We start from the raw sequence: 56862 nt of genomic DNA, 5'->3' as shown, positions 1-56862 counted from the left end.
GACCGAAGGCATGACCGCCGGCATCGGCTGGATCGCCCTGGCGCTGGTGGTGTTTGCCAGCTGGAAACCCTGGCGCGTGCTGCTGGGTGCCTATCTTTTTGGCGGCATCAACGTACTTCAGCTCAATCTGCAAGCGGCGGGTATTGCCATTCCGGTGGAATACTTGGCAATGTCTCCGTATCTCATCACCATCCTGGTGCTGGTCATCATGTCCGCCGACAAAAGCCGGGCCCCGGCCTCGCTGGGCCGCACCTTCCACGCCTCGCAATGAGGCACAAAAGCAAAAAACTGCCAACCAACAGGGGGAAAGACCCGTTATGAAACTGACCAAACTTCTGACAACCGCCGCCGTGGCCCTGGGCCTGGCGACCACCGCCATGGCTTCGGAAAAAACCAAGGTGGGCTTTGTCTATGTCGGCCCCGTCGGCGACGGTGGCTGGACCTATGAACACGATCAGGGGCGCAAGGCCGTCGTTGCCGAATTCGGCGACGAGGTGGAAACCACCTATGTCGAAAGCGTGCCCGAAGGCGCCGATGCCGAGCGTGTGATCACCCAGATGGCCCTGCAAGGCGCCGATCTGATCTTTACCACCTCGTTTGGCTACATGGACCCCACGATCAACGTGGCCAAGAAATTCCCGGATGTGAAATTCGAACACGCCACCGGCTACAAGACGGCCGACAACGTGTCCGTCTATTCGGCCCGCTTTTACGAAGGCCGCGCGGTTCAGGGACACATCGCCGGCAGGATGACCAAATCCAACGTCATCGGCTACATCGCCTCCTTCCCGATCCCCGAAGTGATCCGCGGCATCAACTCGGCCTATATCCATGCCAAGAAGGTGAACCCGGACATCCAGTTCAAGATCATCTGGGCCTACACCTGGTTTGACCCGGCAAAAGAGGCCGACGCCGCCAAGGCGCTGATCGAACAGGGCGCTGACGTGATCCTGCAACACACCGATTCGACCGCGCCGCAGGCCGCCGCCCAGGCCGCCGGCAACGTGATCACCTTCGGCCAGGCCTCCGACATGAGCGAATACGCTCCGCTGCCGCGCGTCTCCTCGATCATCGACAACTGGGCCCCCTACTATATCGCGCGCACCAAGGCCGTGATGGACGGCACCTGGGAATCGACATCGACATGGGATGGCATCGGCGCCGGCATGGTTGGCATCGGTGAAATCTCCGACGCGGTGCCCGCCGATGTGAAAGCCGAAGCACTGGCGCTCAAGGACTCGCTGGCCTCGGGTGAATACCACGCCTTCACCGGCCCGCTGAACAAACAGGACGGCTCGCCCTGGCTGGCCGAAGGCGAAACCGCCGATGACGGCACGCTGGCGGGGATGAACTTCTACGTCGAAGGCATCGAAGCGGAAATCCCGAACTGATCCGGTTCGAAACGAACTACGAAAGGCCCGCTGCTCTGGCGGGCCTTTTTCATGCACCCTGCCGGGCCAACGATCCGCCCATCGAACGTCAGTCGCGTGACGGTCTGCGGCCATTTGTCAGCGCCGCGTATCCACGGCCGACGACCAACGTGCAACGCGCGTCTTGTTAAACGTTCCGATCCGCCGGTCTCAACCCGACGTGATACCGACGTAATACCGACGTGCTGCCGACTGGCGGTTATTGCGCCTTTTCAACGCATTAACCGTGATTCGTGCCCCCCTGCACATGTCTCGTGCAACCGTGCCGGTTTGAACCTGACAAAAGAGCGCCTAAACTCTTGCAGACAGGAGGAACCGACATGCGCAAAATCCAGGCCCAGGGTGTCCATCACATCACCCTCACCGGCGCCGACAGGCAGACATCCATCGATTTCTGGGAGGGCGTGCTGGGGATGCCCTTCATCTTTGATCAACCCAATCTCGACAACCCGCGCGAGGGCCATCTGTACTTCGATCCCGGCGACGGGCGGCTGATCACCATCTTCACCAATGAAGACCGCAAACCCGATCCGCGCCGCACGCCCACCGAGCCGGGATGCGTGCATCACATCGCCTTCAATGTCAGCCGCGCAAGCCTGCTCATGTCCTTGAAAAGACTGGATGACAGGGGGATCGGCCACACCGGGATCAAGGATCGCGGCTTCATGGATTCGGTCTATTTCAAAGACCCGCTGGGCCTGCTGATCGAACTGGCCAGCTACAAGTTCGAACCGCCCGCCGGCTGCACCCATGCCGACGTGATGATCCGCGCCCACCGCAAGCGGGTTGCGGCGGGGGATTACAACATCGCCGAGCCGCATCTGGCCGACGCGATCGAGGAACTGGTGCTGGAACGTCAGGCGTCGCTCAGCGATGACCGCAGCGCGAAACACCCCTACTGAACCGGCGCCCGGCGGGTCAGACGTGCTGTGTCAGCCCGCCATCCACGCGCCAGTTCTGCCCGGTCACGTAACTACCTTCGCCCGCAAGATAGCTTACCAGCGACGACACTTCCGCCGCGTGTCCATAACGCCCCATCGGGATGCGCGCCCTGCGGTCCTCGGTCTCGGGCAGGCTGTCGATGAAACCGGGCAAGATATTGTTCATACGCACATTTTTGCCCGCCATCTTGTCGGCGAACAGCTTGGCAAAGCTGGCCAGACCGGCGCGGAAAACCCCCGATGTCGGGAACAACGGATCGGGTTCGAAGGCGGCGAATGTCGAGATGTTGATGATGGCCCCGCCACCCTGGGCGGCCATGACCGGCGCCAGCATGCGGGCCGGGCGGATCACGTTCATCAGATAGACTTCCATCCCCTGATGCCAGTCATCGTCGCTGATCTCCAGAATGTCGCCCTTGGGTCCGTGCCCGGCCGAATTGACCAGCACATCAACACGGCCCCATGCCGCCATCGCCTTGTCCACAAGGCTTTGCAGATCGGCTTGCGCCAGGTTCGATCCGGTCACGCCCACCCCGCCCAGATCGCGGGCCAGCGCCTCGCCCTTGCCGGAGCTGGACAGGATCGCCACCTTGAACCCGTCCGCGTGCAACCGCCGCGCCGCATCCGCTCCCATACCGCTTCCGCCAGCCGTGATCATCGCTACCTTGGTCATGCCCATCTCCTTGTTTTACGGGTTCACCCTAGCCCCGGCTTTGCCGCTTGACCAATCATGCTCTCTCCATCCAGAGTGCAGGAAATCTATTGGCTCACCGATGCGCAAACCCCTTCTCAACAGCCTTCGCATGTTCGATGCCGCCGCCCGGCATCTGAATTTCACCCATGCCGCCCGCGAACTGCACCTCACCCAGGGCGCCGTGGCCCAACATGTGCGCAAGCTCGAAGCGGATCTGGGCGTGGCGCTGTTCACCCGGCAGGCCCGCGGGCTGATGCTCACCGCGCAGGGCGCGCGCTATCACCGCGAGATCACTGCCGCCCTGGGCCGGATCGACCAGGCCACACTGGCGTTGCGCCCGGCGCCAGCCACCGTCACCCTGTCGGTGCCGCCCTCGCTCGCATCAAAATGGCTGGTGCCCCGGCTGGCGGATCTTGCGCGCGCGCACCCCGAAATTCTGTTGGAATTACAGGCCAGTGAGCACCTTTCGGATTTCCGCCGCGATTCCGTCGACCTGGTGATCCGTCAGGGCAAGCCGCCCCGCTCGGGCGATCTGCAAACGCGCGCGCTTGCGCCGCTGGATCTGTGCGCCGTCGCCATCCCTGGCCTGGGCGCTCCGGCCACGGACCTGGCCCAACTGGCGCGGTTCCCCCTGATCGAAGACGGCCACCGCCACTGGACCCGGCTGTTCACCGATCATGGCCTGCCCGCGCCCCGGTCCGCGCTGGGGTTCAACCAGACCGCGCTGGCCATCGACGCCGCCCTTGCCGGGCAGGGCGTCGCGCTGACCCCGCGCCTGCTGGTTCGGGACGCGCTGAAAGACGGCACCCTGATCGCGCTCTGGCGCGCACCAAAGCGCGGCCACGGCTATTACCTGCTCTTTCCCGACACCCCGCACATGGCCCGCGACACCGTGATTTCCTGGCTGCTGGCGCAGGTCTGAGCCCCCTTTTCCCCGCCTTGAATCCGTGCCAACGTCACGCCGAATCCAACCCGGTTCAAGACCTCGACACCCGGCCACAAGGAACAGACATGGCAGATTTCATCGTCATCGGTGGTGGTATCGCGGGCACCTCGGTCGCCGCGCGCCTGTCCGCACTTGGCACGGTCACATTGCTGGAACGCGAAACCGCGCTTGGCTATCACGCTTCTGGCCGATCCGCCGCACTGTTTGAATCGCATTACGGGTTGCAAAGCACCGTCGCGCTCAGCAAGGCCAGCGCCGATTTCCACGCCACCGCCCATGGCGGATTTCTCAGCCCGCGCGGGCTGATGTTTGTTGCCGCGCCAGGTGACGCGGCGGCCTTTGCCCGCGCCTGTGACGATTTCCATGTCACGCCCATCTCCATGGATGAAGCCCGCGCCAAGTTTCCCATCCTCAACCCGGACACCGTGGGTCTGGCCGCTTTTCACGAGGCCGCCTATGACATAGACACGGACCGCCAGATCCAGACATTTGCCCGCAGCGTGCGCGAAAACGGCGGCTCGGTCCTGACCGGTCAGGACGTGACCGCGATCACCCGCACCGCCCATGGCTGGGAGGTTGCGACCCGCGATCAGACCCACAGCGCGCCCATGCTGGTCAACGCGGCCGGCGCCTGGGTGGATCAGGTTGCCACCCTTGCCGGCATCGCGCCGCTGGGCTTTACCCCGCTGCGCCGCTCCATGGCCCGCATCCCGGCCCCCGGCGGACACGATGTCAGCGGCTGGCCGATGGTGCTCGACATCCATGAAACCTGGTATTGCAAGCCCGATGCAGGCAGCCTGCTGATCTCTCCCGCCGAAGAAGAACCGATGCCCCCCTTCGATGCCTGGCCCGATGATATGGTGCTGGCCGAAGGGCTGGCGCGCTATCAGGAAAACGTCACCGAAGACGTCACGCGGCTCAAAGCCAGCTGGGCCGGGCTGCGTACCTTCTCGCCTGACCGCAATCTGGTGATCGGCCCGGCCAGCGACGACAAGGCGTTCTTCTGGTTCGCCGGACAGGGCGGGTACGGGTTTCAGACAGCACCAGCCGCCTCACAGCTGGCCGCAGACCTGATCGCGGGCCACCCACCCGAACTTGACGCGGCCACATGCGCCGCCCTGACCCCGGAAAGATTTGCCTGATGCCCCGTCGTCTCAACCTGCCTGACAGCGCCTCGGTTGCCCAACCCGGTGACAATGGCAGGCTTTTCGCCCCTTCCGCCGCGCGCAACAGCCAGGCCATCTGCGATGCGCTCTGCCAGATCGCGCCGCCGTCGGGCCGCGCGCTGGAACTGGCCAGCGGGACCGGGCAGCACGTGGTCAGCCTGGCCCGCGCCATGCCCGCCCTGTCCTGGCAACCCACCGAAATAGACGCGGCCCGGCGCACCAGCATCGATGCCCATGCGGCCGACGCGGCGCTGTCCAACATCGCCCCCGCCGTCGCGCTGGATGCCACTGCCCCGGGCTGGGGCGGTCAGCATCCCGGTCAGGATCTGATCTTTCTGTCCAACCTCCTGCATCTGGTCAGCGAAACCGAGGCCCGCTGCGTTGTGCGCGAGGCCGCGCTGGCGCTGGCCCCGGGCGGGCTTCTGGCGATCTATGGCCCCTTCATGCGCGACGATGCCCTTACCAGCGACGGCGACGCCACCTTTCACGCCAGCCTTCAGGCGCAAGACCCCGAAATCGGGTACAAAAGCGATTTCGATGTGGTGGATTGGGGGGCCGCGGCGCGGCTGGAATTTGCCGGTATGATCGAAATGCCCGCCAACAACCTGCTGATTTGCTGGCACAAACCTAGCCAGGGGCATGGCCCGCAACCTGCCGCGTAATCGCAACTGACCTGATCAAAATCAAGGATCACCCCCGGGCTTCATGGTCTGCCGGGCGCAAGGAAATTGCCCCCGGAGACCCCCATGAGCTGGACTGACAAACTTGCCGAGACACGGACCCAGTTGCAGGCACTGAACACCACCATTCCCGAAACCAACCGCGCCTTTGGCGCCCTGTGCCAGACCGTCAAGGAAACCGGCCCGCTGGACTTCAAGACCAAGGAGTTCATCGCGCTGGGCATTGCGGTGGCCATGCGGTGCGACGCCTGTATCGCGCTGCATTGCGAGGCGCTTGTCAGGGTCGGCGCCACCCGCGCAGAGGTGGGCGACGTGCTGGCCATGACCATCCAGATGGGCGGCGGACCCTCCAAGATGTATGCCGCCAAGGCACTGGATTGCTTTGCCGAGCTTTCTGCGGGCTGACAGCGCGCGCCATTGCCCCTATGGTCCACGCAAGCGCCTTCATACGTCATGACCGGAGATCACATGCACCGTTTCACCACGCCTCTCGCGGCGATTGTCCTACTGGCGGCACAGTCCGCATCCGCCGCAAGCGATTTTCCCGGAAACTGGGATCTCGACGACAATGGCGGCGTCACATGGGCCGAACTGGAACAGCTGCGCATTCGTATTTTCGAAACCTTTGACAAGAACGGCGATGGCGCGCTGGACAGCGCCGAATATACCGAATTTGACAAGGCGCGCGCTGAAACGGCCACGCAAACCGGCGCACCCCTGGCGCGGCGCGCGGTCAACGGATTTGCCCGTGACCGGTTCGATACGAACCTGGACGGCAAGGTGACACGCGACGAATTCGAAACCGGGCTGCGCAAGTGGTTCACCGCGCTGGACAAAAATGGCGACGGCATTCTGGCACCGGGCGACTACTGACAACGGAATGGGCCAGACACCCGGTCCCGACAACGCCCGGTCCGCCGGGCGCTGAGCGGGCGCGCTCAGCCCGAAGGGCGCTGCGCCAGCCCCCGCGCCAGCACAAAAAACGCGCCCAGCACCAACAGCGGCAGGATCACGATCCGAAAAACAAAGACCGACAGGATCGCGATATAGCTGCCGATCAGATCATCCGCGCGCGCAAACACTTCGCCCATCAGCGTCTGATACCGCTCTGCGTCCCCCGCCAGCCCGGCCATGGCGGCAAACCACCCCTCCTGCCCGGTGCTCACCTCGGCCTGATCGGCAACGCTGGCGGTGATCTCGCGCACAATGGCATCATGTTTGGCCCAGACGCCCGCTGTCATCCGATCCGCCACCAGCGACGCCGCAACGAATGCCAGCGGCACCGCCAGCGCCAGAAACGCGCCATACCAGCCCAGCCGCCGGGTCAGCGCCGCCGCCACAGGCCCGCCACCCAGCCGCCGCCCGGCCACCCAGGCCAGCGCCGCCAGCGCAATCAGCGCGCTGCCCGTGGCGCTGACCGGCCCCATCGCCACCGCGAGAATCCCGGTGACAACCATCACCGAAAACACCAGGTCCGAAATGCGCTCGATCGTGTCGTCAATCGGCTCCAGCGCCTTGAGCGGCTGCACCGATCCCGAAACCACCAGCGATCCGCCCACCTCGACCTCTTGCGCCGTCGACAACACCGCGTTCACCCCGCGCAGCGAGACATACAGAACCGCGCTTGCCGCCGCGACCTCTTCGGCATAGGCCCGCGCGGCCCGTACCACCGGGTTGCGATCGAAAAAGGCCATGGCGACCAATGCCGCCACGGCCAAAACCAGAATCACAGTCAATGGTGCGCGGCGCATCAGCCGTCCTTGCGAATGGTCTCGTTCCCCGGATCATAGGGGCTGTCACAGGTGACAGTAGCATCCCACAGCTTGTCCTGCATCTTTACCTTCAGCCTTGTGCCTTCCACCGCCAGATCCGGCGAAACATAGCCCATGCCGATGGACTTGCCGAAATGCACCGAATACCCGCCCGAGGTCAGCCGCCCCACGCGGGTGCCGTCCTCGGCATAAAGCGCCTCGCGGCCCCAGGGATCGGCATCTTCGGGCCCGTCGATCAGAAGGGTACAGCATTTTGAGCGCACGCCCCTGGCCTGCATCTCGTCCTTGCCGTGAAACTCTTTTGACAGATCGATAAAGCGCGGCAGATCGGCCTCCGCCGGGGTAGCGTCCCGGCCCAGTTCATTGCCAAAGGCGCGATAGGATTTCTCTTGCCGCAGCCAGTTCTGCGCCCTTGCGCCGACAAGCTTCATCCCATGCGGTTCACCCGCCGCCAGAAGCAGATCCCAAAGGTAATTCTGCATCTCGATCGGATGATGCAATTCCCAGCCCAATTCGCCGGTATAGGCCACGCGGATCGCATTGACCGGGCACATGCCCAGCTCGATCCGGCGCGCGCTCAGCCAGGGGAACCGCTTGTTGGACAGCGCCGTGTCGGGATCGCCGTCCTTGATCACCGCCTTCAGCACATCGCGCGATTTCGGCCCGGCAATCGCGAACACACCCCATTGTGTGGTGACATCCTGAATCTCGATATAGCCGAACGCCTCCATCTTGTCCTCGGCGGCCTTGCGCAGATAATCGGCATCGTATTCCGTCCACGCCCCGGCCGAGACAAGATAATAGCTGTCCTCGCCATTGCGCACGATGGTGTATTCCGTGCGCGTCGTGCCATGCGCGGTCAGCGCGTAGGTCAGATTTATCCGCCCCACCCTGGGCAGCTTGTTACAGGTGAACCAGTCAAGGAACGCCGTCGCCCCCGGCCCCTTCACAACATGTTTGGTAAAGGCGGTGGCGTCGATCAGGCCCACACCGCTGCGGACGGCTTCGGCCTCGGCCCTGGCATATTGCCACCACGCGCCGCGCCGGAACGACCGCGCCTCACGGTCAAAGCTTTCCGGCGCATCCAGCGGCCCATAATAGTTCGGGCGCTCCCAGCCATTCACCCAGCCAAACTGCGCACCCAGCGCCTTTTGCCGATCATAGGCCGGTGCGGTGCGCAACGGTCGGCAGGCTTCGCGCTCTTCATCCGGGTGATGCAGCACATAGACGTGGTTATAGCATTCCTCGTTCTTGCGCGCGGCGAACTCGGTGGTCATCCAGTTCTGGCTGTAGCGCTTGGGGTCAAGCGAGGCCATGTCGATCTCGGCTTCGCCATCCACCATCATCTGCGCAAGGTAATAGCCGGTGCCGCCCGCGGCCGTGATGCCGAACGAGAATCCCTCGGCCAGCCACATGTTGCGCAGCCCCGGCGCCGGGCCAACCAGCGGATTGCCATCCGGCGTATAGCAGATCGGGCCGTTGAAATCGTCCTTCAGCCCCGAATCCGCGCAGGACGGCACGCGCTCCGTCATGGCCATGTATTGTTCGGCGATCCGGTCCAGATCAAGCGGGAACAGATCGGCGCGGAAACTGTCGGGCACGCCATGCTCGAACCGCGCAGGCGCGCCATTCTCGTAGATGCCCAGAATCCAGCCGCCCCGCTCTTCGCGGGCATAGGATTGCGCGTCGGCATCGCGCACCACCGGATGCTCGGCATTGCCGGCGTCACGCCATTTGACCAGTTCGGGATCCTTGTCCATCACGATGAACGTATGTTCCACCGGGATCGCGGGCATCTTGATGCCCAGCATCTTGGCGGTGCGCTGTGCATGGTTGCCCGAAGCGGTGACAACATGCTCGGCGGTGATCACGACCTGCTCGTCGCTTTCAACAAGGTTGCCGCCCTTCTCGACCATCCTGGTGCAGGTCACTTCCCAATGCGTCCCGGTCCAGTGAAAGCCATCCGCCTGCCATTTGCGCTCGATCGTCACACCCCGCTGACGCGCACCCTTGGCCATCGCCTGGGTCACATCCGCCGGATTGATATAGCCGTCCTCGGTGTGATAGATCGCGCCCTTCAGATCGTCGGTGCGGATCAGCGGCCAGCGTTCCCTGATCTGATCCGGGGTCAGCCATTCGTATTTCACGCCACAGGTCTCGGCGGTCGCGGCATACAGCATGTATTCGTCCATGCGGTCCTGCGTCTGCGCCATGCGAAGGTTGCCGACCACGGCGAACCCGGCATTCAACCCGGTTTCCTCTTCCAGAGTCTTGTAAAAATCCACCGAATACTGGTGAATATGAGTGGTCGCATAGGACATGTTGAACAGCGGCAACAGCCCGGCCGCGTGCCAGGTGGATCCGGACGTCAACTCGTCCCGCTCGATCAGCATCACATCGTCCCAGCCCGCCTTGGCCAGGTGATAGGCGATCGACGTGCCAACGGCGCCACCGCCGACAACCAGTGCTTTGACATTCGTTTTCATGGTGCGCACGACTCCCTCGAGCAACAAACTTCCTTGCGCGCAACCTTACCCGATTACATGCATTTCTCACGGTCCAGCCGACGCAAAATCGCGCGAAACCGACGCGCGTCACACCACGTCGCGGCAAAAGCCCTTGCTGCATCGCAGCAACGTCGTTAAACCCCGTCCCCACTCTGGGAGGAGACCCGCGCGCATGAACACAAGCCGCACCATTGCCGACTGCCGTGGCGCAGTTGCGACATTCCGCAAGGCGGGCGAAACCGTGGCCATGGTGCCCACCATGGGCTTTCTGCATGACGGGCACATGTCTTTGGTCGCGCTGGCAAAATCCCACGCTGACCGGGTGGTGGTGTCGATCTTTGTCAATCCCGCCCAGTTTGGCGAGGCCGCCGATCTTGATGCCTACCCCCGTGACGAGGCGCGCGACCTCGGGATGCTCTCTGCCGCCGGGGTGGATCATGTGTTCCTGCCCGAAACGGCCACGATGTACCCGCCGGGCGATGAAACCATCGTCGAAACCACCCGTCTGGCCAATATCCTGCACGGTCAGGTGCGTCCGGGCCATTTCCGGGGCGTCACCACCGTGGTCGCCCGCCTGTTCAATATCGTGCAGCCCGATATCGCCTGTTTCGGGGAAAAGGATTACCAGCAATTGCAGGTGATCAAACGCATGGTGGCCGACCTGCACATGCCTGTTCGGATCTTCGGCGGCCCCACCGTGCGCGAGCCTGACGGGCTGGCCATGTCGTCGCGCAACGTGCGCCTTGCGCCCGCGGATCGCCGCGCCGCGCCGGTCCTGTCGCGTGCGCTCGACGCCGCCGCTGACGCCACCCGCGCCGGTATTTCGGTTCCGGCGCTGCGCGATCTGATCACCGCCATGATCGCTGCCGAGCCGCGCGCCACGCTTCAGGGTCTGGATATTGTCGCCGCCGAAACACTGCACCCGATCACCGGGCCGCTTGACGGCCCCACCGCCATCATGCTCTCCGTCGCATTCGGAGACATTCTGTTGATAGACCAAAGGGTTGTCACACCATGAGCACGCAAACCCCCATCCGCCGCACCACCGTCCCCCAGATCGCCGCACGCAAGGGCGGCGACCCGATCGTGTCACTGACCTCCTATCACGCGCACACCGCCGCCATCGTCGACAAATACGCCGATTTCATCCTTGTCGGGGACAGCCTCGGCATGGTGATGCACGGTATGGACAGCACGCTGGGCGTGTCGCTGGATCTGATGATCATGCATGGCAAGGCGGTGATGCGCGGCACACAGCGCGCCTTGGTGGTGGTCGACATGCCCTTCGGCAGCTACGAGGAAAGCCCCGCCATCGCCTTCCGCAATGCCGCGCGTATCATGAAGGAAACCGGCTGTGGCGCGGTCAAGCTCGAAGGCGGCGCGCGCATGGCGGACACCATCCGCTTCCTGACCGAACGCGGCATCCCGGTCATGGCCCATATCGGCCTCACGCCGCAATCCAGCAACGTGATGGGCGGCTTCAAGACCCAGGGGCGCGACGAAGACGACTGGCCCCTGCACGAGGCCGATGCCAAGGCCGTCACCCAGGCAGGTGCCTTTGCCATCGTGCTGGAAGGCATGGTTGAACCGCTTGCCGCGCTTATCACCAAACAGGTCGCCATCCCCACCATCGGGATCGGGGCCTCTGCCGAATGCGACGGTCAGATCCTGGTACTCGAAGACATGCTGGGCCTGAACGCATGGACCCCGAAATTCGTCAAGGTCTATGGCGATCTGGGCCCCGCCATCGATCGCGCCGTCAGCCAATATGCGCAAGAGGTCAAAGACCGCAGCTTTCCCGGCGAGGACGAAGTGTATCGCTGAAAGGAACCGGGCAGTCCGCGCCCCTCACAGATGATAGGTCAGCCCGCTTCGGATCAGCATCCGCAATGGCGCCACCGGCAGGGCGCCTTCTTCGGGTAACAGCACCGCCCGGTTTCCGTCCAGCCTGAAAGCACCGGGAAACAAGGCATCGAAATCCGATATGATGCTGGTCTGGCAATGGGCAAAAATCGCGGCCCCGCCGCCTTTGGGCACCCCAAGGCGCAATGTCGAACCGCTTTTCGTGTCCGGCGTCAGATAGGCGGGCTGCCCCCATTTCAGCGTTTCCGCGATCCGCCCCACTCGGTCGGTTTGCGCCGCCACCTCAAAGATCAGCCGCCGCACCTGCATCAACCGGTCCCGCGCGCCCGGCGGGAAAGCGTCAAAGGCCGCGGCCACGCCCGGGTGTTCGAATGCGGGCGCGCCTTGGGTCACTTTGCAAACCACCCGTCGCCGATCATCTTGGCAAACATCTCTTCCAGACTGTCCTGCAAAGGACGATAGCTCATCCCCAGCGCCGTGCGGCTTTTGGAATTGTCCGCCCGCCACGGCACATTCACATTCCGGCTCACATATTTGCGGTCTATCCCCTGCGACGGCCCCACCAGCCAGACCAGCCATTTTGGCAATGCCCGTTTGGGCAGGGGATAGTCCTCCCCGAATTTGGGCCGCAGCAACAGCCCCATCTCCAGAAAGTCGGTTTCGCTGCCCGACACGATATGCCGCCCCTCGGCATCCGGCAGATAGGCGGCGGCCAGATGTGCCTGCGCCAGATCGCGCACGTCCACCGCGCCAAAACTCATACGGGGCGCCCCCATCTTCATCGATCCGTCGCCCAGCATCCGCAACAGCGAAAAGCTCTCCGAGGTCGGCTTGTCCTGCAAGGACGGCCCCACCACCAGCGACGGATTCACCACCACCAGCTTCCAGCGATCCTGTGCGCCCGCCATCTCCCAGGCGGCCTTTTCGGCCAGCGTCTTGGACAGCGAATAGGGCTGATACGCCATGGTCGCGGTCGTGTTCCACACATCTTCGGTGATCTTCTGGCCCGGCGCGTCCACCGTGTCCCGGGCATCCGTGTAGATCGCGGCACAGGAGCTGGTCAGCACCACGCGGGTCACGCTGTCCTGCCGGTTGGCCTCGTCCAGGATATTGCGCGTGCCGTTCACCGCCGGGTCGATCAGTTCCTTTTGCGGATCGTCGACATTCACCGTAAAGGGCGAGGCGGTGTGGAACACCACGCCACAGCCCGCCATGGCCTCGCCATACGATCCCGGCTCCAGCAGATCCGCCCGGAAGAACCGGATCGTGCCCGGGCATTGCTCGGCGATGTCAACAAGATGCGCGATCTTTGCGGTATTGTCCGGGTCCCGCACCGGCGCGTGCACCGTTGCACCGGCCTCAAGCAGCCGTTTGACAACCCACCCGGCGACATAGCCGGTCGCCCCCGTCACCAGAACCGGCTGCGCCGTATCCACCTTGATTTCCTTACCGTCCATCGGGCACCCTTTTTTCCTGTGTCATGCGCATAGCTTTCCAGATGGGGGCGCGCACGCGCATTCGCAATGCAACGGACACCGAATCCCTTACAAACCGCCGCCATCCATTGCCCGTCAGATGATCTTGCCCGGGTTCATGATATTGTCCGGGTCGATCGCGCGCTTGATGGCCGCCATCACATCCACCGCCGCGCCCAGTTCACGCACCAGATAGGGCTTCTTGCCCTGCCCGATCCCGTGTTCGCCGGTGCAGGTGCCCTCCATGGAAATCGCCAGATCGTTCAGCCACGAAACAAAGGATTCCGCCCGTGCCACCTCGTCTTCATCCGCCATGTCGATCAGCGGCAGCATGTGGAAATTCCCGTCCCCCACATGGCCCACCAGAGGCGACAACAGGCCCAGCTCGGCCGCCTTGTCCTGCGCGGCCGTCACGCATTCGGCCAGCCGTGATATCGGCACACAGACATCGGTGGAAATCCCCTTGGCGCCGGGCCGCAGCGCCATCGACGCCCAATACATATCGTGTCGCGCCTGCCACAGCCTGGTGCGCTCCTCGGCCCGCGTCGTCCATTCGAACCCGCTGCCACCAAACTCCTCGGCAATGTCGCCGAACATCTCGGCCTGCTCGGCCACGGCGCTTTGCGATCCGTGAAACTCCAGCAACAACAGCGGCGTTTCCGGCAGGTCCAGCCCGGAATAAGCATTGGCCGCGCCCACGCTTTTGGCATCCAGCAATTCGATCCGCGCCACCGGAATGCCGTACTGGATCGTGGCCATCACCGCCTGACAGGCCGCATCCACCGTTTCGAACGAACACCGCGCCGAAGACATCGCCTCGGGAATACCCTGAAGCCGCAGCGTGATCTGGGTAATGATGCCCAGCGTGCCTTCGGACCCGATCATCAGCCGCGTCAGATCATACCCGGCGCTGGATTTCCTGGCCCGGCTGGCGGTGGTGATCACCTCGCCCGAGGGCAGAACCACCTCCAGCGCCAGCACATTGTCCTTCATCGTGCCATAGCGCACCGCATTCGTGCCGCTGGCCCGGGTCGAGGCCATCCCGCCCAGCGACGCATTCGCCCCGGGATCGATCGGAAAAAACAGCCCCCTGTCGCGCAGATAGGTGTTCAGCTGCTCGCGCGTGACCCCCGGCTGCACCACACAATCCAGGTCTTCGCCATTCACGGCCAGGATCTCGTTCATCTCGCTCAGATCGATGCACACCCCGCCCGCCGGCGCATTCACATGCCCCTCCAGCGACGTGCCCGTGCCATAGGCGATCACCGGCACCTTGTGGTCGGCGCAAACCTTGACGATCTCGGCCACTTGCGCGGTGGAACGGGCAAACACCACTGCATCCGGCGCCTGTGTCCTGATCCATGTGGTCGTATGCCCGTGCTGTTCGCGTACCGACTGCCCGGTCTGGAACTTTTCCCCGAAACGCTGCTTCAGAATGCCCAGCGCGGCGGCAATTCCCGCCTCGTTGCGCGGCAGATCGGTCGCCTGGCCCATGCTCGTTCTCCCCTTGAATGGCGTCCTCCGTTGAACACCGCTTATTCGCCAAAGGCAATGCCCTCGCGGCGCGGATCGGCCCCGCCGCGCAACATCCGGCCCACCGAAATCGCGTGCAACCCGGAATTCAGCTCGCGTTGATTGACAACAAACCCCATCGCCTCCAGCGCCCCGGTCAGACGATCCTCCTCGGCGTCGAACGGCCCGAACCGGTTGACCAGATGCGGCAGCGCCACCGCCTGCTGCACATCCATGCCCCAATCCAGATAGGCAATGATGGTCTTGGCCACATAGCCGATGATCCGGCTGCCGCCCGGCGAGCCCACCACCAGCACGGGCCGCCCGTCCTTCATCACGATGGTGGGCGCCATCGAAGAGCGCGGCCGCTTGCCCGGTTCCACCCGGTTGGCCACCGGCACCCCGTCCCGATGCGACCGGAACGAAAAATCCGTCAACTCGTTATTCAACAAAAAGCCGCGCACCATCACCCGGCTGCCGAAACCGTTTTCAATGGTGGTTGTCATGCTCAGCGCGTTGCCATACCGATCCACGATCGAAATATGCGAGGTTGACGGGCGCTCGATCGCGTCGTCATCGGCCCAGTTCAGCGCATGATCGAACTCGGGCGCGCCCGGCGTCACATCTTCCAGCGCGCGCTCGCCGCGCATCAGGTCTGACCGCTTTGCCAGATATTCCGTGGCCAGCAAACCCTTGGTCGGGACCGGCACAAAATCGCTGTCGGCCATGTAGCGGCCCCGATCCGCAAAGGCGAGCCGCGACGCCTCGCCGATCAGCCGCCAGCTTTCGGCATTGTCCGGCCCCAGGGCCGCCAGATCGAACGGCGCCACCAGCCCCAGGATCTGCCCCACCGTCAGCCCGCCGGAAGACGGCGGTCCCATGCCGCACACATCGTATTCGCGATAATCGGCACAGACCGCCGGGCGCTCCCTGACCCGGTAAAGCGCCAGATCGATGCCCCGCAACAGCCCCGGATTGCGCGCATTGCGCACCGCCCCGACAATATCCACCGCAATGTCTCCGGTATAAAAGGGCGCCGCCCCCTGCGCCGCCAGGATGCGCAGGGACCGCGCATAAGGTCGATTGACCAGCATTTGCCCGGCCTGCAACGGCACGCCCCCCGGCAGGAAATACGCCGCCGTGCGTGGGTTCAACGCCAGCCGCTCGGCATCGCCCGCAACAGATGCCGCCATCCGGGGCGATACGGCAAATCCGCCCTGGGCCAGCGCAATGGCCTTGTCAAACAGGCCTGACCAAACGCTGCGCCCCCAGCGCCGATGCGCCTCCTGCATCAGCATCGGCGTCCCCGGCACGCCCACGCTGCGCCCGCCGATCACGGCGTCAAAGAATTTCAGCGGCTGGCCGTCCGCGTCCTGAAACAGGCGCGGGCCAGCGGCCAGCGGCGCGGTTTCCCGCCCGTCCAGCGTGGTCAGCCGCCCGGTACCGGCGTCGAAATAAACAAGGAACGCGCCGCCACCCAGGCCCGAGCTTTGCGGCTCGACCAACCCCAGCACCGCCTGCACCGACACCATGGCATCCGCCGCCGTCCCGCCCCGGCGCAGCACCTCGGCCCCGGCCTCCACCGCCAGCGGATGCGCCGCCGCGATCATCCACTCGGGCGCTTCCACCGGCCTGCCGTCCGCCTTGGCCCGCAGGGCCGGCCGCAGCGTGTCGGGCACGATGGTTCCCAGCCGTGTCGCCGCCTCCGGCGCCACCCCATCCGCGGCCTCTTGCGCCACCGCCCCGTGGACCAGCCCAAGCGCCAGTGCCCCGGCCACTATCCAGCGTGTCATGCGAATCCCTCCCGGCCCGTGAACTACGCGCCAAGCTTAGGTCAGCCCGCCGGATTTCCAAAATCCGGCAACGGGTAATCGGCCAGAAGATGATGCACGGCACGATCCGGCATCAGCACCGATTCATACAGCCCGAAGCTGTGGGCCTTGTACGGCCCCATCGCCACATCCGCCCCCAATCCCAACAGCTTTCGCAGCCGCGCCCCGTCACCCGCCCCCTGACCGGCGCGAAACCGCGCGATGGTGACATGCGGGCGAAACCGCCGCCGCTCCAATGATATCCCGGCCACCCGCGCCGCATTGCGCACCCTGTCGTGCAGGGCCATCAGCGCCGGATCGGGATCGGCACGCAGGCACAACACCTTGGGCACGGCGCCGCCCATCACGTCCAACCCCTTCAAATGCAACGGAAACGACGCGGCGGTCATGCTCGCCAGGGCTTCGTGAAAATCCTCCAGGACGGATTGCGGCTGATCCCCCAGGAAGGCCAACGTCAGGTGCAGGTTGTTTTCCGGCACCGGCCGCCCCGCGGGCATCCGCGCCTGCAACGCCGCGATCGCCTCCACCAGCGGCGCGGGCAGCGATACGGCCACGAAAGCACGCATTCCCCCGCCCCGCGCGGTACCTACAACATCGCCGGAACCACCAGATCGGGCGGGCGGTGGCCGTCGTCAAATGTCTTGATGTTGATGATCACCTTCTCGCCCATCTCGGTACGGCCCTCCAGAGTGGCCGAGCTGATATGCGGCAACAGCACCACGTTCGCCAAACCGCGCAGATCGGGATGTATCTCCGCCCCGTGCTCATACACGTCCAGCCCCGCCCCGGCGATATCCCCGGCTTTCAGCATCCGCACCATGGCGTTTTCGTCGATCACTTCGCCGCGCGACGTGTTCACGATCACCGCACCGGGTTTGAGCAGCTTCAACCGCCGCGCGTTCAACAGATGAAAGGTGGAAGGCGTGTGCGGGCAATTGACCGAAATCACGTCCATCCGTGCCAGCATCTGGTCCAGGCTTTCCCAATAGGTTGCCTCGTATTGCTCTTCGATCTCGGGGCGCAGGCGGCGGCGGTTGTGGTAATGGATCTGCATTCCAAAGGCACGCGCGCGCCGGGCCACGGCCGTTCCGATCCGGCCCATGCCCAGAATGCCCAGCCGCTTGCCACTTACCCGGTGGCCCAGAAATGCCGTCGGCGCCCAGCCGTCCCATTTGCCACTCTGCATCCGTTGCAGCCCCTCCGGGATTCGCCGCGTCACCCCCAGGATCAGCGCCAAAGCCATGTCTGCCGTGTCATCGGCCGACACACCCGGCGTATTCGAAACCAGAACACCGCGTTCGCGTGCCGTGGCGACATCGATATGATCCACCCCCGCGCCGTAATTGGCGATCAGCTTCAGCCGCTCCCCGGCCTGCGCGATCAGCGACCGGTCGATCTTGTCCGAAAGGGTTGGCACCAGAACATCGGCCTCCTTGACCGCCGCCACCAGCTCTTCGCGCGACATCGGTGTGTCGTCGTCCCGCAACGTCACGTCAAAGAGTTCCGACAGCCGGGTTTCCACGGCTTCGGGCAAGCGTCGCGAAACGACAACACTCAGACGTTGCTTTGGCATTCAGGGCCTCCCAGTGCTTTGCAATTCGGCGCGTTGATGCCACAGTGCCCGAGACACTGACGGGGCACAAGAACCCCGCGGGACGATTGGGCAGAAAATCAGGCAAGATGTTCGCTATGAGGAGAAAATCGCTTCTGGGCAAGGCCATTGCGCTGATGCTGGTGATTGCGACACCCGCTTTCGCGGATCCAGAGCAGGAGTCGTCATCAAAAGAACGCGGGTCGGTGACAAACCTGCCTGTACCGCGCTACGTTTCACTCAAGGCCAGCAAGGCCAACGTGCGCCGCGGCCCATCGCTGACCCACCGCATCGACTGGGTGTTCACCCGCAAGGGGATGCCCTTGGAAATCACCGCCGAATTCAGCAACTGGCGGCGGGTTAGGGATATCGACGGCTTTGGCGGCTGGGTGCATTATTCACTGCTGTCAGGCGCGCGCACGGTCATCGTCGGCAAGGACATGATGCCGCTCAACATGCGCCCCGACACCAATACCCCAACCGTGGCACAGCTTGAACTGGGGGTCATTGCGCGCCTGGGCGAATGCGGCCCGGATTGGTGCCGCCTCAACGCCGCCGGTTACAAGGGATGGGCGCAAAAGGCCGATATCTGGGGCGTCGACCCGGAAGAAATCCGCGACTGACCCAGCCCGGAGCAGGCTTGGGTCAACCCGCCTCCCCGGTCACTGCGCGCTCTGCGCTGCCGCACGGATGGCGCGAATGTTCTGCCCGTACACCTCGGGCTTGCCCACGCTGCCGCCCTTGAACACCGCCGATCCCGCAACCAGCACATCCGCCCCGGCCTCGGCCACCAGCGGCGCGGTCTCGGTCGTCACACCGCCGTCAATCTGAATGTGAATCTCACGGTCTCCGATCATCCGGCGCAGGCGGCGGGTCTTGTCCACGCCGGAATGAATGAATTTCTGCCCGCCAAAACCGGGGTTCACCGTCATGATCAGCACCATGTCCACCAGGTCCAGTACATGTTCAATGCTCTCCAGCGGCGTGCCCGGGTTCAGCGACACACCCGCCTTGACGCCCTGCGCCCTGATCGCCTGCAAGGTGCGGTGGATATGCGGCCCCGCCTCGACATGGGCGGTGATCATGTCGGCGCCGGCCTCGGCATAGGCCTCGATATACGGGTCCACCGGAGCAATCATCAGATGCACATCCATGAAGGTTTTCACATGCGGGCGAAATGCCTTCACCGCAGGCGGACCGAATGTCAGATTCGGTACAAAATGGCCGTCCATGACATCCACATGCACCCAGTCCGCGCCCTGATCCTCGATGGCGCGAATCTCGGCGCCGAAATTTGCAAAATCGGCGGACAGGATCGACGGGGCGATCTTGACGGAGCGATCAAAGGACATGGCAGTCTCCTTTCGGCGGGGCGTCGGAATTCCTTTGAATTCCGGTCCGTTTTCCGCCTCGGAAAACGGGGTCGCGTGATCATGGAACCGCCCGCGCCACGGCGCGATTCGGCTTGGCCGGAAAATGCGCGCGCCCCGGGCAAAGTGCAATCGGAATTGCCGAACGGTCCGCGCTTCTCGGTTTGCCCATTTTTTCACCACTCCCGGCAATGATGCCCAAATTATGAACCCGCCCTCCAGAATCAGCCCAAAAATGCGGCACCCACCCTTCGGCGCTGTCCACGGGACTGCCAGTCTCTGCGCAACCCAAGGAGACTTCGCATTCCCGCTCTTGCTGAAATACCAGTGGTGCCCCAGGACGCCCCGGCACAACCCCGCGCCATCGGCACCGCGCTGATCCGCACCAAGCGGCGCGGCGCGCGTACCGTGCTCGACGATTTTCGCCTCTCCGGCTCCTGCCGCGTACTGTTTCCCCGCCGGGATGCGCCGGGCTGCGAGGCCGTTCTTCTCAATACGTCCGGTGGTGTCACCGGGGGCGACCGTTTTGACGTTGCCGCCATTGCCGGGCCCGACACCGCGCTCACGCTCACCACACAGGCCGCCGAGCGCGCCTATCGCAGCAACGACGCGCTTCCCGGCCGCATCCGTACCCGGCTGAGCCTCCAGGACGGCGCGCGGCTTGACTGGCTGCCGCAGGAAACCATCCTCTATCAGGGGGCCGCGCTGGATCGCGCCTTGCGGATCGACATGCAGGGCACATCCCGGCTTCTGCTGGTCGAACCGATGATCTTTGGCCGCACCGCCATGGGCGAAACCGTCACCAGCGCCCGATTGACGGACCGGATTTCGATCCGCCGCGACGGCCGCCTCCTGTTGGAGGATCGCATCCGCCTGACCGGCAACATCCAGGCCCAGCTGAACCGCCCCGGACTGGCGGGCGGCGCGCGCGCCATGGCGGCGCTGGTATATGCAGGCCCCGACGCCGACACAAAACTTGCCCCCCTGCGCGCGCTTCTGCCCGATACCTGCGGCGCCAGCCTGATCCGCGACGGCCTGCTCTTTGCCCGGCTGCTGGGCGAGGACGGCCACGCGCTGCGCCAGATACTTCTCCCCGCCCTGCGTGCCCTGCGCGGCGCCGATCTTCCCCGTACATGGATGCTCTGACATGCAACTGACCCCCCGAGAAAAGGACAAGCTCCTGATCGCCATGGCCGCCCAGGTGGCCCGCAAGCGCCTCGCGCGCGGTGTGCGGCTGAACCACCCCGAGGCGATTGCGCTCATAACCGATGCCGTTGTCGAAGGCGCGCGCGATGGTCGCTCTGTCGCGGACCTGATGCAGGCAGGCGCACAGGTGATCACCCGCGATCAATGCATGGATGGCATCGCCGAGATGATCCACGAAGTACAGGTCGAAGCCACCTTTCCCGACGGGACCAAACTTGTCACCGTCCACGACCCGATCCGCTAAACCCCGACCCGGGCTTCTGCCCGAGCATCTTGAAGGAGACCCACATGACCCGTTTGCTTGCCCCCGCCCTTGCCATTCTCGCGTCCCCGGCATTTGCCGATGTCGGTCCGCATCTGCACCCCCACGGGTCCGAGACCCTCTGGTTGTTCCTGATCGTGGGGACGGCCGCGGTGGCCGGTCTTGTCGGCTATTTCTGGGGTCGGCGATGATCCCTGGAGAGCTGTTCCCGGCCCAAGGCACGCTGGAACTCAACGCCGGGGCCAGCGTAACGATGCTGATGGTCGCCAATACCGGCGACCGCCCGGTACAGGTGGGCAGCCATTACCACTTTGCCGAAACCAACCCGGCGCTGGATTTCGACCGCACCGCCGCCCGCGGAATGCGCCTCGACATCGCCGCCGGCACCGCCGTGCGCTTCGAACCGGGCCAGCGCCGCGAAGTGGCGCTGATCCCGTTTTCGGGCGCGCGCCGGGTATACGGTTTCAATCAACAGGTCATGGGCGAACTTTGACCGCCACGCCCACATACAATAACGCGCTCCCGGCCCGAGGCTGGCGGTGTTTTCACCCCCGCCCGGCCGGGCGGGTCAGGGGCGAACCGGGTCGCCGCGTGGCGCCGTGGTCGCACCAATCCGGCGTGGTTCGCCATGAATGCAACAGCGCAATCGGCGCCAACGGAATCCCTCAAGCTCAGACTGATGCGGGTCATGTGTTCCCGCTTGTGCTCAACACAGCCGCCTTCTCCAAACATCTCAAACGATTCTCGGTGGTTTATGTTTCCGGTCCCTCGGAACCGGCCCGGGCCGCCGCAATCGCTTCCACAGGATAAACCCAGACATGCCCGCCACCATCTCCCGCTCCGACTATGCCGCCATGTTCGGCCCCACCACCGGCGACAGGCTGCGGCTGGCCGATACCGATCTGATCATCGAGGTTGAACGCGACCTGACCGGGCCAAACGGCGAAGAGGTAAAGTTCGGCGGTGGCAAGGTGATCCGCGACGGCATGGGGCAGGCCCAGACCACCCGCGCCGACGGCGCCGTGGACACGGTCATCACCAATGCGCTGATCCTGGACCATTCCGGCATCTACAAGGCCGATGTGGGGCTTCGGGACGGGCGCATCGCCCGGATCGGCAAGGCCGGCAACCCCGACACCCAACCCAATGTCGACATCATCGTCGGCCCCGGCACCGAGGTCATCGCGGGCGAAGGCAAGATCCTCACCGCGGGCGGTTTTGACAGCCATATCCATTTCATCTGCCCGCAACAGATCGAAGACGCGCTGCATTCCGGCCTTACCACAATGCTGGGCGGCGGCACCGGCCCGGCGCATGGCACGCTGGCCACCACCTGCACGCCCGGCCCCTGGCACATGGGCCGCATGTTGCAGACCGCCGATGCCTTTGCGATGAACCTCGCCTTCGCGGGCAAGGGCAACGCCTCGCTGCCCGCCGCGCTGGAGGAACAGGTCCGGGGCGGCGCCTGTTCGCTGAAGCTGCATGAAGACTGGGGCACCACCCCCGCCGCCATCGATTGCTGCCTTTCGGTGGCCGACGCGATGGACGTGCAGGTGATGATCCACACCGACACGCTCAACGAATCCGGCTTTGTCGAACACACCGTTGCCGCCATGAAAGGCCGCACCATCCATGCCTTTCATACCGAAGGCGCGGGCGGCGGCCACGCGCCCGACATCATCAGGATATGTGGCGCGGAACACGTGCTGCCGTCCTCCACCAACCCCACGCGCCCCTTCACCGTGAACACCGTCGACGAACACCTGGACATGCTCATGGTCTGTCACCACCTTGACAAGTCGATCCCCGAGGATGTCGCCTTTGCCGAAAGCCGCATCCGCCGCGAAACCATCGCCGCCGAAGACATCCTGCACGACATGGGCGCGTTCAGCATCATCGCGTCGGACAGCCAGGCCATGGGCCGCGTCGGCGAGGTGCTGATCCGCACCTGGCAAACCGCCGACAAGATGAAGAAACAACGCGGACGCCTGCCCGAGGAAACCGGCGCCAACGACAATTTCCGCGTGCGCCGCTATATCGCGAAATACACGATCAACCCCGCCATTGCCCACGGTCTGAGCCACGAGATCGGCAGCATCGAGGAAGGCAAACGCGCCGATCTGGTACTGTGGAGCCCGGCATTCTTCGGGGTCAAACCCGAAATGGTTCTTCTGGGCGGCACTATCGCCTGTGCCCAGATGGGCGATCCCAACGCCTCCATTCCCACGCCCCAGCCGGTCTATTCCCGCCCCATGTTCGGGGCCTATGGCCGGTCGGTGGAAAACTCTGCCGTCACCTTCGTATCCCAGGCCGCACAGGACGACGGCATCGCCGCCGCGCTTGGCCTGGCCAAGAAAACCGTCCCGGTCAGGAACACCCGCACCATCGGCAAATCCGCCCTCAAACTCAACGATGCCACGCCAGAGATCGAGGTAAACCCCGAAACCTACGAGGTGCGCGCCAATGGCGAACTGCTGACCTGTCAACCCGCCAAGGTGCTGCCCATGGCGCAGCGCTATTTCATGTTCTGAGCCAAAGCCTTGCACGCAACACAAACCGGACATACCAAAATGGCCCTACATATGTTAATCAAAATGGCCCATATTCATCCCCAAGGGAGGACCAACGTTTTACTCCAATACGAGGGTCCAAATGGCACATATCGCAACCAACTCCGCTTCCAGCCTGTCGCTGGGCAAACTTCTCGCCGCGCCTTTCGTGGCGTTTGGCAACGCCGTGGTGAAACTGAGCGAAGCCAGCAGCCGCGCGCAACTGGTCGAGAAACTGCAAAACATGTCGGATGCCGAACTGGCGGAACGGGGCATCACCCGCGACCAGATCGTGCACCACGTGTTCCGCGACTACATGTATCTCTGACACGGGTATCTCTGGCACAGGTATTTCCGGCACTGGCCGGGGGGGCACGCGCATGACCGCCCCCCTGCCCACCGCACATGCCTATCACGGCCATGCCCATGGCCCGGTCTCGGGTCAGGTTTCCCTGACCTATGAAAACCGCTTCCTGCGTCGCAAGACACTGGCGATGACCGATGGCACCCGGTTTCTGGTCGATCTGCCCAAGACAACGTCACTGGATCATGGCGGCGTGCTCCATCTCAGCGACGGCCGCCAGATCGAGGTTCAGGCGGCGCCGGAACCGCTCTTGCAGATTACCGCGCCCGATCTCACCCGCATCGCGTGGCATGTGGGCAACCGCCACACCCCCTGCCAGATCGAACCGGGCCGCCTGCTGATCCAGCCCGATCACGTGATCCGCGAGATGCTGATCCTTCTGGGCGCCGGCGTGACCGACGTGACCGAGCCGTTCACCCCCGAAGGCGGCGCCTATGGCCACGGGCGCACCCACGGCCACGATCATTCCCATTCCCATGCCCACTGATCCCGTCCTGACGCTGGCACAATGGCTGTCGCCCGCCTATCCGGTGGGCGCGTTCAGCTACAGCCACGGGCTGGAATGGGCGGTTCACACAGGTACCGTGCACGACACCGGCAGCTTCCGGGCATGGCTCTGCGACATTCTCGAACATGGCGCGGGGCGCAATGACGTGATTCTGCTCGCCGCGGCCTATCACGCGCCGGACGAAGACAGCCTGCAAGGGCTGGATGAGTTGGCCCGCGCCCTGGCCCCCAGCGCCGAACGTCTGCTGGAAACCGAACAGCAGGGCATGGCCTTTGCCCAAACCACTTCGCACGTGTTCGGCACCGAAACCGGGGCGCTTACCTATCCTGTCGCGGTGGGCCGGGCGGCCGGCCTGATGGATCTGCCGCTGCCCGAAACCGCCCGCTTCTTCCTGCACGCCTTTGCCGCCAGCCTCACATCGGCGGCGATCCGGCTGGTGCCGCTGGGCCAGACCGCCGGGCAATCCATCCTGCACATCGTGACCCCGCTCTGCCAGACCATCGCCGACCAGGCGATCACGCAACCGCCCGAGTCCATCGGCAGCGCCACCTTCGCCGCCGACATCGCCTCGATGACCCACGAAACCCAGTATTCAAGGCTGTTCCGCTCATGACATCTCCCAACGGACCACTTCGCATCGGCATCGGCGGCCCCGTCGGCGCCGGGAAAACCACCCTCACCGCCGCGCTGTGTCTGGCACTGCGCGACCGGCTGTCCATCGCCGTCGTCACCAACGACATCTACACCCGCGAAGATGCCGAGGAACTGATGCGCCGCCAGGTTCTGCCGCTGGACCGCATCAAGGGTGTGGAAACCGGCGGCTGCCCGCATACCGCCATCCGCGAGGATGCCAGCATCAATCTCGCCGCCATTGCCGAACTGACGCAAACCTTCCCCGATCTCGACGTGGTGCTGATCGAAAGCGGCGGCGACAACCTGTCGGCGACGTTCAGCCCCGAACTCGCCGATCTGACAATCTACGTCATCGACGTGGCCGCGGGCGAAGAAATCCCCCGCAAGGGCGGCCCCGCCATCACCCGCTCCGACATTCTGGTGATCAACAAGACCGATCTGGCCCCGCATGTCGGCGCCTCGCTTGATGTGATGCAGCGCGACGCCACCCGAATGCGCGCCGGGCGCCCCTTTGTGTTCACATCCCTGCGCCACGGCGACGGGGTCGGGGCGCTATTGCCCCTGATCGGCGAGATCGGCGGCCTGCCCCAACTGACAGCAAAAACGGCCTGAACCATGGGCAATCGCGTCAACCGGTTCGCATACCAACAAATACGGACTACACAGGTGCCCGTTGGTGGGCTAGGCTGATCCCCGGACGCGGCACAAAAGCCGCGCAACGGGAGGAAAACATGAAGACTATTCTGGGACGCGCCGCCGTGGCGGCGCTTGCGCTTGGGTTTGCGACCGAGGCCATGGCGGTTGAATGGAACGTGTCCGTCTGGGGCAAACGCCGCGCCTTTACCGAACATATCGAAAAACTGGCCGAACTGGTCAGCGAAAAGACCGGCGGCGAATTTACCCTGAACATCAGCTATGGCGGCCTGTCCAAGAACCGCGAAAACCTTGACGGCATCTCGATCGGCGCCTTTGAAATGGCCCAGTTCTGCGCCGGCTACCACCGCGACAAGAACCGGGTGATCACCGTTCTGGAACTGCCCTTCCTGGGTGTTTCCAACCTTCAGGAAGAGGTCGCCGTCTCATCCGCGGTCTATGCCCACCCGGCTGCGACCGAGGAAATGGAACAGTGGAACGCCAAGCTGCTGATGACCTCGCCCATGCCGCAATACAACCTCGTCGGCACCGGTGAACCCCGCACGACACTGGCGGATTTCGAAGGTATGCGCGTACGCGCCACCGGCGGGATCGGCCAGGCGTTCGAGGCCGTGGGCGCCGTGCCCACCTCCGTGACCGCAACCGAAGCCTACCAGGCGATGGAAAGCGGCGTGGTCGACACCGTGGCCTTTGCCCAGCACGCGCATCTGTCCTTTGGCACGATCAACCAGGCCGACTGGTGGACAGCCAACCTGAACCCCGGCACCGTGAACTGCCCTGTGGTGGTGAATATCGATGCGTATGACGCGCTGCCCGATGAATATCGCGCCGCACTTGACAGTTCCGTTCCCGAGGCGCTGGATTACTATCTTGCCAACTACGGCGAACTGCTCAAGAAATGGGATGACGTGCTGGTCGAGAAAGGCGTTGAAAAGGTCGAGCTTGACCCCGCCGTGATCGCCGAGTTCCGCGCCAAGGCGGCGGATCCGATCCGGGAGGCCTGGATTGCCGACATGGAGGCCCAGGGCCTGCCCGGACAAGAGCTGTATGACCTCGTCGTCAAAACGCTCGCCGACGTTCGCGCCAGCAACTGACCTGACGGAAACACGCAGCGGCCCCGGCATGACCCGGGGCCGTTTTGCATGAACAAGGGAGACCGACATGGCCGGGGCCTCTGCCGTACTCGAAGATTCCAGCCTGCTCAGCCGTCTGGACCGACATCTGCTCAAACTGGAACGGGTTTTTGCCTTGTTCAGCGGCCTTGCCGTGTTCAGCCTGATGTTTCTGGCCGCCTACTCGGTCGGCGGGCGCAAATTCTTTGCCTCTCCGCTTTCCGGCTATGTCGACTGGATCGAGTCGCTGATGCCGCTGATCGCCTTTATGGGCATCGCCTATGTCCAGCGCGACGGCAGCCATATCCGCATGGACATGATCATCGGCCGGCTCAAGGGCCGTGCGCTCTGGGGCGCGGAACTGTTGTCGGTGGTTCTCGTCCTGCTGCTGATGATCGCGCTTGTGATGGGCAGCTGGGCCCATTTCGATCGCTCCTTTGATTGCGCGCGCCCGCTTTGCTCACGTGACAGCTCGATCGACATAGGCCTGCCGATCTGGCCTTCCAAGCTGCTTGTCCCCGTCGCCTTTTCCGTGCTCTGCCTGCGCCTGGTCATCCAGATTATCGGCTATGGGCGTGCGCTTGTGCTGAACCTGCCGTCACCGGTGGCCGTGCCGCTGGTGCAAAGCATCGAACAACAGGCTCTGGCCGAGGCCGAGCAGATGGGAGGCAGCGACAATGGATAACATCACAATCGGGCTCTGGGTCACGGGCGGTATGCTGGTGCTGGTCGTGCTGGGGATGCGGGTGGCCTTTGCCGCCGCGCTGGCCGGGTTCATCGGGCTGGTCTGGATATTCTGGGCCAAGTTCGGCTACGCCCCAGACAAGTTCCTCTACTGGAACGAACGCCGCGAAATCTGGGACGGCGCGCTGGGCAAATCCATCGCCATTGCCGGATCGGTGCCTCATTCCAAGGTCTCTTCCCAGGCGCTCAGCCTGATCCCGACATTCATCCTGATCGGCTATCTGGCCTATTACGCCAAACTCACCACCGCCCTGTTCGAGGCCGCCAAACGCTGGATCGCCTGGGTGCCCGGCGGGCTGGCGGTCTCCACCGTGTTTGCCACCGCGGGCTTTGCCGCCGTATCCGGTGCCTCGGTTGCCACCGCCGCCGTGTTCGCGCGGATCGCGATCCCGGAAATGCTGAAGGTTGGCTACAACAAGCAATTCGCCGCCGGGGTGGTTGCCGCGGGCGGCACGCTCGCCTCGCTGATCCCGCCCTCGGCCATTCTCGTGATCTATGCCATCATCGTCGAACAGGACGTGGGCAAGCTGTTGCTGGCAGGGTTCATTCCGGGCGCGTTTTCCGCCATCATCTATGGCGGCATGATCGTGGGCATCGCCATGGTGTTCAAAACCGTGGGCCCGCCCGTCACCGGGTTCACGTGGCGCGAACGGCTTGTTTCGCTGCCGCCCGCCCTGCCCATCGTTGCCGTCGTGGTGATCATCATCTTCTTTGTCTACAACCCCTTTGGCGACGCCTGGGGCACCCCGACCGAAGGCGGCGCCGTGGGCGCGTTCATCGTCTTCCTCATGGCGCTCTATCGCGGGATGCGCTGGACCGAGCTGAAATCGGCCCTGCTGGAAACCGCCAAGTTGACGGTGATGATCTTTACCATCATCTGGGGTGTGCTGATCTATGTGCGCTTTCTGGGCTTTGCCGATCTGCCGGGCGCGTTCTCCGACTGGATCACCTCGCTCACCATGTCGCCATGGCTGATCCTGATCTTCATCCTGCTCGCCTATGCCGTGCTGGGCATGTTCATGGATGCCATCGGGATGCTTCTGCTGACGCTGCCCGTGGTCTACCCCGCCGTCATGGCGCTCAACGGCGGTGAAGCCGTGACCGCCGCCGAAAGCACTTTCGGCATGAGCGGGCCGATGGCCGCGATCTGGTTCGGCATCCTCGTGGTGAAAATGGCCGAGTTCTGTCTGATCACTCCGCCCATCGGCCTCAACTGTTTCGTTGTCGCCGGCGTGCGCGATGATCTCACGGTGCAGGACGTGTTCAAGGGCGTCACCCCGTTTTTTATCGCCGACGCCGTGACCATCGCCTTGCTGGTGGCCTTCCCGGGCATCGTGCTCTGGCTGCCCAGCCTGGCCTGATCGGCACTGTCGCAATGCCGACGTGATACCGACGTGATACCGACGCCCTTTTTCAGGGCGTCGGGACACCCGTGCCGTGCCGCCTTCACCCCTTGCGTGATTTGCGCTATGAGCGGCCAAACAAGCCACGGGACCGGCACATGATCCAGATCCAGAATGTCAGCCTTGCCTATGGCGACCGTCCGGTGCTGCGCGACATTTCCCTGTCCCTGACAGAGCGGCGCATTGCCGTGATCGGCGCCAACGGATCGGGCAAATCCAGCTTTGCGCGCCTGCTGAACGGTCTGGTCCTGCCCACTTCCGGCAACGTGATCGTCGATGGGCTGAACACCCGTGACAACGGCAAGGACATACGCCGCAAGGTCGGCTTCGTCTTTCAGAACCCGGACAACCAGATCGTCTTTCCCGTGGTCGAGGAAGACCTGGCGTTCGGTATGAAAAACCTTGGTTTTTCAAAGGACAAGATTGCCGAGCGGGTCAACGAAATCCTGACGCGCTATGATATGCTGGAGCTGCGCGAACACCCCGCGCACCTGCTGTCGGGCGGGCAGAAGCAGCTTCTGGCGATCTCGGGCGTTCTGGTGATGGAACCGGCGATCGTGGTGCTGGACGAACCCACCACCCTGCTTGATCTGCGCAACCGGCGCCGCATCGCCCGTGCGCTGGACGCGCTGGAACAGACCGTCATTCACGTCACCCACGATCTTGACGTGATTGCGGGCTATGACCGCGCCATCGTCATCGACGACGGCCGCGTCGCAATCGATGACACACCCGCACAGGCGATCCCCGCCTATCAAAGGCTGATGTCCTGATGCTGGATCTTTATTCCCCCGGCACCTCCGTCCTGCACCGCCTGCCCCCCGCGCCCAAGCTTCTGGCCCTGATGATTGGTGCCACTGTCATGTTTTTGAACGAAAACCTCCTTCTCACGGCGGCGGCGGCCATGGCTGTTCTGGCGCTCTATCTGCTGGCGCAGCTGAGCCTGAAACAGGCCCTTGCCCAACTGCGCCCGCTGGTGTGGATCTTCGCGATATTCTTTGTTCTGCAATGGGTGTTCTCGGGGTTGGAACTGGCCGCCTATGTCGTCCTGCGCCTTGCCGCGCTGATCCTTCTGGCCAGCCTTGTCACCCTCACCACCCGTTCCAGCGACATGATAGACACGCTGACCCGCGCCCTGCGCATCCTCAAACCCATTGGCGCCAACCCGGCAAAGATTGGCCTTGCGATCTCGCTGGCGCTGCGTTTCATCCCGGTGCTGGCCCAGATCACCGCCGACGTGCGCGAAGCGCAAAAGGCCCGTGGCCTGGAACGATCCGTCATCGCCGTGGCCATGCCGGTGGCCATCCGCACGCTCAAGATGGCGGACGATATTTCGGATGCTATCGAATCCCGGGGATATCGTCCCTGAATCTCACCGTTTTTCAGCGATTTCACTTGCCCGGTTGCGCTCATGTTTCTACGAGACCCGCCAACTGACTTCCAACCGGGGAACATCATGGACACCAAAAGCATCGTCTACATCGCGCTCTTTGCCGCCCTTACCGCCGCCCTGGGGCTGATGCCCCCGATTGCCTTTGCCGGGCTGGGCCTGCCGCCGATCACCGCGCAATCTCTGGGCGTGATGCTGGCCGGTGCCGTTGCCGGGGCGCGGCGGGGCGGGTTTGCGCTTTTGCTGTTCATCGCGCTTGCGGCTGTCGGTCTGCCGCTTCTGGCCGGGGGGCGCGGCGGCATCGGCGTGTTCTTCGGCGCTTCGGGCGGTTTCCTTCTGGCCTGGCCGCTCAGCGCCGCGTTCATCGGCTGGCTGTTGGGCCGCGACCGTGGCGCCAGCTTTGTCACCATGGCGCTGTACATCGCTTTGGGTGGGATTGTCGTGATGTATGCGATCGGCATCCCCTGGATGGCCCTTGTCGGCAAGCTGGGCCTGACCAAGGCCATGGCCATCATGGTTGCCTATATTCCGGGTGATCTTGTCAAAGTGGTATTGGCAACTATGATTGCCCGGGGCCTGCGCCGGGCCTTTCCCAATCTCTGAGGACACCGCTTGCCCCTACGCAACGCGATAGACATGCATGCCCGCCAGCGCCCCGATGCGCTGGCGTTCGACATTTCCGGCACGCGCCTGACCTACGGCGCCCTTCGGGATCGCATCACCCGGCTGCACGGCGCGCTTGCGGCCCTGCCGACACGTGACCGCCCACAGGTCTCGCTGCCCGCTGACGCGCGGCTTTTTGCCGTTTGCGTCGGCAATCACCCGGCCGCGGCACCCCTGCTCACAACAGCCCTTGCCACCCCACATTCCGTCGCGCTGCTTGATCCGCACTGGCCCGACGCCCTGCAACAAGCAATGCTTGCGCGCCTGTCGGCAGATATCCTGTTCTGCCTGTCTTCACAGTCCGCTCTGATTGACGCGGCCACCCGCCTGAATATTCCCGCCATTCCCGTGGATACCGGCGCGTTCGACGCGTTTTTAGCGGCCCCCACGCCCATCCCGTGGACCCAGCCCGCCGATACGTTCCTTGTTGGCTTCACCTCCGGCACCACCTCCCGGCCCAAGGCCTTTGCCCGCGCGCGCCAGTCATGGCGCGCTTCGCTCGATGCCTCGCGCGCGGCCTTTGCCCTGACCGAACACAGCCACACCTTCGCCCCCGGCCCTCTGGCCCACGGTATCTCGCTTTATGCCATGGCCGAAACGCTTGACCTTGGCGCCGCGTTCCATGCCGTCACCCGCTTCGATCTCGCCAGTGCACAGCGCGCCTTGCGCGAAACACGCCGCATCGTGGCGGTGCCCACCCTGCTGGGCGCGCTGGCCCATGGCGATCCGCTGGATCACATCGCGGAAATCACCACCGCCGGGGCCAAGCTGGATACCGCCCTGCTGGACAAGGCCCGCCATTACTTTCCCCGTGCCCGTGTTCACGAATATTACGGTGCCTCCGAACTGGGGTTCGTGTCGGTCAACACCCATGGCCCGCACAGCTCCTCGGCCCCCGCCCATAGCGTTGGCCACCCGTTTCCGCATGTTTCCCTGTCGATCCGGCAGAATGGCCGCGAAGTCCCCCAGGGCCACCCCGGCACGATCTTCGTGCGCGGGGATCTGGCGATCGACGGCTATCTCTGGGGCGGTCACAACAGCGGATTCCGCCGCGAAGGTCCATGGGCCACGGTGGGCGACGTGGGGCGCCTGAACACCGATGGAAGCCTCTCGCTTCTGGGGCGCGAGGGCGGCATGGTCATCACCTCGGGCCACAATGTCTATCCGCAGGAAATCGAAACCGCGCTGGCGCAGGTGCCGGGCCTGTCGGGTGCCGTGGTGCTGGGCCATGCCCATCCCACCCGCGGGCAGGAGGTTGTCGCGCTTGTCCAGGGCACCACGCCACTTGATGAAATCCGCGCCCGGCTGGCTCTGCACCTGCCGCGCTACAAACTGCCCCGCCGGTTCTACCGCGTCGCTCACTGGCCCCTGACCAGCTCGGGCAAACCCGACCGCGCCGCGCTTCAGAGCTGGCTTGATCTGGGGGACGACCGCCTTGTTTCACTTGCCGCCTGAACGCCAACCCGTCATCATCGCCGCCCGCCGCAGCGCCATCGGACGCGCCGGCGGCATGTTTGCCGGTCTTGATATCGAAGACATCGCCGCCCCAGTTCTGAGCGCCGTTCTCCGGGACGCCGGGATCGCGCCCGATCGGATCGACGACGTGATCCTGGGCAATGCCGCCGGGCCGGGCGGCAATGTCGCCCGGCTGTCGCTTTTGCAGGCGGGCTGGCCGGACACTGTCCCCGGCCTGACCGTAGACCGCCAGTGCGGCTCCGGCCTTCAGGCGGTCATTCAGGCCTGCCACATGATCGCCGCCGGGGCGGGGCAGACCTACTTAGCCGGCGGCGTCGAAAGCCAAAGCCGCGCGCCCCTGCGGCGCCTGCCCGCCACGAAACACCTGCCAGACCACAGCTATGCCCGCGCCCGCTTTGCTCCGAACGCCATCGGCGATCCCGACATGGGCCTGGCCGCCGAAAACGTCGCCGCGCACTACGCCATATCGCGCGCACGCCAGGACAGCTTCGCCCTGCAATCCCAATCCCGCGCCGCCGCCGCTCAGGCGGCAGCGGCCTTTGCCGGCGAAATCGTTCCCATCAACGCACAGACAATCGACGAATGCATCCGCGCGGACATGACCGCCGCCCGCCTCGCACGCCTGCGCCCGGCCTTCCGCCCCGGCGGCACCGTGACGGTTGGCAATGCCTGCCCGCTGAACGACGGCGCCGCGGCGCTGGTCGTCACCTCCGCGTCACGCGCGCGCGCTCTGGGCCACACCCGCGCTCTGGCCTTTATCGATGCCGCCACAGCCGGTGTCGATCCCAACCTGCTGGGCATCGGACCAGTTGCCGCGACCCGCAAACTGCTGGGCAACCGCCCGGATCTGTCGCTTGACAGCCTCACCCACCTGGAATTCAACGAGGCCTTCGCCGCTCAGGTTCTGGCCTGTCTCGATCAACTTGGCCTGCCCGACACGCTGCCCAACCCACAAGGCGGCGCCATCGCACTGGGCCACCCGTTCGGTGCGTCCGGCGCGATCCTCGTCACCCGCCTGTTCTCGCAACTGATCCGCCAGCCAGCCCCCGGCAACGCCCTGGCCATGGCGATGATCGGGATCGGCGGCGGTCAGGGTCTCACCGCCGCCTTCGCGCCGATCGCCCTGTCTTCTTTTGGCTGAAAATATCCCGGGGTGAATTGAGCCGTCAGGCTCAAGAGGGGCTGGCCCCTGCAATGAGAAACGGGGCCGCGAACGCGGCCCCGCTACTTCCCCGATCCGGCAAAGTCACTCGTCTTCGTCAACGATCCGCACCGCCCCCAAAGAGGCATTGGCCACATGCGCCGCATAGGCTTTCAACGCGGTCGATACCGCGCGCGGACGCCCCTCGGCCTTCCATGTCCTGCGATCCGCCTGCGGATGCGCGACACGGCGGCGCTCCAGTTCCTCGTCCGACACATCCAGATGGATCAGGCGTTCGGGCACCGACACGCGGATCGTGTCACCATCCTGAACCAGACCGATGATCCCTTTCTCCGCCGCCTCCGGCGACACATGCCCGATCGACAGCCCCGCCGTCCCGCCCGAAAAACGCCCATCGGTGATCAGCGCACAGGATTTGTCCAGCTTCATGGATTTCAGATAGGCAGTGGGGTACAGCATCTCCTGCATCCCCGGCCCGCCCCTTGGCCCCTCATAGCGGATCACCACAAACGATCCGGGCTGCACCTTGCCACCCAGAATACCCTCCACCGCGTCATCCTGGCTTTCAAACACAACGGCCTTGCCGGTAAACTCGTACATATCCTTGATGACACCGGCGGTCTTCAGGATACAACCCTGCTGCGCCAGGTTGCCAAACAGCACACACAATCCGCCCTCTTCGGAATAGGCATGTTCGAAATCGCGCACACAGCCGTCTTCGACATCCAGATCCAGTTCGGTATACATGCGCGACTGGCTAAAGGCCTGGGTGGTGCGCACACCGCCCGGCGCCGCGATGAACATATCGTGCGCCTCGTTGCCCGCGGTCTCGCGGCGTACGTCCCACTTGTCGATGAAATCACCCACCGTGCGTTCATGCACCGTTGCGCAATCGCGGTGGATTTTGCCTTCGCGGTCCAGCTCGCCCAGAATTCGCGCGATCCCCCCGGCGCGGTGCACGTCTTCCATATGATATTCGGGCGTCGACGGCGCCACCTTGCACAGATGCGGGATCTGGCGGCTCAGCCGGTCCATGTCGGCCATGGTGAAATCCACCTTGCCCTCATGCGCAATCGCCAGCAGATGCAGCACCGTGTTGGTCGACCCACCCATGGCAATGTCCAGCGCCATGGCATTCTCGAACGCCTTGAAGGTCGCGATGCCGCGCGGCAGCGCGGTTTCGTCGTCCTGTTTGTACCAGCGGTCACACAGTTCCACCACCTTGCGCCCGGCTTCCTTGAACAGCGCCTCGCGCTTGGAATGGGTCGCCAGCAACGAACCGTTCCCCGGCAATGCCAGCCCCAGCGCCTCGGCCAGACAGTTCATCGAGTTTGCCGTGAACATGCCCGAACACGACCCGCAGGTCGGACAGGCCGACCGCTCCAGCTTGTCCACCTCTTCCTGGCTGCGGTCTTCATCCGTGGCGCCCACGATGGCCGTCACCAGATCGGCCTTGTGCTCGCCATCCTTCAGAATGACCTTGCCCGCCTCCATCGGCCCGCCCGAGACAAACACGGCAGGGATGTTCAGCCGCATGGCGGCCATCAACATGCCTGGCGTGATCTTGTCACAGTTGGAAATGCACACCAGCGCATCGGCGCAATGGGCATTGGCCATATACTCCACACTATCCGCGATCACCTCGCGGGAAGGCAGCGAATAAAGCATCCCGTCATGGCCCATGGCAATGCCGTCATCCACGGCAATGGTGTTCATCTCCTTGGCCACACCGCCGGCATTCTCGATCTCGCGCGCCACCAACTGCCCCATGTCCTTGAGATGGACATGCCCCGGCACGAACTCGGTGAACGAGTTCACCACCGCCACGATCGGCTTGCCGAAATCACCGGTTTTCATACCGGTCGCACGCCACAACGCGCGGGCGGCGGCCATGCGGCGGCCAAAGGTGGATGTCTTGGAACGAAGATCGGGCATCGGGAACTCCTCCGGTCAGCATTTCCCCAGTGCAGGGCCTGGGCAGGGTCTGGCCCAGACGGGTGCCATCCCTACACCCGATTTGCAAGGAAATAGCGCCATTTTGTTACCCGTGCGCGCGGCTTTTTGAAACGGACACCGTGCCGTGGCCGTCAAACCGCGCAACGCAGATCCGCCAGGCGCGCCCGCACGGCCCAAGCCAGGCGACGGTTGCCACTCCAGCGGGGAATCGGCGCCATATTCGGGCAGCGCAAGACACCGAAACACCCCCAACCAGATCGAAAACGGCCACGTCTTGCATAACCGGCGCCCCCGGGACGCCCAAATTGCAGGCAACCGCGCCGACATACGCCCAATATATGCGCAGATACGCCCAATCGCCTAAATTTCCAGCGCCCCGATTTGCGCCTTCGGGCCCATCGCAGAATGGTAAGGGCACCCGACGCGCGGACAGTCTGCTCAACACATTCGGGTGTGTGACGACCCTACGAATTGGACCTCGATCAGGGCCGCCACACGGATCGCAACATCAAGTTGCAGGGTTCGAGGTAGGATCAATTGCGCCCCCGCGCAAGAGGATGCCGCCCAAACCCTGCTGGAGGACGCACATGAACTTCCTGAAATCCACCCTCGCCGGCGCCACCATGCTGGCCGGCCTGACGGGTACGGCCTTTGCCGCCGAAGACACCATCAAGATCGGTGTTCTGCACTCGCTCTCGGGCACCATGGCCATCTCGGAGACCACGCTCAAGGACACCATGCTGATGCTCATTGACGAGCAGAACAAGAAGGGCGGCGTGCTGGGCAAACAGCTCGAAGCGGTCGTGGTTGACCCGGCCTCCGACTGGCCGCTGTTCGCCGAAAAGGCCCGCGAACTGCTGACTGTCGAAAACGTCGACGTGATCTTTGGCAGCTGGACCTCGGTCAGCCGCAAATCGGCCCTGCCGGTTCTCGAAGAACTGAACGGCCTGATGTTCTACCCGGTTCAGTATGAAGGCGAAGAAAGCTCGAAAAACGTCTTTTACACCGGCGCCGCACCGAACCAGCAGGCGATCCCGGCAACGGATTACTTCCTCGAAGAACTGGGAGTCGAGAAATTCGCCCTTCTGGGGACCGATTATGTCTATCCCCGCACCACCAACAACATCCTTGAAAGCTATCTCAAGGACAAGGGCATCGCCGCAGAGGACATCTTCGTCAACTACACCCCGTTCGGCCATTCCGACTGGTCGAAAATCGTGGCCGACGTTGTGGCCCTGGGTGCCGACGGCAAGAAGGTTGGCGTGATCTCCACCATCAACGGTGACGCTAATATCGGCTTTTACAAGGAACTCGCCGCCGCAGGCGTGTCCGCCGACGACATTCCCGTCGTGGCCTTCTCGGTGGGTGAAGAGGAGCTGTCGGGCCTCGACACCACCAACCTCGTCGGCCATCTCGCCGCATGGAACTACTTCCAGTCCGCCGAAAGCGACCTGAACGACGAGTTCATCGCCAAGTGGAAGGCCTTTGCCGGCGAAGATCGCGTCACCAATGACCCGATGGAGGCCCATGTGATCGGCTTCAACATGTACATCAAGGCGGTTGAAAAAGCCGGCACCACCGATGTCGATGCGGTGCGCGAAGCGATGTACGGCATCGAAGTGCCCAACCTGACCGGCGGTACCGCCGTGATGCTGCCCAACCATCACCTGGCCAAGCCGGTGCTGATCGGTGAGATCCAGGCCGACGGCCAGTTCGACATCATCAGCCAGACCGAAGAAGTGCCCGGCGATGCCTGGACAGACTTCCTGCCGGAATCGGCGATCCTCAAGTCGGACTGGCAAGAACTGGGCTGCGGTATGTACAACACCGAAACCAACAGCTGCGTGCAGATCAAGTCGAACTACTGATCGCACCCACCCGCCATCGGGGCAGGCGCCAACGCGCCTGCCCGCTTCGGCCGATCCTCTTCCCAAATCCCAGGTACTTCCGGAATGCGGCACTTCCTTTCCCTCTTGTGCGCGGCGACGCTGCTCGCCCTGACCCTGCCTGCCCAGGCCGGGCCCACGCAGGATCTTCTGCAAGAGCATGCGGCGCTGATCAACAAGGCCTCGCGCAAGACGATCCAGCCAGCCATCGACGCGCTTGCCGCCAGCGGCCTGCCCAGCGCCCAGACCGTGCTGCAAAAATGGCAGAACAAGGACATGTGGCTGCGCAAGGAGGACGGCCTGTTCTTCTGGGCCGAAGAGATCACCGGGAAAACCTTCCGCCTGTATGATTTCGACACCGCCGCGCCGGTTGGAGATTTTGACAAGGCGGCCCTGAAACAGCTCAAACCCAACAGCGGCGTTCGCGCCATGATCGGCGCCGCCCTGGTGCAATTCCAGCTCTCCGATCCCGATCCGGCGCGCCGCCTGGCGGCCCTCACCGCGATCCAGCGCGATGCCGAGCCCAGCCACCTTGCCCCGCTGCGCGCGTCTATCGCCGGCGAATCCGATCCGGCGATCAAAGCCCGCAAGCAACAGCTTCTCACCCTGCTGACCATCCGTTTTGCCACCGATACGCCCACCCGCGTCGCCGCCATCCAAAGCATCGCCACGGACATTTCCCTCGATACCCGCGCCGCGCTCAATTCGCTGCTGACCAGCAAGATCGTGTTCAATCCGCCCGACAGCGCCAATACCGGCGCCCGTATCACCCCCGGCGATCCGGGACTGTCCGTAGAGGCCGCGTTTGACCTGATGGTCGCCGCCGGCGTCGCCGCGCCCCTGCCCACGCCCGACCAACGCCGCGCCGTGCTGTCCGAAAACATCGCAGGCGGCAAGGTGGGCGGCATTCCACTGGCCCGGCTCAACTCGCAACCCGCGCGTGACCGCGCCTATGCCGCGCTCAATCCCGACTGGTCGCCGAACATGACCAAAGCTACGGTCGTTGCCGACCAGCCCTTTTTTCAGGTCTTTGCCGAGCCTTCCAAGGAAGTGACCGACGCCGCCCGGGATGCGCTCAAATCCATTGAAACCCGCGTCGCCCTGAACCAGGCGCTCGATCTGGCGCTTGACGGTATCTCGCTGGCCTCGATCTTCTTCCTCGCCGCCATCGGCCTGGCCATCACTTTCGGCGTGATGGGCGTGATCAACATGGCCCATGGCGAATTCATCATGATGGGCGCCTATACCGGCTATGTGGTGCAGCAGTTTGTTCCCAACTACACCGTGTCCATCCTGATCGCCCTGCCGCTGGCCTTCCTGGTGACATTTGCCGCCGGTGTCGCCATGGAACGCCTGGTGATCCGCCACCTCTACAACCGCCCTCTGGAAACCCTTCTGGCCACGTTCGGCATCTCCATCGCCCTGCAACAGATCGCCAAGAACATCTTCGGCACCCAGGCCCGCCCCCTCACCGCCCCGGCCTGGCTCGACGGCGCCTGGATACTCAACGACGTGGTCTCGATCTCTTATATCCGCATCGCCATTTTCGCCCTGGCGCTGATCTTTCTATGCGTCTTCCTCTTCATCATGAAACGCACCCGCCTTGGCCTGGAAACCCGCGCCGTCACGCAAAACCCGCGCATGGCGGCCTCGATGGGTATCAACCCGGATCGCGTCAACATGCTCACCTTCGGCCTCGGCTCGGGCATCGCCGGCATCGCCGGCGTCGCCATCGGCCTCTTCGCCAAGGTCACCTCCGAACTCGGCTCCGACTACATCGTGCAAAGCTTCATGACCGTGGTCGTCGGCGGCGTCGGCAATATCTGGGGCACGCTGGCCGGCGCCGCCATGATCGGTTTCCTGCAGAAAGGCATCGAATGGATGAACCCGTCCAACACGCTGGCCGCCCAGACCTACATGATCATCTTCATCATCATCTTCATCCAGTTCCGACCGCGCGGCATCATCGCGCTCAAGGGTCGGGCCGCAGGAGACTGATCGCATGCCCCGTTCTTCATTTTGCCGGAAATACTCCGGGGGAGTCGCCAGCGGCGACGGGGGCAGCGCCCCCTGCCCCCCTTCATCAGGAGGCGCCACCGCATGACCCGCTCCCTCTTCGCCCGCAACCCTTCGGTGCTTGTCTTTCTGGCCTGCCTTGGCCTGTTCACCCTCGGTGTCACCGCGCTTTCCGAGGCACTGGGCACCGGCATGATCTCCACCAGCTTTGTCAAGACGCTCGGGAAAACCCTCAGCCTCAGCCTGATCGCCCTGGCGATGGATCTTGTCTGGGGCTACACAGGCATCCTGTCGCTCGGCCACTTCGCCTTTTTCGGGCTGGGTGGTTACATGATCGGCATGTGGCTGATGTATGAACGCACCCGCGACATCGTCGTCACCTCGATGGCCAATGCCGATATTCCCCCGACACCACAGGAAATCACCGACGCCATCGGCAACCAGATATTCGGCGTGGTCGGCGGATCGGACTTTCCGCTGATCTGGGCCTTCTCGCACAGCCTCGCCCTGCAACTGATCCTCGTGGTCGCCGTGCCCGGGCTGCTGGCGCTGGTCTTCGGCTGGCTCGCCTTCCGCAGCCGCGTGACCGGCGTCTACCTGTCAATCCTCACCCAGGCAATGACACTCGCCCTTGCGCTCTACCTGTTCCAGAACGACAGCGGCCTGCGCGGCAACAATGGCCTCTCGGGCCTGCAAAACCTGCCCGGTCTGGACGACGTGCCGCAATCGGTCGTGTCGCTGTGGTTCTTCTGGGCCTCCGCCCTCGCCCTTGGCCTGGGTTATCTCTTCGCGGCCTGGGTGGTGTCGGGCAAGTTCGGCTCGGTGCTGCGCGGCATCCGCGACGACGAGGCGCGCGTGCGCTTCCTTGGATACTCTGTCGAAGGCTACAAGCTCTTCATCTTCACCGTCACCGCAGTGATCTCGGGCATCGCCGGCGCGCTCTACTACCCCCAGGCCGGTATCATCAACCCGGCCGAGATCGCCCCGATCGCGTCAATCTACCTCGCGGTCTGGGTCGCCATCGGCGGGCGCGGCCGGCTGTACGGCGCGGTGATCGGTGCCGCCTTCGTGTCGCTCGTGTCGACATGGTTCACCGGCGGCCAGGTGCCTTCGATCCCGCTCGGGTTCTACACCATCGACTGGGTCGACTGGTGGCAGGTGGTACTGGGCCTGTCTTTCGTACTCGTCACCCTGTTCGCGCCCAAGGGCATCGGCGGCCTGTTCGACTATTTCACCGGGCGCAAACCGCCCAACCGTCACGGCAAGGATCTCGGTCCCGGCAGCGGCTCGCTCAAGGAACAGGAGGCCGAAGCATGAGCACCCTTCTCGAAGTTTCCGGTGTCTCGGTCTCCTTTGACGGGTTCAAGGCAATCAACAACCTGTCTTTCCAGATCGGATCGGCCGAGATGCGCGCCATCATCGGCCCCAATGGCGCGGGCAAGACCACCTTCATGGACATCATCACCGGCAAGACCAAACCGGACGAAGGCCGCGTCATCTGGGGCGAAAAATCGGTCAGCCTGCTGAAAATGTCCGAGGCCCGGATCGCCCGCGCGGGCGTGGGGCGAAAATTTCAGCGCCCCACCGTGTTCGAGGATCAATCCGTCTTCGACAATCTCCTTCTGGCCCTCAGGAAAGACCGCAACCCGTTCGCTGTCCTGCTCTACAAACGCAATGCCCCCGACACCGAAAAGGTCCATGACCTCGCCGCACAGATCGGCCTTTCCGACCAGCTTGAACGCAAATCGGGAGAGCTTAGCCACGGCCAGAAACAATGGCTCGAAATCGGCATGTTGCTGGCCCAGGAGCCCCGGCTTCTGCTGGTCGACGAACCGGCTGCGGGCATGACGCCCGAGGAACGCGAACACACCACCGCAATCCTCGTCGAAGCGGCCCGCACCCGCGCGGTTGTCGTCGTGGAACATGACATGGAATTTGTCCGCCGGCTCAACTGCCGCGTCACGGTCCTGCATGAAGGCGCGGTTCTGGCCGAAGGCTCGCTGGACCACGTAACCAGCAACAAGCACGTCATCGACGTGTATCTGGGACGCTAGGAATATGCTGAAGATAGAAAACCTCTCGCTGCACTATGGCAGTTCGCAAATCCTGCATGGCATCTCGATGCAGGCCGAACTGGGCAAGACCACCTGCATCATGGGCACCAACGGGGTGGGCAAGACATCGCTGCTCAAGGCCATCTCGGGCACCCACATGCGCAGCTCGGGCGACATAACCTTCAACGCCGAAAAGCTCGGCAAGCTGCCCGCACAGGCCATGGCGCAACTGGGCGTTGGTTATGTCCCACAGGGCCGTGACGTGTTTCCCCTGTTGACGGTGCGCGAAAATCTGGAAACCGGTTACGCCTGCCTGCCCCGTTCCGAACATTTCATCCCCGGCGAAATTTTCGAACTGTTCCCGATTCTCAAGGAATTTCTGCACCGGCGCGGCGGCGATCTTTCGGGCGGCCAGCAACAACAACTTGCCATTGCCCGCGCCCTGATCACCAAACCCAAACTGCTCCTGCTGGATGAACCCACCGAAGGCATCCAGCCCAATATCATCAAGCAGATCGGCAAGGTCATCGATTATTTGCGCGACCGCGGAGACATGGCGATCATCCTTGTCGAACAGTTCTTCGATTTTGCCTACGAGCACGCCGACAGCTTCGTCATCCTGCGGCGCGGCGAGGTGGTCAAATCCGGCGCCGCCGGCGCGCTCGGACGCGAAGAATTGCTTCAGGCGGTATCGGTCTGATCCATCTGCGGGGTCAGTTCCTGCTTGCACCGGCGCGCATGCGCGCCCACACTTGCCCCATCCGGCAAGTGCAAGGCTTTGAATTGAACCGATCCATTCCCGTCCTTCTCGCGGTGGCCTTCCTGCTGATCGGGTTCTGGGCCTATCCGGACATTCAGGAAATCGCCGCCGGGCTGGCCATGTTCCTGCTGGGAATGTCCCTTCTGGAACAGGGCTTTCAGAACTTTTCCGGCGGCGCGCTGGAGCGCATCCTGGAACGTGCCACCGCCTCGATGCCCAAGGCGTTGGGGTTGGGCATTGTGGCAACCGCGCTGATGCAATCCAGCTCGCTGATAACGGTGATCACGATTTCCTTTCTCAGTGCGGGCATGATCACGCTTCTGGGCGGGATCGGCATCATCTTCGGCGCCAATATCGGCACCACCACCGGCGCCTGGCTGATCGCCGGGATCGGGCTCAAGATCGACATTGCCGCCTACGCCCTGCCGATGATCGCGATCTCCGGCGTTCTGGGATTCGCGCCCGGCAAATACCTTGCCGGCAGCGGCCGCATTCTTGGCGGCATCGGCTTTCTCTTCCTGGGCATCTATTTCATGAAAGAGGGCTTTGACGGGATCAGCGGCAATATCGACCTCGCCCGCCTTGCCATGACCGGCGCGCTTGGCCTGATAGTCTATGCCGTCGTCGGTGCGATGATGACCGTGGTGATGCAGTCCAGCCATGCCACGCTGGTCCTGACCATCACCGCGCTGGCCGCCGGGCAGATTACCTATGAAAATGCGCTGGCGCTGGCCATCGGCTCGAATGTCGGCACCACCGTCACCGCCCTGATCGGCGCGATTTCGGCCAATTACCAAGGGCGGCGGCTGGCGCTGGCGCACCTCCTGTTCAACGGGATCACCGCTACCGTCGCGCTCGTCTTCATCAAGCTGCTGGCAGGCGCGGTCCAGATCCTCAGCGACGCCGTCGGCATTGCCACAGACGATTTCACTCTGCGCCTGGCCATGTTCCACACCTTGTTCAACGTCCTTGGCGTGTCTCTCATGCTGCCCTTCGCACGCCAGTTGGTCACCTTCCTGGAACACCGCATTCCCGCACCCAAGGTTGATATCTCGGTGCCGCATTTTCTCAGCGAAGACGTGCTGCGCTTTCCCGAAACCGCCGAGGCCGCCCTGCGCAACGAAATCCGGCACCTGCTGACCAACACGACACGGCTCGCCGCGCGCAATATCGGCATCGACATCGCGCGATTGCGCGGCAGCCCGGACATCGCCGCAGCGGTGTCCGCAATGCCCTTCACCCAGACCCCCGGCATATCCTATGAAACCCGGATCAAGCCGCTCTACGGCGCCATCCTCGAATTCGCCGCCCGCCTCAATGCCGGCGAAATGCCCCCGGCCATTTCCGAGCGGCTCTTTGAACTGCGCGAAGCCGCCGGTCGCCTTTCCCGCGCGGCCAAGGACGCCCAGCATCTGCATCGCAACACCGAATTCTACGCCACTCACTCCAGCGGCAAGGCCACAAGGCTTTATGACGACCTGCGTACCCAGATCGCCCGCATCCTGATCGAGCTCGACGACATGGCCGAGGCCGATCCCGAATCCCGCTCCAGCCTCTGGCTGGATGACGAACGCGTGGAGATTCGCCGCCACCGCGCGCAACTGACCGAGGACGTGGAACAGGCTATCCGCGACGAACGCATCTCGACCACCGCCGCAACCTCGTTCCTCAACGACGCCCGTACGGCGCATCACCTGATGGACAACCTTCTCGAAGCGGCCCGTGTCTGCTATGCCGAAACCGATCCGGCGCTGGCCCAGGTCGAACAGCTTCTGACCATCGAAGAGGACGAGGCCGAAGCCTTCGGTCAGGATCAAATCGCCTCCGAAAAGGAGACCCATAATGGTCCTACGCAAGACAACACGCAAACTTGACGACTATTTCGCCCGCATCGGCCAGCCCGACGCGCCCCGCGTCAAGCCGACGGACGTGGCCAGCATCCTGGCCAAACTGCACAGCAAGGAGGCCGAACTGCTCCGGGCGCTCGAGGAGACCCAAAAGGAAGACCGCCAAAAACGGATTCGCGCCAAACTCCAGGTCGTGCGCGAACAAATCCGACGCGGTGCCCTGCTGCGCGACAAACTCACCCCACCCGCCAACGATCAGGGCGCAAGATAGGTCAAACGGGCCAGAAGTTCCGTCGCATTCCGTACGGCAAAGCGCCGCAAAAGCCGCGCCCGCACATCCTCGATCGTGCGCGGGCTCAATCCCAGCTCGCGCGCGATTTCCTTGCTGGTCATCCCCCGGCCCAGCCCACCAACCACCTGCCGCTCGCGCGGGCTCAGCGGCGCTGCCGGACTGTCGGCGATCACCGCAAATGTCATTACCAGCCGCGCCAGCGGCGCTTCGGGCACCAGCGCATGGGCGCGAAACCGGCACCACAACTGCCCGCCATCCCGGCGCAACATCATGCGTTCATCCGTATAGGCGCTGGTTGCCTGCAACGGCGCCAACCCGATGTCGCGAACCCTGTCAAACTCCTCGTCCGACGCGTACAGCATCCGGAACGACTGTCCCAACAAGTCCGCCCGCGCATAGCCCAGCATCTGGGCAAAACCGCGGTTACAGGCCCGGATCACCCGTTCCTCGGTCAGCACGATCCCCACCGGTGCCTCGTCAAAGGCCAGTTTCTCAAGATCCATGTCACCCCCCACCGTAATCCTACGGTATTGATACCGTAGTATGGTCCGAGCCATCCTGTTCGCGCAACGCCCTGCCTTCTTTTGGCCCGAAATATCCCCGCCGGAGGCTCCCGCGCCCACCGCGCTCGCCCCGGTTTCCCAAGGACCGCAATGACCCAAACGCCCCTGCCCCATCTCTCCCCCCTTCTGGCCCGGATCGAGTCAATGCGCGACGACCTGATCGCGCTCACCCGGGACCTGATCCGCATTCCCACGTTGAATCCGCCCGGCGACTGCTACCGCGACATCTGCGACTATCTCGACACCCGCCTCACCCGGCACGGCTTTGATACCCAGCTCGTGCGCGCAATCGGCGCACCGGGCGACAGCGACAAATATCCCCGCTGGAACATCGTCGCGCGCAAGGAAGGCCGCCATCCCGGCGAATGCGTGCATTTCAACTCGCATATCGACGTGGTCGAGGTCGGCCATGGCTGGACTTTCGATCCCTTCGGCGGCGATGTGTCAGACGGCAGGATCTACGGGCGCGGCGCCTGCGACATGAAAGGCGGGCTTGCCGCCTCCATCATCGCCGCCGAAGCCTTCCTTCAGGAGTTTCCCGACTTCGCCGGCGCCATCGAGATCTCCGGCACGGCCGACGAAGAATCCGGCGGCTATGGCGGCGTTGCCTACCTCGCGGAACAAGGCTTTTTTTTCCCACAACGCGTCCAGCACGTGATCATCCCCGAGCCGCTGAACAAGGATCGCATCTGTCTGGGCCATCGCGGCGGCTGGTGGGCCGAAATCGAAACCTACGGCGAGATTGCCCACGGCTCCATGCCGTTTCTCGGGGATTGCGCCGTGCGCCACATGGGCGCCGTTCTGGACAAGTTCGAAACGGATCTCTTCCCGGCCATGGCCGCGCGCCATACCGATATGCCGGTGGTCCCCGACGGCGCTCGGTCCTCGACCATGAACATCAACTCGATCCATGGCGGCCAGCCCGAACAACCCGCCGATTACACCGGCCTGCCCGCCCATTGCGTACCCGACAGCTGCCGCATCGTGATCGACCGGCGCTATTTGGCCGAGGAATCCCATGCCGGGGTTTCGCGAGAGGTGGAAGACATCCTCAAGCAACTCGAACAAAGCCGCGAAAACTTCCGGTTCTCGCTGCGCGAAATGAACCATGTCGCCCCCTCGATGACCGATCGGGCCGCCCCCGTTGTCGCGACCGTGGACCGCTCGATCACGGCAATCCTGGGAAAGGCGCCGGAATATGTCGCCTCTCCGGGCACCTATGATCAGAAACATATTGATCGGATCGGCAAGCTGAAGAACTGTATTGCCTATGGGCCGGGCATTCTGGAGCTGGCGCACAAGCCCGACGAATATATCGGGATCGAGGATATGATCGACAGCGCCAAAGTCATGGCGCACAGCCTCGCGCAGCTGCTCCTGCCCAAAGGCACCGCGTAAAAAGACAAGAACCAACCAGGGAGTTTTGACAATGCGATTTCTTACCGGACGGCTGGCCATGGCCAGTCTCGTCGCCCTCGCCGCCGGGCTTGGCGCCGCGCAGGCCGCGCAGGACGACATCACCGTCGCGATGCAGCTGGAGCCACCCCATCTCGATCCGACATCGGCCGCCGCACAAGCCATCGACTCGGTCGTCTATATCAACATCTTCGAGGGCCTCACCCGCTTCATGGATGACGGCTCGATCGTGCCGGCACTGGCCAAAAGCTGGGACATCTCTGATGACGGGCTGACCTACACTTTCAATCTGAACCAGGGCGTCACCTTCCATGACGGCACCACATTCGATGCCGAAGATGTCAAATTCTCGCTGGATCGCGCCCGCGCCGAAGACAGCACCAACGCCCAGAAGGCACTGTTTGCCGCCATAGCCGACGTGACAGTCGTGGACCCCATGACAGTACGTCTTACGCTGTCCGAACCCAATGGCAACATGCTGTTCAACCTCGCCTGGGGCGACGCCGTGATCGTCGCACCCGAATCGATTGACGACATCAAGACCAACCCGGTCGGCACCGGCCCCTACAAATTTGCCAACTGGGTGCAGGGCGACAAGATCGAGCTGATGGCCAATGACAGCTATTGGGGCAGCGCCCCGGCGATCAAATCGGCCACCTTCAAATTCATCTCCGATCCCACAGCCGCCTTCGGCGCGGTCATGGCCGAGGATGTCGACGTGTTCACCGGCTACCCGGCCCCCGAAAACGTACCCCAGTTCGAGGCCGACCCGCGATTTCAGGTGCTGAACGTCGCAACCGAAGGCGAAACCATCCTGTCGACCAATAACAAGATGCCCCCGCTCGACAACGTCAAGGTGCGCAAGGCCATCGCCCACGCGATCGACCGTCAGGCCATCATCGATGGGGCCATGTTCGGCATGGGCACCCCGATCGGCACCCATTTCGCACCGCATCATCCCGACTATGTCGACCTGACCGGCAATTCCGGCTATGATCCGGAGTTGTCGAAAAAACTGCTGGCCGAGGCCGGATTTCCCGACGGGTTCACCACCACCCTGAAACTGCCGCCGCCCTCTTATGCGCGGCGCGGTGGCGAGATCATCGCCGCCCAGCTGCGCGCCGTTGGCATAAAGACCGAGACCTCCAATCTTGAATGGGCGCAATGGCTGGAACAAGTGTTCCGGGGCAAGGATTACGGCCTGACCATCGTCAGCCATACCGAACCCTTCGACATCGGCATCTATGCGCGGCCCGATTACTACTTTCAGTATGACAACCCGGCATTCCAGGAACTCTATGCCGAGCTGAACAAGACCACCGATGCCGCCAAACGCTCGGAAATGCTGGCAGAGCTTCAGACAATGATCTCTCTGGACTACGTCAACGGCTACCTGTTCCAGCTGGCAACCCCGACAATCGCCAAGGCCGGCGTACAGGGTCTGTGGAAAAACGCCCCCACCGCCGCCGTCGATCTTCCGGCGATGAGCTGGGCCAACTGACCGTTTCCGGGGGGGCACATTTTCCGTCGCGGAAAATGCCCCGGAAAATTTGAAATTTTCCGGCCCGCCCCCGTGCGGACCGGAACCCACCGGACTGATTTGACCCCACATGCTCCGCTATGCCCTGAAACGCGCCCTGTCGCTGCTCATCAGCCTTGCCATCGCCTCGCTGGTGATTTTCCTGGTGATCGAGGTCGCGCCCGGCGATCCGGCCTCCTACATGCTGGGCATCAATGCCCAGCCGGAAACCGTGGCCGCACTGCGCGCCGAACTGGGGCTGGATGTGCCCAAGATGCAACGTTACCTCGCCTGGGTCGGGGGCATGGCGAGGGGCGATTTCGGCACCTCCTACACCTATCGCACCCCGGTGGGGCAGATGATTGCCGATCGCATGTGGGTCTCGCTGCCGCTGGCACTTTACGCGCTCGCCCTGTCCACGCTTATCGCCTTTCCGGCGGGGATCTACGCTGCCGCACGACGCGGCAAACCCGGTGACATCGCCGTCATGGGCGCCACCCAGCTTGGCGTGGCCGTACCGAACTTCTGGTTTGCCATGATGCTGGTGCTGATCTTCGCCATCAACCTGCGCTGGTTCTCCGCCGGCGGCTTCCCCGGCTGGGACATAGGCTTTTTCCTCGCGCTGAAATCCCTCACCCTGCCCGCCATCGCTCTGGCGCTGCCACAATCGGCCATCCTGGCGCGGGTCATGCGATCCTCGCTGCTCGACATCCTGTCCGAAGATTTCATGCGCACCGCCCGGGCCAAGGGCCTGTCTCGCCGTCAGGCCCTCTGGCGCCATGGGCTACGCAACGCCCTGATCCCGGTCCTGACCATCATCGGCCTGCAATTCTCCTTTCTGCTCGCCGGCGGCATCATCATCGAACAGGTCTTCTTTCTGCCCGGCCTCGGCCGCCTGATCTTCCAATCCATTTCCGCCCGTGACCTGATCGTGGTGGAAAGCGTGGTCATGCTGCTGGTCTTTTCAGTAATTCTCGTGAACTTCCTCGTCGATCTGGCCTATGCCGCCGTCGATCCCCGCCTTCGGAGCCGCACATGATCCGCTCGCGCAACCTCCTGATCGGCGGCACCCTGTGCCTGATTGTCGTTACCGCCGCCCTGCTCAGCTTTGTCTGGACGCCCTACGACATCAGCCAGATGGACATCCCCAACAAGCTGCAAAAGCCCAGCGCCGCCCACTGGTTCGGCACCGACCATTTCGGACGCGACATCTTCTCGATGATCATGATCGGCGCACGCACCTCGCTGGCCGTGGCCATCGTTGCCGTGGGTATCGGCATGGGGCTGGGCGTGCCGCTCGGCCTTTGGGCGGCGGCCAACAAGGGCGGCTGGGTCGACGAAATCATCATGCGCGGCAATGACCTGATCTTTGCCTTCCCGTCCCTCGTCATCGCCATCCTGATCACCGCCATCATGGGCGCGTCGGCGCTGAACGCGATCATCGCCATCGGCATCTTCAACATCCCGGTCTTTGCCCGCCTCACCCGCTCGGGCGCCCTGTCGCTCTGGGAGCGTGAATTCATCCTCGCCGCGCGCGTCGCCGGCAAATCCAAACCCCGCATCAGCGCCGAACACATCCTGCCCAATGTCGCCAACCTGCTGATCGTGCAGGGCACCATCCAGTTCTCCCTGGGCATCCTTGCCGAGGCAGGTCTCTCCTATGTCGGCCTTGGCGCACAGCCGCCCACGCCGTCCTGGGGCAGGATGCTGGCCGATGCGCAAACCATGGTCAGCTTCGCCCCCCACCTTGCCCTCGTCCCCGGCCTTGCCATCGTCACCGCCGTTCTGGGCCTCAATCTCCTTGGCGACGGCCTGCGCGACCTGCTTGACCCCAAGATCCGCGTGGCCCGCACATGACACTGCTTTCTGTGGAAAACCTCTCGCTGAACATCGGAGATACTCCGATCCTGCGCGACGTTTCCTTCACCATCGCACCCGGCGAGATCGTGGCCGTCACCGGCGAAAGCGGCTCGGGCAAGTCGATGACCGCCTTTTCGGTGATGCAACTCCTGCCCGAAGCCGCGCATACCACCGGACATATCCGCCTGAACGATCAGGACCTGCTGTCGCTCAGCGAACCACAGTTGTGCGCACTTCGCGGCAACGATATCGGCATGGTCTTCCAGGAACCCATGACCGCGCTCAACCCGGTGAAAACCATCGGTGCACAGGTCATGGAAACCATCCTGATCCACACAGCGATGACGCCCGACCGGGCGAAAGAGCAGGCCCGCGACATGCTCTCCCGCGTCGGCCTGCCCCCTGACCGCTTCCCGCTCTCCCGCTATCCGCATGAACTGTCGGGCGGCCAGCGTCAGCGTGTTGTCATCGCCATGGCCATTGCCCTGCGTCCCCGCTTGCTGATCGCGGATGAACCCACCACCGCGCTCGACGTGACCACCCAGGCCCAGATCCTTGATCTGCTCAAGGAACTCGTCGCCGAATTCGGCATGGGTTTGATGATGATCACCCATGACCTTGCCGTCGTCTCGGACATGGCCGACCGCATCATCGTCATGCGCCAGGGCGAGATCGTCGAACAGGGCGAAACCCGCGCGCTGTTTGGCGAAATGAAACACCCCTACACCCGCGCCCTGTTCGAGGCATCGGGCCACCGCGTCGATCTGCCCGACGCACCTGACGGCCCCGACCCGATCCTTGCAGTCCGGAACGCCGTGCGCGACTACCCCCTGCCACGCACCCGGCTGTTTGCGCCCCGCGAACACCACCGCGCGGTCAACGATATCTCCTTCACCATCCACAATGGCGAACGCGTCGGCCTCGTGGGTGAATCCGGGTGCGGCAAATCCACCCTGACCCGCGCCATCCTTGGCCTTGAACCGCTGCAATCGGGTGACATCACCGCCTTCGGCCACCCTGTCGGCCCGGCAATGAACCCGGCCCTGCGCGCCGGCCTGCAAGTGGTGTTCCAGGACCCCTATGGCAGCTTCAACCCCCGCCACCGGGTGTCCCGCATCATCACCGAACCGTTCCACCTCCTGCCCGATCCGCCCGGCGGCGCAGACCGCGACACCGCAATCGCCACGGCGCTCACCGCCGTTGGCCTTTCTCCGTCCGACGCCACCAAATATATCCACGAGTTTTCCGGCGGTCAGCGCCAGCGCATCGCCATTGCCCGCGCCCTGATCATCCGCCCCAAGCTCATCATCTTCGACGAGGCGGTTTCCGCCCTCGATGTTTCCATCCGCGCCCAGATCCTCGACCTGATCGCCGATCTCTCCCGGTCTCACACTCTCTCCTACCTCTTCATCTCGCACGACCTGTCCGTCGTGCGCACCGTCACCGACCGCGTGCTGGTGATGAAATCCGGCGAAATCGTCGAACAGGGTGTCACCGAACAGGTCTTTTCCAATCCGCAACACCCCTATACCCAAACCCTGATCGCCGCCGCCCCCGTGCTGCCCGATCTCTCCCACCTCAAAGAGAATTCACATGTCCCTGCCTGACCTCTGGTTCGATCCGTCCCTCTGCCTGATCAACGGCGCCTGGGTGCCGCCCGCCTCCGGCGACACGCTCGACCTGATCAACCCGTCCGACGGCACCCCGCTTGCCGCCATCGCGCGTGGCGCCGCGCCCGACATCAACGCCGCCGTCGCCGCCGCCCACAGCGCGCGACAAGGCGACTGGGGTGCCGCCACGGCCGTGGAACGCGGCCGCATCCTTATCCGTCTTGGCCAACTGGTGCTCCAGCACACCGAAACGCTCGCCCTGCTCGAAGCGCTCGACGTGGGCAAACCCCTCACCCAGGCCCGAAACGACGTGATCGCGCTGGCGCGCTACTGCGAATTCTACGGCGGCGCGGCGGACAAGGTGCATGGCGAAACCATCCCCTATCTCGACGGCTACACCGTCTACACACTGCGCGAACCCTATGGCGTGACCGGCCATATCGTACCATGGAACTACCCGATGCAGATCATCGGCCGCTCGGTCGGCGCGGCGCTGGCGATGGGCAATGCCTGCGTTCTCAAGCCGGCAGAAGAAGCCTGCCTCACCGCGCTCGCCTTTGCTGATCTCGCCCAACAGGCCGGCTTGCCCCCCGGCGCGCTCAACGTCGTGCCCGGCCTCGGCGCCGAAGCGGGCGCCGCGCTCGCCGAACACCCCGGCATTCAACACATCTCATTCACCGGCTCGGTCGCCACAGGCAGCCTGATTCAGGCCGCCGCCGCCAAGAACGTGGTCCCGGTCACGCTCGAACTCGGTGGCAAATCCCCACAACTGGTGTTCGCGGACGCCGATCTTGACGCCGCCCTGCCCTTCCTCGTGAACGCAGGCATCCAGAACGCCGGGCAAACCTGTTCCGCCTCCTCGCGCATCCTCGTGCAGCGCCCCGTCTATGACGAGGTCCGCGCCCGCATGAGCACCGCCTACAAAAACTTGCGCGCCGCGCCCGCCACCGACAATCTCGAACTCGGCCCGCTGATTTCCACCCGCCAGCAACAGATCGTACAGTCCTTCCTCGATAAGGGCGCCGATCTCGACACCGCCGCCACCGGCCAGATCGTCTCCAACGCCCCGGCCAACGGCGCCTATATCGCCCCCACCCTGTTTGCCGATGTCGCCCCCGACCATGCCCTGGCCCAACAGGAAATCTTTGGCCCCGTGCAGGTGCTGATCCCGTTTGACACCGAAGAAGAGGCGCTCGAAATCGCCAACGGCACCGATTACGGCCTCGTCGCCAGCGTCTGGTCGCAAAACGGCGCCCGCCAGATGCGCCTCGCCAGGGCACTCCGCTCCGGTCAGGTCTTCCTCAACAACTATGGCGCGGGCGGCGGGGTGGAACTGCCCTTTGGCGGCACCGGCAAATCCGGCCACGGCCGCGAAAAAGGCTTCGAGGCCCTCTTCCATTTCTCACAGCTCAAAACCGTCGCCGCGCTGCACGGATAACCCGCGCCACCCGCTCTTTCATTGTTCCCGAAAATACTCCCGCCGGAGGCATCCAACAGCCCGCCCCGGCGCACCAGCCAAAAAGGACCACGCCCATGCGTCTTGCAAACAAAACGGCCATCGTCACCGGAGGCGCCCAGGGCTTCGGCGCCGGCATCGTTGACAAGTTCCTCGCCGAAGGCGCCAGGGTCATCGTGGCCGACATCAACACCGACGCGGCGCAACGCAAGGCCGCCGAACACGAACACGCCGCCCCCTGCACCGTGGACGTGGCCAACAGTGACAGCGTTCAGGCGATGATTGACGGCGCCCTTGCCCAATGGGGCCATATCGACATTCTCGTGAACAACGCGGGCGTCACCCACCTGCCCGCGCCGATGGAAACCGTCACCGAAGACGATTTCGACCGGGTCTTTTCGGTGAACTGCAAATCCATCTACCTTCTGGCCCGCGCCCTCGTCCCGCATATGAAGGCCCGCGCATCGGGCGCGATCCTCAATGTCTCCTCCACCGCCGGCCTCTCCCCGCGCCCCAATCTCAACTGGTACAATGCCTCCAAGGGCTGGGTGAACACCGCCACAAGAACCATGGCGGTGGAACTTGCCCCCTTCGGCATCCGTGTCAACGCGCTCAACCCGGTCGCCGGAGAAACTCCGCTGCTGAAATCCTTCATGGGCGAAGACACCCCCGAGATGCGCGCCAAATTCCTCGCCACCATTCCCCTGGGCCGCTTTTCCCAACCCGAGGACATGGGCAACGCCGCCGCCTTCCTCTGCTCGGACGAGGCCAGCATGATCACCGGCACCCTGATGGAGGTCGATGGCGGGCGCTGTATCTGACACGCCCAACAATTCACCAATCCGCCATCATTTGCCCAAAAAGCAGGCGATGCCGCCCCCGGCATTGCCCTCCCCTCTGGCTGCGTCCCAACACAGCGCCTACCACGGTCCCAACACCCAATTCAGGACCGCGCCACGCCCGTGCCCAGCCAACTCACCATTTTGATCGTCGAACCCGACAAGACCCGCGCCGAGGCGATCATCGATAGCCTCGTCGCCACCGGGGATCACCATATCAAGGTGCTTGCCGGGCATACCGGGCTGGCCCGTTCCGTCGCAGAGATGAATCCCGATATCGTGCTGGTCGACATCGCCAACCCGTCCCGCGACGTGATCGAGGAACTCACCCTCGCCTCCTCGCCGCTCGAACGCCCGGTGGCGATGTTTGTCGACCGGTCGGATGACAGCATCACCAAGGCCGCGATCGAGGCCGGGGTCTCGGCCTATGTGGTGGACGGGCTGCGCGCCGACCGGATCCAGCCGGTGATGGATGCCGCCATTGCCCGGTTTCACATGTTCTCGCGGATGCGCAGCGAACTGGCAGCCACCCGGCGCGCGCTCGAAGAACGCAAGATCATCGACCGCGCCAAAGGCATCCTGATGCGCGCGCGCAACCTCTCCGAGGACGAGGCCTATGCCCTGATCCGCAAGACCGCGATGAGCCAGGGCCGGAAAATCGCCGATGTCGCCCAGGCCCTGGTCACGGCGGCGGACCTGCTGTCATGAGAATACAGCCCCTCACCGTCGGCTTCATGCCGCTTGTCGATGCCGCCCCGCTGATCGTCGCCCGCGAGTTGGGCTTTGCCGAGGAGGAAGGGCTCGGTCTCACCCTGCAATCCGGCCCCTCCTGGTCCACCCTGCGCGACCGGCTTGTACTGGGCCAGATCGAGGCCGCCCACATGCTTGCCCCGGTTCCCGTCGCCATGGCGCTGGGGCTTGGCGGCATTTCCACGCCGCTCGATGCCCTTTCCGTGCTTTCGGTGAACGGCAATGTAATCGGGCTGTCCAACCCCGTCGCCGCCCGCCTGTACGACACCGGCTTTACACCCGATTTCACAAACGCCACAGCAGCCAGAAATGCCCTGGCCGCGATCGACGGCCCGCTACGGATCGGCGTGCCGTTCCCGTTTTCCATGCACACCGAATTGCTGCACTACTGGCTGGGCGGGCACGGCGACACCGATCCGCGGTCTCTCGACATCCGCACCATCCCGCCGCCCCTCATGGCAGACGCCATCGCGGCGGGCGAGATCGACGCCTTCTGCGTCGGCGAACCCTGGGGCTCGATCACGGTGGAAAACGGCGGTGGCGAACTGCTCCTGCCCGGCGCCGCAATCTGGAACTTTGCCCCGGAAAAGGTGCTTGCCGCCCGCGCCGGGTGGACCGCCGCCAACCCGGATCTGACCGGACGCCTGATGCGCGCCGTGTGGAAGGCCGCCCGCTGGCTTGGCGATACGTCAAAACGCTCGACCGCCGCCGACATTCTCGCCTGGCCGGAATATCTCGGCTTGCCCGCCGAAATCCTGGAACGCGCCCTGACCGGCCGCATGATCCTGTCCCGCCACGCCCCCGCGCGTCATGTTCCCCGCATGGTCGCCTTCTTTGATGGGGCCGCCACCTTCCCGTGGAAATCCCAGGGCGCCTGGATCGGCTCCCGGATGGCGCGGCGTCTCGGCCTTGATCCGGCCTGGGCCGCCGACAAGGCCGCCGCCGTCTTTCGCACCGACCTGTATCGCCAGCACCTCGCGCCGCTTGGGGTCGATATGCCGGGCGCCTCCGAAAAACTCGAAGGCGCACTGGCCGTCCCCACCCCGGTGGCGTCGGACAACGGCACGCTTAGTCTGGGCCCGGATGCGTTTTTCGATGGCCGGGTTTTTGACCCTCAATCGCCCGGCTGATCAAAAATTGTGCAGTCGCAGCGCGAATTGCGGCGGTGCAGCAATTTTTCCGGAAAACACGCGGCGAATCCTTGCACCCCGCCCCGCCCCGCGCCCAAATAAGTTCAAGCCGGGGCAATGGCGCCTCGCAAATCTCCTCTTCCCCGCTGCCGGGGACATCCGGGCAAAGCCGCTCGACCGCCTGTGAAATCCACAGGTCCGGTCAGCGGCTTTCTTGTTTTTTTCGCCCCTTTCCTCTTCGGCGGGGCACATCAAAAGGATAATGCACCATGAAACGCATCGCCTCTCTCCTCGCGGCCACCACCATGCTGGTGACACCGGCCATGGCCGAACTCCTGGACCTGGAAAAGGACGAGCTGACCTTCGGCTTCATCAAACTGACCGACATGGCGCCGCTGGCTGTGGCCTATGAACAGGGCTTTTTCGATGACGAAGGTCTCTTTGTCACGCTCGAAGCCCAGGCCAACTGGAAAGTGCTTCTGGACGGGGTGATCGACGGCCAGCTGGACGGCGCCCACATGCTCGCCGGTCAGCCGCTGGCCGCCACGATCGGCTTCGGCACCAAGGCGCATATCGTCACCCCTTTCTCGATGGATCTGAACGGCAACGGCATCACCGTGTCCAACCAGATCTGGGAACAGATGAAACCCAACGTGCCGCTCGACGCGGAGGGCAAGCCGATCCACCCGATCAGCGCCGCCGCGCTCGCGCCGGTGGTCGAAAGCTACAAGACCGAAGGCAAACCCTTCAACATGGGCATGGTCTTCCCGGTTTCGACCCACAATTACGAACTGCGCTACTGGCTGGCGGCCGGCGGGCTGGAACCGGGCTATTACAGCCCTGAAAACATCACCGGCCAGATCGGCGCCGACGTTCTGCTCTCCGTCACCCCGCCGCCGCAGATGCCCGCCACGATGGAGGCCGGCACAATCTATGGCTACAGCGTAGGCGAACCCTGGAACCAACAGGCCGTGGCCAAGGGCATCGGCGTGCCGGTGATCAC

At 63.9% G+C, this 56862-nt stretch carries 57 protein-coding genes (2 of these 57 running past the window's edge); 45 read left to right on the top strand and 12 right to left on the bottom strand.

All coding sequences use genetic code 11. The features are described from left to right. The 3 genes from I3253_RS15465 to I3253_RS15455 all read left to right on the top strand — a co-directional run. Positions 1-271 carry the 3' portion of an ABC transporter permease gene (locus tag I3253_RS15465; RefSeq protein WP_197918782.1) on the top strand. Its footprint begins 650 nt before the window's first position, so the window shows 271 of its 921 coding nt (coding positions 651-921); the start codon falls outside the window, past its left edge; it ends in the stop codon at positions 269-271. Positions 272-317: 46 nt separating this feature from the next. Continuing rightward, a complete protein-coding gene (locus I3253_RS15460; RefSeq protein ID WP_197918781.1) occupies positions 318-1391 on the top strand; it encodes a BMP family ABC transporter substrate-binding protein in 1074 nt (357 codons plus the stop codon). Between the two features lie 359 nt (positions 1392-1750). Next, positions 1751-2332 carry a VOC family protein gene (locus I3253_RS15455; RefSeq protein ID WP_197918780.1) on the top strand — a complete coding sequence of 194 codons (582 nt, stop codon included), beginning with the start codon at positions 1751-1753 and terminating at the stop codon, positions 2330-2332. A 16-nt stretch (positions 2333-2348) separates the two neighbouring features. Here the strand turns inward: I3253_RS15455 and I3253_RS15450 are convergent, their stop codons facing one another. Further along, positions 2349-3050: an SDR family oxidoreductase gene (locus I3253_RS15450; RefSeq protein ID WP_197918779.1), complete on the bottom strand. Its 702-nt coding sequence runs from the start codon at positions 3048-3050 to the stop codon at positions 2349-2351. 94 nt (positions 3051-3144) lie between these two features. Between I3253_RS15450 and I3253_RS15445 the strand changes: the two genes are divergently transcribed. From I3253_RS15445 to I3253_RS15425, 5 genes are all read left to right on the top strand, one after another. Further along, positions 3145-3987, top strand: a complete 843-nt coding sequence (locus I3253_RS15445; protein WP_197918778.1) for a LysR substrate-binding domain-containing protein — start codon at positions 3145-3147, stop codon at positions 3985-3987. A gap of 89 nt (positions 3988-4076) precedes the next feature. Beyond that, on the top strand, positions 4077-5153 hold the full coding sequence (locus I3253_RS15440) for an NAD(P)/FAD-dependent oxidoreductase (RefSeq protein WP_197918777.1): 1077 nt from the start codon (positions 4077-4079) through the stop codon (positions 5151-5153). Next, positions 5153-5839, top strand: coding sequence for a DUF938 domain-containing protein (locus I3253_RS15435; protein WP_197918776.1), 687 nt, complete (start codon positions 5153-5155; stop codon positions 5837-5839). The genes I3253_RS15440 and I3253_RS15435 overlap by 1 nt, the downstream gene beginning before the upstream one ends. 84 nt (positions 5840-5923) lie before the next feature. Beyond that, positions 5924-6262 carry a carboxymuconolactone decarboxylase family protein gene (locus tag I3253_RS15430; protein WP_197918775.1) on the top strand — a complete coding sequence of 113 codons (339 nt, stop codon included), beginning with the start codon at positions 5924-5926 and terminating at the stop codon, positions 6260-6262. Between the two features lie 63 nt (positions 6263-6325). Next, positions 6326-6730: an EF-hand domain-containing protein gene (locus I3253_RS15425; RefSeq protein WP_197918774.1), complete on the top strand. Its 405-nt coding sequence runs from the start codon at positions 6326-6328 to the stop codon at positions 6728-6730. Between the two features lie 65 nt (positions 6731-6795). Here the strand turns inward: I3253_RS15425 and I3253_RS15420 are convergent, their stop codons facing one another. Both I3253_RS15420 and I3253_RS15415 read right to left on the bottom strand, forming a co-directional pair. Beyond that, positions 6796-7608, bottom strand: a complete 813-nt coding sequence (locus tag I3253_RS15420) for a hypothetical protein (RefSeq protein WP_197918773.1) — start codon at positions 7606-7608, stop codon at positions 6796-6798. Beyond that, positions 7608-10115, bottom strand: coding sequence for a GcvT family protein (locus I3253_RS15415; RefSeq protein WP_197918772.1), 2508 nt, complete (start codon positions 10113-10115; stop codon positions 7608-7610). The genes I3253_RS15420 and I3253_RS15415 overlap by 1 nt, the downstream gene beginning before the upstream one ends. A 193-nt stretch (positions 10116-10308) precedes the next feature. Between I3253_RS15415 and panC the strand changes: the two genes are divergently transcribed. Together panC and panB are read left to right on the top strand one after the other, a co-directional pair. After that, positions 10309-11154 (top strand): pantoate--beta-alanine ligase, encoded by an 846-nt coding sequence (gene panC / locus I3253_RS15410; RefSeq protein ID WP_197918771.1) that lies wholly within the window; start codon positions 10309-10311, stop codon positions 11152-11154. Further along, entirely contained in the window at positions 11151-11960 is an 810-nt protein-coding gene (gene panB, locus I3253_RS15405) for a 3-methyl-2-oxobutanoate hydroxymethyltransferase (RefSeq protein ID WP_197918770.1), read from the top strand. The genes panC and panB overlap by 4 nt, the downstream gene beginning before the upstream one ends. Before the next feature lie 24 nt (positions 11961-11984). On the opposite strand, the gene I3253_RS15400 is transcribed toward panB, so the two are convergent. The 6 genes from I3253_RS15400 to I3253_RS15375 form a co-directional block, all read right to left on the bottom strand. Then, a complete protein-coding gene (locus tag I3253_RS15400; RefSeq protein WP_197918769.1) occupies positions 11985-12392 on the bottom strand; it encodes a DUF1801 domain-containing protein in 408 nt (135 codons plus the stop codon). After that, entirely contained in the window at positions 12389-13456 is a 1068-nt protein-coding gene (locus I3253_RS15395; protein WP_197918768.1) for an NAD-dependent epimerase/dehydratase family protein, read from the bottom strand. The genes I3253_RS15400 and I3253_RS15395 overlap by 4 nt, the downstream gene beginning before the upstream one ends. Positions 13457-13570: 114 nt before the next feature. Beyond that, positions 13571-14968 (bottom strand): FAD-binding oxidoreductase, encoded by a 1398-nt coding sequence (locus I3253_RS15390; RefSeq protein ID WP_197918767.1) that lies wholly within the window; start codon positions 14966-14968, stop codon positions 13571-13573. A gap of 41 nt (positions 14969-15009) precedes the next feature. Then, complete coding sequence (gene ggt / locus I3253_RS15385; protein WP_197918766.1) at positions 15010-16779, bottom strand: gamma-glutamyltransferase; 1770 nt, start codon at positions 16777-16779, stop codon at positions 15010-15012. 41 nt (positions 16780-16820) lie between these two features. Continuing rightward, positions 16821-17384, bottom strand: a complete 564-nt coding sequence (gene thpR / locus I3253_RS15380; protein ID WP_197918765.1) for an RNA 2',3'-cyclic phosphodiesterase — start codon at positions 17382-17384, stop codon at positions 16821-16823. Between the two features lie 20 nt (positions 17385-17404). Then, complete coding sequence (locus I3253_RS15375) at positions 17405-18391, bottom strand: 2-hydroxyacid dehydrogenase (protein ID WP_197918764.1); 987 nt, start codon at positions 18389-18391, stop codon at positions 17405-17407. Positions 18392-18498: 107 nt separating this feature from the next. Here I3253_RS15375 and I3253_RS15370 point away from each other — a divergent pair, with 107 nt between their 5' ends. Continuing rightward, positions 18499-19032 carry an SH3 domain-containing protein gene (locus I3253_RS15370; protein ID WP_408647841.1) on the top strand — a complete coding sequence of 178 codons (534 nt, stop codon included), beginning with the start codon at positions 18499-18501 and terminating at the stop codon, positions 19030-19032. A gap of 39 nt (positions 19033-19071) precedes the next feature. Here the strand turns inward: I3253_RS15370 and rpe are convergent, their stop codons facing one another. Continuing rightward, positions 19072-19761, bottom strand: coding sequence for a ribulose-phosphate 3-epimerase (gene rpe / locus I3253_RS15365; protein ID WP_197918762.1), 690 nt, complete (start codon positions 19759-19761; stop codon positions 19072-19074). A 348-nt stretch (positions 19762-20109) separates the two neighbouring features. On the opposite strand from rpe, the gene I3253_RS15360 reads away from it, so the two are divergent. From I3253_RS15360 to I3253_RS15280, 17 genes are all read left to right on the top strand, one after another. After that, entirely contained in the window at positions 20110-20925 is an 816-nt protein-coding gene (locus I3253_RS15360) for an urease accessory protein UreD (RefSeq protein ID WP_332255708.1), read from the top strand. A gap of 1 nt (position 20926) precedes the next feature. Beyond that, the gene (locus tag I3253_RS15355) at positions 20927-21229 is read left to right on the top strand and encodes an urease subunit gamma (RefSeq protein ID WP_197918761.1); all 303 of its coding nucleotides are present in this window, start codon (positions 20927-20929) and stop codon (positions 21227-21229) included. Between the two features lie 44 nt (positions 21230-21273). Beyond that, positions 21274-21438, top strand: coding sequence for a hypothetical protein (locus I3253_RS15350; RefSeq protein ID WP_197918760.1), 165 nt, complete (start codon positions 21274-21276; stop codon positions 21436-21438). Next, the gene (locus I3253_RS15345) at positions 21435-21740 is read left to right on the top strand and encodes an urease subunit beta (RefSeq protein WP_197918759.1); all 306 of its coding nucleotides are present in this window, start codon (positions 21435-21437) and stop codon (positions 21738-21740) included. The genes I3253_RS15350 and I3253_RS15345 overlap by 4 nt, the downstream gene beginning before the upstream one ends. Positions 21741-22065: 325 nt before the next feature. Further along, positions 22066-23778 (top strand): urease subunit alpha, encoded by a 1713-nt coding sequence (gene ureC / locus I3253_RS15340; RefSeq protein ID WP_197918758.1) that lies wholly within the window; start codon positions 22066-22068, stop codon positions 23776-23778. Between the two features lie 121 nt (positions 23779-23899). Next, positions 23900-24124, top strand: coding sequence for a DUF1127 domain-containing protein (locus tag I3253_RS15335; protein WP_197918757.1), 225 nt, complete (start codon positions 23900-23902; stop codon positions 24122-24124). 52 nt (positions 24125-24176) lie between these two features. After that, positions 24177-24647 carry an urease accessory protein UreE gene (locus I3253_RS15330; RefSeq protein ID WP_197918756.1) on the top strand — a complete coding sequence of 157 codons (471 nt, stop codon included), beginning with the start codon at positions 24177-24179 and terminating at the stop codon, positions 24645-24647. Continuing rightward, entirely contained in the window at positions 24595-25281 is a 687-nt protein-coding gene (locus I3253_RS15325; protein ID WP_408647839.1) for an urease accessory protein UreF, read from the top strand. Before I3253_RS15330 ends, I3253_RS15325 begins: the two co-directional genes overlap by 53 nt. Continuing rightward, complete coding sequence (gene ureG, locus I3253_RS15320) at positions 25278-25913, top strand: urease accessory protein UreG (protein WP_197918755.1); 636 nt, start codon at positions 25278-25280, stop codon at positions 25911-25913. Before I3253_RS15325 ends, ureG begins: the two co-directional genes overlap by 4 nt. A 119-nt stretch (positions 25914-26032) precedes the next feature. After that, positions 26033-27049, top strand: coding sequence for a C4-dicarboxylate TRAP transporter substrate-binding protein (locus I3253_RS15315; RefSeq protein ID WP_197918754.1), 1017 nt, complete (start codon positions 26033-26035; stop codon positions 27047-27049). A 67-nt stretch (positions 27050-27116) separates the two neighbouring features. Further along, complete coding sequence (locus I3253_RS15310) at positions 27117-27752, top strand: TRAP transporter small permease subunit (RefSeq protein ID WP_197918753.1); 636 nt, start codon at positions 27117-27119, stop codon at positions 27750-27752. Next, positions 27745-29172 (top strand): TRAP transporter large permease, encoded by a 1428-nt coding sequence (locus I3253_RS15305; RefSeq protein WP_197918752.1) that lies wholly within the window; start codon positions 27745-27747, stop codon positions 29170-29172. Before I3253_RS15310 ends, I3253_RS15305 begins: the two co-directional genes overlap by 8 nt. Positions 29173-29312: 140 nt before the next feature. Beyond that, positions 29313-29987, top strand: coding sequence for an energy-coupling factor ABC transporter ATP-binding protein (locus I3253_RS15300; protein ID WP_197918751.1), 675 nt, complete (start codon positions 29313-29315; stop codon positions 29985-29987). Then, positions 29987-30583 (top strand): energy-coupling factor transporter transmembrane component T family protein, encoded by a 597-nt coding sequence (locus I3253_RS15295; protein WP_197918750.1) that lies wholly within the window; start codon positions 29987-29989, stop codon positions 30581-30583. Before I3253_RS15300 ends, I3253_RS15295 begins: the two co-directional genes overlap by 1 nt. Before the next feature lie 87 nt (positions 30584-30670). Continuing rightward, on the top strand, positions 30671-31207 hold the full coding sequence (locus I3253_RS15290) for a biotin transporter BioY (protein ID WP_197918749.1): 537 nt from the start codon (positions 30671-30673) through the stop codon (positions 31205-31207). 9 nt (positions 31208-31216) lie between these two features. Further along, positions 31217-32722, top strand: coding sequence for an AMP-binding protein (locus tag I3253_RS15285; protein WP_197918748.1), 1506 nt, complete (start codon positions 31217-31219; stop codon positions 32720-32722). Then, the gene (locus tag I3253_RS15280) at positions 32703-33884 is read left to right on the top strand and encodes a thiolase family protein (RefSeq protein ID WP_197918747.1); all 1182 of its coding nucleotides are present in this window, start codon (positions 32703-32705) and stop codon (positions 33882-33884) included. Before I3253_RS15285 ends, I3253_RS15280 begins: the two co-directional genes overlap by 20 nt. Before the next feature lie 105 nt (positions 33885-33989). On the opposite strand, the gene ilvD is transcribed toward I3253_RS15280, so the two are convergent. Continuing rightward, positions 33990-35840, bottom strand: a complete 1851-nt coding sequence (gene ilvD, locus I3253_RS15275) for a dihydroxy-acid dehydratase (RefSeq protein ID WP_197918746.1) — start codon at positions 35838-35840, stop codon at positions 33990-33992. Between the two features lie 608 nt (positions 35841-36448). On the opposite strand from ilvD, the gene urtA reads away from it, so the two are divergent. The 7 genes from urtA to I3253_RS15240 all read left to right on the top strand — a co-directional run bounded on the left by urtA (position 36449) and on the right by I3253_RS15240 (position 44695). After that, a complete protein-coding gene (gene urtA / locus I3253_RS15270; RefSeq protein ID WP_197918745.1) occupies positions 36449-37729 on the top strand; it encodes an urea ABC transporter substrate-binding protein in 1281 nt (426 codons plus the stop codon). Positions 37730-37813: 84 nt separating this feature from the next. Next, positions 37814-39745, top strand: a complete 1932-nt coding sequence (gene urtB, locus I3253_RS15265; RefSeq protein ID WP_197918744.1) for an urea ABC transporter permease subunit UrtB — start codon at positions 37814-37816, stop codon at positions 39743-39745. Between the two features lie 102 nt (positions 39746-39847). Continuing rightward, positions 39848-41080, top strand: coding sequence for an urea ABC transporter permease subunit UrtC (urtC, locus tag I3253_RS15260; RefSeq protein ID WP_197918743.1), 1233 nt, complete (start codon positions 39848-39850; stop codon positions 41078-41080). After that, positions 41077-41817, top strand: coding sequence for an urea ABC transporter ATP-binding protein UrtD (urtD, locus tag I3253_RS15255; protein ID WP_197918742.1), 741 nt, complete (start codon positions 41077-41079; stop codon positions 41815-41817). The genes urtC and urtD overlap by 4 nt, the downstream gene beginning before the upstream one ends. Positions 41818-41821: 4 nt before the next feature. Then, positions 41822-42517 (top strand): urea ABC transporter ATP-binding subunit UrtE, encoded by a 696-nt coding sequence (gene urtE / locus I3253_RS15250; protein ID WP_197918741.1) that lies wholly within the window; start codon positions 41822-41824, stop codon positions 42515-42517. Positions 42518-42600: 83 nt separating this feature from the next. Then, positions 42601-44451, top strand: coding sequence for a Na/Pi cotransporter family protein (locus tag I3253_RS15245; RefSeq protein WP_197918740.1), 1851 nt, complete (start codon positions 42601-42603; stop codon positions 44449-44451). Then, positions 44420-44695, top strand: a complete 276-nt coding sequence (locus tag I3253_RS15240) for a hypothetical protein (protein WP_197918739.1) — start codon at positions 44420-44422, stop codon at positions 44693-44695. Before I3253_RS15245 ends, I3253_RS15240 begins: the two co-directional genes overlap by 32 nt. Here I3253_RS15240 and I3253_RS15235 read toward each other — a convergent pair. Next, positions 44680-45219 carry a helix-turn-helix transcriptional regulator gene (locus I3253_RS15235; protein ID WP_197918738.1) on the bottom strand — a complete coding sequence of 180 codons (540 nt, stop codon included), beginning with the start codon at positions 45217-45219 and terminating at the stop codon, positions 44680-44682. The genes I3253_RS15240 and I3253_RS15235 overlap by 16 nt on opposite strands. A gap of 150 nt (positions 45220-45369) precedes the next feature. Between I3253_RS15235 and I3253_RS15230 the strand changes: the two genes are divergently transcribed. The 10 genes from I3253_RS15230 to I3253_RS15185 all read left to right on the top strand — a co-directional run. Next, positions 45370-46677 carry an acetylornithine deacetylase/succinyl-diaminopimelate desuccinylase family protein gene (locus tag I3253_RS15230; RefSeq protein WP_197918737.1) on the top strand — a complete coding sequence of 436 codons (1308 nt, stop codon included), beginning with the start codon at positions 45370-45372 and terminating at the stop codon, positions 46675-46677. A gap of 31 nt (positions 46678-46708) precedes the next feature. Then, entirely contained in the window at positions 46709-48196 is a 1488-nt protein-coding gene (locus tag I3253_RS15225) for an ABC transporter substrate-binding protein (RefSeq protein WP_197918736.1), read from the top strand. A 109-nt stretch (positions 48197-48305) separates the two neighbouring features. Then, on the top strand, positions 48306-49253 hold the full coding sequence (locus I3253_RS15220; RefSeq protein WP_197918735.1) for an ABC transporter permease: 948 nt from the start codon (positions 48306-48308) through the stop codon (positions 49251-49253). Next, positions 49250-50071: an ABC transporter permease gene (locus I3253_RS15215; protein ID WP_197918734.1), complete on the top strand. Its 822-nt coding sequence runs from the start codon at positions 49250-49252 to the stop codon at positions 50069-50071. The genes I3253_RS15220 and I3253_RS15215 overlap by 4 nt, the downstream gene beginning before the upstream one ends. After that, positions 50068-51681, top strand: coding sequence for an ABC transporter ATP-binding protein (locus I3253_RS15210; RefSeq protein ID WP_197918733.1), 1614 nt, complete (start codon positions 50068-50070; stop codon positions 51679-51681). Before I3253_RS15215 ends, I3253_RS15210 begins: the two co-directional genes overlap by 4 nt. Next, entirely contained in the window at positions 51668-53122 is a 1455-nt protein-coding gene (locus tag I3253_RS15205) for an aldehyde dehydrogenase family protein (protein ID WP_197918732.1), read from the top strand. The genes I3253_RS15210 and I3253_RS15205 overlap by 14 nt, the downstream gene beginning before the upstream one ends. Before the next feature lie 95 nt (positions 53123-53217). After that, the gene (locus tag I3253_RS15200) at positions 53218-53961 is read left to right on the top strand and encodes an SDR family oxidoreductase (RefSeq protein WP_197918731.1); all 744 of its coding nucleotides are present in this window, start codon (positions 53218-53220) and stop codon (positions 53959-53961) included. A 141-nt stretch (positions 53962-54102) separates the two neighbouring features. Then, positions 54103-54687 carry an ANTAR domain-containing response regulator gene (locus tag I3253_RS15195; RefSeq protein ID WP_197918730.1) on the top strand — a complete coding sequence of 195 codons (585 nt, stop codon included), beginning with the start codon at positions 54103-54105 and terminating at the stop codon, positions 54685-54687. Continuing rightward, positions 54684-55859 carry an ABC transporter substrate-binding protein gene (locus I3253_RS15190; protein ID WP_197918729.1) on the top strand — a complete coding sequence of 392 codons (1176 nt, stop codon included), beginning with the start codon at positions 54684-54686 and terminating at the stop codon, positions 55857-55859. The genes I3253_RS15195 and I3253_RS15190 overlap by 4 nt, the downstream gene beginning before the upstream one ends. A 269-nt stretch (positions 55860-56128) precedes the next feature. Further along, positions 56129-56862: the 5' portion of a CmpA/NrtA family ABC transporter substrate-binding protein gene (locus I3253_RS15185; RefSeq protein WP_197918728.1), read on the top strand. 634 nt of this gene lie beyond the right edge of the window; only the first 734 of its 1368 coding nucleotides appear in the window; it begins with the start codon at positions 56129-56131; the stop codon falls past the right edge of the window.

Source organism: Thiosulfatihalobacter marinus, assembly GCF_016019955.1.
GTDB lineage: Bacteria > Pseudomonadota > Alphaproteobacteria > Rhodobacterales > Rhodobacteraceae > Shimia > Shimia marinus_A.
Note: the sequence above shows the minus strand (reverse complement) of the source record. Positions and strands in the feature narration are given on the sequence as shown.

Excerpts from the sequence above, each read along its gene's own strand:
- I3253_RS15460 (WP_197918781.1), top strand. The coding sequence starts at position 318 with ATGAAACTGACCAAACTTCTGACAACCGCCGCCGTGGCCCTGGGCCTG.
- I3253_RS15455 (WP_197918780.1), top strand. The coding sequence starts at position 1,751 with ATGCGCAAAATCCAGGCCCAGGGTGTCCATCACATCACCCTCACCGGC.
- I3253_RS15450 (WP_197918779.1), bottom strand. The coding sequence starts at position 3,050 with ATGGGCATGACCAAGGTAGCGATGATCACGGCTGGCGGAAGCGGTATG.
- I3253_RS15445 (WP_197918778.1), top strand. The coding sequence starts at position 3,145 with ATGCGCAAACCCCTTCTCAACAGCCTTCGCATGTTCGATGCCGCCGCC.
- I3253_RS15440 (WP_197918777.1), top strand. The coding sequence starts at position 4,077 with ATGGCAGATTTCATCGTCATCGGTGGTGGTATCGCGGGCACCTCGGTC.
- I3253_RS15435 (WP_197918776.1), top strand. The coding sequence starts at position 5,153 with ATGCCCCGTCGTCTCAACCTGCCTGACAGCGCCTCGGTTGCCCAACCC.
- I3253_RS15430 (WP_197918775.1), top strand. The coding sequence starts at position 5,924 with ATGAGCTGGACTGACAAACTTGCCGAGACACGGACCCAGTTGCAGGCA.
- I3253_RS15425 (WP_197918774.1), top strand. The coding sequence starts at position 6,326 with ATGCACCGTTTCACCACGCCTCTCGCGGCGATTGTCCTACTGGCGGCA.
- I3253_RS15420 (WP_197918773.1), bottom strand. The coding sequence starts at position 7,608 with ATGCGCCGCGCACCATTGACTGTGATTCTGGTTTTGGCCGTGGCGGCA.
- I3253_RS15415 (WP_197918772.1), bottom strand. The coding sequence starts at position 10,115 with ATGAAAACGAATGTCAAAGCACTGGTTGTCGGCGGTGGCGCCGTTGGC.
- panC (WP_197918771.1), top strand. The coding sequence starts at position 10,309 with ATGAACACAAGCCGCACCATTGCCGACTGCCGTGGCGCAGTTGCGACA.
- panB (WP_197918770.1), top strand. The coding sequence starts at position 11,151 with ATGAGCACGCAAACCCCCATCCGCCGCACCACCGTCCCCCAGATCGCC.
- I3253_RS15395 (WP_197918768.1), bottom strand. The coding sequence starts at position 13,456 with ATGGACGGTAAGGAAATCAAGGTGGATACGGCGCAGCCGGTTCTGGTG.
- I3253_RS15390 (WP_197918767.1), bottom strand. The coding sequence starts at position 14,968 with ATGGGCCAGGCGACCGATCTGCCGCGCAACGAGGCGGGAATTGCCGCC.
- ggt (WP_197918766.1), bottom strand. The coding sequence starts at position 16,779 with ATGACACGCTGGATAGTGGCCGGGGCACTGGCGCTTGGGCTGGTCCAC.
- thpR (WP_197918765.1), bottom strand. The coding sequence starts at position 17,384 with ATGCGTGCTTTCGTGGCCGTATCGCTGCCCGCGCCGCTGGTGGAGGCG.
- I3253_RS15375 (WP_197918764.1), bottom strand. The coding sequence starts at position 18,391 with ATGCCAAAGCAACGTCTGAGTGTTGTCGTTTCGCGACGCTTGCCCGAA.
- I3253_RS15370 (WP_408647841.1), top strand. The coding sequence starts at position 18,499 with ATGTTCGCTATGAGGAGAAAATCGCTTCTGGGCAAGGCCATTGCGCTG.
- rpe (WP_197918762.1), bottom strand. The coding sequence starts at position 19,761 with ATGTCCTTTGATCGCTCCGTCAAGATCGCCCCGTCGATCCTGTCCGCC.
- I3253_RS15355 (WP_197918761.1), top strand. The coding sequence starts at position 20,927 with ATGCAACTGACCCCCCGAGAAAAGGACAAGCTCCTGATCGCCATGGCC.
- I3253_RS15350 (WP_197918760.1), top strand. The coding sequence starts at position 21,274 with ATGACCCGTTTGCTTGCCCCCGCCCTTGCCATTCTCGCGTCCCCGGCA.
- I3253_RS15345 (WP_197918759.1), top strand. The coding sequence starts at position 21,435 with ATGATCCCTGGAGAGCTGTTCCCGGCCCAAGGCACGCTGGAACTCAAC.
- ureC (WP_197918758.1), top strand. The coding sequence starts at position 22,066 with ATGCCCGCCACCATCTCCCGCTCCGACTATGCCGCCATGTTCGGCCCC.
- I3253_RS15335 (WP_197918757.1), top strand. The coding sequence starts at position 23,900 with ATGGCACATATCGCAACCAACTCCGCTTCCAGCCTGTCGCTGGGCAAA.
- I3253_RS15330 (WP_197918756.1), top strand. The coding sequence starts at position 24,177 with ATGACCGCCCCCCTGCCCACCGCACATGCCTATCACGGCCATGCCCAT.
- I3253_RS15325 (WP_408647839.1), top strand. The coding sequence starts at position 24,595 with ATGGCCACGGGCGCACCCACGGCCACGATCATTCCCATTCCCATGCCC.
- ureG (WP_197918755.1), top strand. The coding sequence starts at position 25,278 with ATGACATCTCCCAACGGACCACTTCGCATCGGCATCGGCGGCCCCGTC.
- I3253_RS15315 (WP_197918754.1), top strand. The coding sequence starts at position 26,033 with ATGAAGACTATTCTGGGACGCGCCGCCGTGGCGGCGCTTGCGCTTGGG.
- I3253_RS15310 (WP_197918753.1), top strand. The coding sequence starts at position 27,117 with ATGGCCGGGGCCTCTGCCGTACTCGAAGATTCCAGCCTGCTCAGCCGT.
- I3253_RS15305 (WP_197918752.1), top strand. The coding sequence starts at position 27,745 with ATGGATAACATCACAATCGGGCTCTGGGTCACGGGCGGTATGCTGGTG.
- I3253_RS15300 (WP_197918751.1), top strand. The coding sequence starts at position 29,313 with ATGATCCAGATCCAGAATGTCAGCCTTGCCTATGGCGACCGTCCGGTG.
- I3253_RS15295 (WP_197918750.1), top strand. The coding sequence starts at position 29,987 with ATGCTGGATCTTTATTCCCCCGGCACCTCCGTCCTGCACCGCCTGCCC.
- I3253_RS15290 (WP_197918749.1), top strand. The coding sequence starts at position 30,671 with ATGGACACCAAAAGCATCGTCTACATCGCGCTCTTTGCCGCCCTTACC.
- ilvD (WP_197918746.1), bottom strand. The coding sequence starts at position 35,840 with ATGCCCGATCTTCGTTCCAAGACATCCACCTTTGGCCGCCGCATGGCC.
- urtA (WP_197918745.1), top strand. The coding sequence starts at position 36,449 with ATGAACTTCCTGAAATCCACCCTCGCCGGCGCCACCATGCTGGCCGGC.
- urtB (WP_197918744.1), top strand. The coding sequence starts at position 37,814 with ATGCGGCACTTCCTTTCCCTCTTGTGCGCGGCGACGCTGCTCGCCCTG.
- urtC (WP_197918743.1), top strand. The coding sequence starts at position 39,848 with ATGACCCGCTCCCTCTTCGCCCGCAACCCTTCGGTGCTTGTCTTTCTG.
- urtD (WP_197918742.1), top strand. The coding sequence starts at position 41,077 with ATGAGCACCCTTCTCGAAGTTTCCGGTGTCTCGGTCTCCTTTGACGGG.
- urtE (WP_197918741.1), top strand. The coding sequence starts at position 41,822 with ATGCTGAAGATAGAAAACCTCTCGCTGCACTATGGCAGTTCGCAAATC.
- I3253_RS15240 (WP_197918739.1), top strand. The coding sequence starts at position 44,420 with ATGGTCCTACGCAAGACAACACGCAAACTTGACGACTATTTCGCCCGC.
- I3253_RS15235 (WP_197918738.1), bottom strand. The coding sequence starts at position 45,219 with ATGGATCTTGAGAAACTGGCCTTTGACGAGGCACCGGTGGGGATCGTG.
- I3253_RS15230 (WP_197918737.1), top strand. The coding sequence starts at position 45,370 with ATGACCCAAACGCCCCTGCCCCATCTCTCCCCCCTTCTGGCCCGGATC.
- I3253_RS15225 (WP_197918736.1), top strand. The coding sequence starts at position 46,709 with ATGCGATTTCTTACCGGACGGCTGGCCATGGCCAGTCTCGTCGCCCTC.
- I3253_RS15220 (WP_197918735.1), top strand. The coding sequence starts at position 48,306 with ATGCTCCGCTATGCCCTGAAACGCGCCCTGTCGCTGCTCATCAGCCTT.
- I3253_RS15215 (WP_197918734.1), top strand. The coding sequence starts at position 49,250 with ATGATCCGCTCGCGCAACCTCCTGATCGGCGGCACCCTGTGCCTGATT.
- I3253_RS15210 (WP_197918733.1), top strand. The coding sequence starts at position 50,068 with ATGACACTGCTTTCTGTGGAAAACCTCTCGCTGAACATCGGAGATACT.
- I3253_RS15205 (WP_197918732.1), top strand. The coding sequence starts at position 51,668 with ATGTCCCTGCCTGACCTCTGGTTCGATCCGTCCCTCTGCCTGATCAAC.
- I3253_RS15200 (WP_197918731.1), top strand. The coding sequence starts at position 53,218 with ATGCGTCTTGCAAACAAAACGGCCATCGTCACCGGAGGCGCCCAGGGC.
- I3253_RS15190 (WP_197918729.1), top strand. The coding sequence starts at position 54,684 with ATGAGAATACAGCCCCTCACCGTCGGCTTCATGCCGCTTGTCGATGCC.